56 protein-coding genes, 10 pseudogenes and 1 riboswitch are annotated in these 55004 nt (G+C 70.2%); of the genes and pseudogenes, 27 read left to right on the top strand and 39 right to left on the bottom strand.

Translation table 11 applies throughout. From position 1 onward, the window contains the following. On the top strand, window positions 1-553 hold a 553-nt coding region (locus tag BJF85_RS27795; protein ID WP_187346840.1), incomplete at its 5' end, for an HNH endonuclease signature motif containing protein. On the opposite strand, the gene BJF85_RS00010 is transcribed toward BJF85_RS27795, so the two are convergent. The 3 genes and pseudogenes from BJF85_RS00010 to BJF85_RS00020 all read right to left on the bottom strand — a co-directional run bounded on the left by BJF85_RS00010 (window position 550) and on the right by BJF85_RS00020 (window position 4258). Further along, entirely contained in the window at window positions 550-1578 is a 1029-nt protein-coding gene (locus BJF85_RS00010; RefSeq protein WP_075845209.1) for an ABC transporter ATP-binding protein, read from the bottom strand. The genes BJF85_RS27795 and BJF85_RS00010 overlap by 4 nt on opposite strands. Then, a pseudogene (locus BJF85_RS00015) lies at window positions 1578-3221 on the bottom strand (ABC transporter permease). The gene BJF85_RS00010 and the pseudogene BJF85_RS00015 overlap by 1 nt, the downstream one beginning before the upstream one ends. Beyond that, entirely contained in the window at window positions 3197-4258 is a 1062-nt protein-coding gene (locus tag BJF85_RS00020; RefSeq protein ID WP_075845210.1) for a thiamine ABC transporter substrate binding subunit, read from the bottom strand. Before BJF85_RS00020 ends, BJF85_RS00015 begins: the two are co-directional and overlap by 25 nt. Before the next feature lie 98 nt (window positions 4259-4356). Next, window positions 4357-4471: riboswitch (TPP riboswitch) on the bottom strand. 40 nt (window positions 4472-4511) lie between these two features. Here BJF85_RS00020 and BJF85_RS00025 point away from each other — a divergent pair. Continuing rightward, window positions 4512-4814, top strand: coding sequence for a 4a-hydroxytetrahydrobiopterin dehydratase (locus tag BJF85_RS00025; RefSeq protein WP_075845211.1), 303 nt, complete (start codon window positions 4512-4514; stop codon window positions 4812-4814). Between the two features lie 138 nt (window positions 4815-4952). After that, entirely contained in the window at window positions 4953-5213 is a 261-nt protein-coding gene (locus tag BJF85_RS00030) for a hypothetical protein (RefSeq protein WP_255375281.1), read from the top strand. A gap of 262 nt (window positions 5214-5475) precedes the next feature. Here the strand turns inward: BJF85_RS00030 and BJF85_RS00035 are convergent, their stop codons facing one another. From BJF85_RS00035 to BJF85_RS00070, 7 genes are all read right to left on the bottom strand, one after another. Next, entirely contained in the window at window positions 5476-6096 is a 621-nt protein-coding gene (locus BJF85_RS00035) for a maleylpyruvate isomerase family mycothiol-dependent enzyme (protein WP_075845212.1), read from the bottom strand. 121 nt (window positions 6097-6217) lie between these two features. After that, window positions 6218-7276 carry an N-acetylmuramoyl-L-alanine amidase gene (locus BJF85_RS00040; RefSeq protein WP_075845213.1) on the bottom strand — a complete coding sequence of 353 codons (1059 nt, stop codon included), beginning with the start codon at window positions 7274-7276 and terminating at the stop codon, window positions 6218-6220. A 186-nt stretch (window positions 7277-7462) separates the two neighbouring features. Then, the gene (locus BJF85_RS00045; protein WP_075845214.1) at window positions 7463-7831 is read right to left on the bottom strand and encodes a nuclear transport factor 2 family protein; all 369 of its coding nucleotides are present in this window, start codon (window positions 7829-7831) and stop codon (window positions 7463-7465) included. 18 nt (window positions 7832-7849) lie between these two features. Beyond that, window positions 7850-8197, bottom strand: coding sequence for a type II toxin-antitoxin system VapC family toxin (locus BJF85_RS00050; RefSeq protein WP_369822040.1), 348 nt, complete (start codon window positions 8195-8197; stop codon window positions 7850-7852). A 73-nt stretch (window positions 8198-8270) separates the two neighbouring features. Then, complete coding sequence (locus tag BJF85_RS00055; protein ID WP_030534474.1) at window positions 8271-8510, bottom strand: type II toxin-antitoxin system Phd/YefM family antitoxin; 240 nt, start codon at window positions 8508-8510, stop codon at window positions 8271-8273. Window positions 8511-9533: 1023 nt separating this feature from the next. Beyond that, window positions 9534-9746, bottom strand: a complete 213-nt coding sequence (locus BJF85_RS00065; protein WP_369822036.1) for a CopG family transcriptional regulator — start codon at window positions 9744-9746, stop codon at window positions 9534-9536. A gap of 28 nt (window positions 9747-9774) precedes the next feature. Further along, complete coding sequence (locus BJF85_RS00070; RefSeq protein ID WP_075845216.1) at window positions 9775-10191, bottom strand: oxidoreductase; 417 nt, start codon at window positions 10189-10191, stop codon at window positions 9775-9777. Window positions 10192-10254: 63 nt separating this feature from the next. On the opposite strand from BJF85_RS00070, the gene BJF85_RS00075 reads away from it, so the two are divergent. Then, complete coding sequence (locus BJF85_RS00075; protein WP_075845217.1) at window positions 10255-10650, top strand: MmcQ/YjbR family DNA-binding protein; 396 nt, start codon at window positions 10255-10257, stop codon at window positions 10648-10650. Window positions 10651-10652: 2 nt separating this feature from the next. On the opposite strand, the gene BJF85_RS00080 is transcribed toward BJF85_RS00075, so the two are convergent. The 5 genes from BJF85_RS00080 to BJF85_RS00100 form a co-directional block, all read right to left on the bottom strand. After that, window positions 10653-11051, bottom strand: a complete 399-nt coding sequence (locus tag BJF85_RS00080) for an SgcJ/EcaC family oxidoreductase (protein WP_075845218.1) — start codon at window positions 11049-11051, stop codon at window positions 10653-10655. Between the two features lie 113 nt (window positions 11052-11164). Further along, the gene (locus tag BJF85_RS00085) at window positions 11165-12031 is read right to left on the bottom strand and encodes an AraC family transcriptional regulator (protein WP_075845219.1); all 867 of its coding nucleotides are present in this window, start codon (window positions 12029-12031) and stop codon (window positions 11165-11167) included. Between the two features lie 116 nt (window positions 12032-12147). Beyond that, the gene (locus BJF85_RS00090) at window positions 12148-12582 is read right to left on the bottom strand and encodes a HEPN domain-containing protein (protein WP_075845220.1); all 435 of its coding nucleotides are present in this window, start codon (window positions 12580-12582) and stop codon (window positions 12148-12150) included. Further along, entirely contained in the window at window positions 12575-13195 is a 621-nt protein-coding gene (locus BJF85_RS00095) for a winged helix-turn-helix domain-containing protein (protein ID WP_083665801.1), read from the bottom strand. Before BJF85_RS00095 ends, BJF85_RS00090 begins: the two co-directional genes overlap by 8 nt. A 47-nt stretch (window positions 13196-13242) precedes the next feature. Next, window positions 13243-13803: an ABATE domain-containing protein gene (locus BJF85_RS00100; RefSeq protein ID WP_075845221.1), complete on the bottom strand. Its 561-nt coding sequence runs from the start codon at window positions 13801-13803 to the stop codon at window positions 13243-13245. Window positions 13804-13895: 92 nt separating this feature from the next. On the opposite strand from BJF85_RS00100, the pseudogene BJF85_RS00105 reads away from it, so the two are divergent. Further along, window positions 13896-15067, top strand: a pseudogene (locus tag BJF85_RS00105) (epoxide hydrolase family protein). Between the two features lie 33 nt (window positions 15068-15100). Then, complete coding sequence (locus BJF85_RS00110; protein WP_075845222.1) at window positions 15101-15574, top strand: GNAT family N-acetyltransferase; 474 nt, start codon at window positions 15101-15103, stop codon at window positions 15572-15574. 115 nt (window positions 15575-15689) lie between these two features. Here BJF85_RS00110 and BJF85_RS30925 read toward each other — a convergent pair. Next, window positions 15690-16373: pseudogene (locus tag BJF85_RS30925) on the bottom strand (2-phosphosulfolactate phosphatase); the annotation flags it as partial. 35 nt (window positions 16374-16408) lie between these two features. Next, window positions 16409-16951 (bottom strand): hypothetical protein, encoded by a 543-nt coding sequence (locus tag BJF85_RS00120; protein ID WP_075845224.1) that lies wholly within the window; start codon window positions 16949-16951, stop codon window positions 16409-16411. Window positions 16952-17064: 113 nt separating this feature from the next. Between BJF85_RS00120 and BJF85_RS00125 the strand changes: the two genes are divergently transcribed. Further along, window positions 17065-17469 (top strand): VOC family protein, encoded by a 405-nt coding sequence (locus tag BJF85_RS00125; protein ID WP_075845225.1) that lies wholly within the window; start codon window positions 17065-17067, stop codon window positions 17467-17469. A 10-nt stretch (window positions 17470-17479) separates the two neighbouring features. Here BJF85_RS00125 and BJF85_RS00130 read toward each other — a convergent pair whose 3' ends face one another. Next, window positions 17480-17965, bottom strand: coding sequence for an N-acetyltransferase (locus BJF85_RS00130; RefSeq protein ID WP_075845226.1), 486 nt, complete (start codon window positions 17963-17965; stop codon window positions 17480-17482). Window positions 17966-18041: 76 nt separating this feature from the next. Further along, window positions 18042-18704, bottom strand: coding sequence for a YdeI family protein (locus BJF85_RS00135; RefSeq protein ID WP_075845227.1), 663 nt, complete (start codon window positions 18702-18704; stop codon window positions 18042-18044). A 108-nt stretch (window positions 18705-18812) separates the two neighbouring features. On the opposite strand from BJF85_RS00135, the gene BJF85_RS00140 reads away from it, so the two are divergent. Beyond that, window positions 18813-19301, top strand: coding sequence for a GNAT family N-acetyltransferase (locus BJF85_RS00140; protein ID WP_139320393.1), 489 nt, complete (start codon window positions 18813-18815; stop codon window positions 19299-19301). A gap of 30 nt (window positions 19302-19331) precedes the next feature. Here BJF85_RS00140 and BJF85_RS00145 read toward each other — a convergent pair whose 3' ends face one another. Continuing rightward, window positions 19332-19757: a type II toxin-antitoxin system VapC family toxin gene (locus tag BJF85_RS00145; protein WP_075845229.1), complete on the bottom strand. Its 426-nt coding sequence runs from the start codon at window positions 19755-19757 to the stop codon at window positions 19332-19334. Next, window positions 19754-19987, bottom strand: coding sequence for an Arc family DNA-binding protein (locus BJF85_RS00150; RefSeq protein WP_075845230.1), 234 nt, complete (start codon window positions 19985-19987; stop codon window positions 19754-19756). Before BJF85_RS00150 ends, BJF85_RS00145 begins: the two co-directional genes overlap by 4 nt. Before the next feature lie 187 nt (window positions 19988-20174). Between BJF85_RS00150 and BJF85_RS00155 the strand changes: the two are divergent. Beyond that, a pseudogene (locus BJF85_RS00155) lies at window positions 20175-20818 on the top strand (winged helix-turn-helix domain-containing protein). A 23-nt stretch (window positions 20819-20841) separates the two neighbouring features. After that, window positions 20842-21558 carry an SRPBCC domain-containing protein gene (locus BJF85_RS00160; RefSeq protein WP_075845231.1) on the top strand — a complete coding sequence of 239 codons (717 nt, stop codon included), beginning with the start codon at window positions 20842-20844 and terminating at the stop codon, window positions 21556-21558. Between the two features lie 12 nt (window positions 21559-21570). On the opposite strand, the gene BJF85_RS00165 is transcribed toward BJF85_RS00160, so the two are convergent. Then, window positions 21571-22233: a class I SAM-dependent methyltransferase gene (locus BJF85_RS00165; protein WP_075845232.1), complete on the bottom strand. Its 663-nt coding sequence runs from the start codon at window positions 22231-22233 to the stop codon at window positions 21571-21573. Window positions 22234-22485: 252 nt separating this feature from the next. Here BJF85_RS00165 and BJF85_RS00170 point away from each other — a divergent pair, with 252 nt between their 5' ends. Continuing rightward, a complete protein-coding gene (locus BJF85_RS00170) occupies window positions 22486-23058 on the top strand; it encodes a GNAT family N-acetyltransferase (RefSeq protein WP_075845233.1) in 573 nt (190 codons plus the stop codon). A gap of 36 nt (window positions 23059-23094) precedes the next feature. Here the strand turns inward: BJF85_RS00170 and BJF85_RS00175 are convergent, their stop codons facing one another. Both BJF85_RS00175 and BJF85_RS00180 read right to left on the bottom strand, forming a co-directional pair. Further along, window positions 23095-23739, bottom strand: a complete 645-nt coding sequence (locus BJF85_RS00175) for a GNAT family N-acetyltransferase (protein WP_139320394.1) — start codon at window positions 23737-23739, stop codon at window positions 23095-23097. 10 nt (window positions 23740-23749) lie between these two features. Next, window positions 23750-24115, bottom strand: a complete 366-nt coding sequence (locus tag BJF85_RS00180; protein WP_075845329.1) for a nuclear transport factor 2 family protein — start codon at window positions 24113-24115, stop codon at window positions 23750-23752. A 137-nt stretch (window positions 24116-24252) separates the two neighbouring features. Between BJF85_RS00180 and BJF85_RS00185 the strand changes: the two genes are divergently transcribed. The 3 genes from BJF85_RS00185 to BJF85_RS00195 all read left to right on the top strand — a co-directional run bounded on the left by BJF85_RS00185 (window position 24253) and on the right by BJF85_RS00195 (window position 26318). Next, the gene (locus BJF85_RS00185) at window positions 24253-24660 is read left to right on the top strand and encodes a RidA family protein (protein WP_075845235.1); all 408 of its coding nucleotides are present in this window, start codon (window positions 24253-24255) and stop codon (window positions 24658-24660) included. Between the two features lie 105 nt (window positions 24661-24765). Next, window positions 24766-25425 carry a MerR family transcriptional regulator gene (locus BJF85_RS00190; RefSeq protein WP_222844393.1) on the top strand — a complete coding sequence of 220 codons (660 nt, stop codon included), beginning with the start codon at window positions 24766-24768 and terminating at the stop codon, window positions 25423-25425. 278 nt (window positions 25426-25703) lie between these two features. Further along, entirely contained in the window at window positions 25704-26318 is a 615-nt protein-coding gene (locus tag BJF85_RS00195; protein WP_075845236.1) for a hypothetical protein, read from the top strand. Between the two features lie 88 nt (window positions 26319-26406). On the opposite strand, the gene ychF is transcribed toward BJF85_RS00195, so the two are convergent. Further along, window positions 26407-27489 carry a redox-regulated ATPase YchF gene (gene ychF, locus BJF85_RS00200; RefSeq protein WP_075845237.1) on the bottom strand — a complete coding sequence of 361 codons (1083 nt, stop codon included), beginning with the start codon at window positions 27487-27489 and terminating at the stop codon, window positions 26407-26409. A gap of 115 nt (window positions 27490-27604) precedes the next feature. Between ychF and BJF85_RS00205 the strand changes: the two are divergent. Beyond that, window positions 27605-29127, top strand: a pseudogene (locus BJF85_RS00205) (AlkA N-terminal domain-containing protein). Beyond that, a pseudogene (locus tag BJF85_RS00210) lies at window positions 29124-29626 on the top strand (methylated-DNA--[protein]-cysteine S-methyltransferase). Before BJF85_RS00205 ends, BJF85_RS00210 begins: the two co-directional pseudogenes overlap by 4 nt. A gap of 80 nt (window positions 29627-29706) precedes the next feature. Here BJF85_RS00210 and BJF85_RS00215 read toward each other — a convergent pair. From BJF85_RS00215 to BJF85_RS00225, 3 genes and pseudogenes are all read right to left on the bottom strand, one after another. After that, on the bottom strand, window positions 29707-30375 hold the full coding sequence (locus BJF85_RS00215; RefSeq protein WP_083665802.1) for a hypothetical protein: 669 nt from the start codon (window positions 30373-30375) through the stop codon (window positions 29707-29709). A 75-nt stretch (window positions 30376-30450) separates the two neighbouring features. Beyond that, window positions 30451-33467, bottom strand: a pseudogene (locus BJF85_RS00220) (AAA family ATPase). After that, window positions 33464-34654 carry an exonuclease SbcCD subunit D gene (locus tag BJF85_RS00225; RefSeq protein WP_075845238.1) on the bottom strand — a complete coding sequence of 397 codons (1191 nt, stop codon included), beginning with the start codon at window positions 34652-34654 and terminating at the stop codon, window positions 33464-33466. Before BJF85_RS00225 ends, BJF85_RS00220 begins: the two are co-directional and overlap by 4 nt. Before the next feature lie 166 nt (window positions 34655-34820). On the opposite strand from BJF85_RS00225, the gene rmuC reads away from it, so the two are divergent. Together rmuC and BJF85_RS00235 are read left to right on the top strand one after the other, a co-directional pair. Next, the gene (gene rmuC / locus BJF85_RS00230) at window positions 34821-35738 is read left to right on the top strand and encodes a DNA recombination protein RmuC (RefSeq protein ID WP_075845239.1); all 918 of its coding nucleotides are present in this window, start codon (window positions 34821-34823) and stop codon (window positions 35736-35738) included. A 137-nt stretch (window positions 35739-35875) separates the two neighbouring features. After that, the gene (locus BJF85_RS00235) at window positions 35876-36934 is read left to right on the top strand and encodes a DUF6542 domain-containing protein (RefSeq protein ID WP_075845240.1); all 1059 of its coding nucleotides are present in this window, start codon (window positions 35876-35878) and stop codon (window positions 36932-36934) included. Window positions 36935-37012: 78 nt separating this feature from the next. Here BJF85_RS00235 and BJF85_RS00240 read toward each other — a convergent pair. Beyond that, window positions 37013-38004: pseudogene (locus tag BJF85_RS00240) on the bottom strand (4-hydroxy-3-methylbut-2-enyl diphosphate reductase). Between the two features lie 124 nt (window positions 38005-38128). Here BJF85_RS00240 and BJF85_RS00245 point away from each other — a divergent pair. From BJF85_RS00245 to BJF85_RS00265, 5 genes and pseudogenes are all read left to right on the top strand, one after another. Next, window positions 38129-38824 carry a lipid droplet-associated protein gene (locus tag BJF85_RS00245; protein ID WP_075845241.1) on the top strand — a complete coding sequence of 232 codons (696 nt, stop codon included), beginning with the start codon at window positions 38129-38131 and terminating at the stop codon, window positions 38822-38824. Continuing rightward, a complete protein-coding gene (xseA, locus tag BJF85_RS00250) occupies window positions 38821-40077 on the top strand; it encodes an exodeoxyribonuclease VII large subunit (protein WP_075845242.1) in 1257 nt (418 codons plus the stop codon). The genes BJF85_RS00245 and xseA overlap by 4 nt, the downstream gene beginning before the upstream one ends. 45 nt (window positions 40078-40122) lie before the next feature. Beyond that, complete coding sequence (locus tag BJF85_RS00255; RefSeq protein WP_075845243.1) at window positions 40123-40389, top strand: exodeoxyribonuclease VII small subunit; 267 nt, start codon at window positions 40123-40125, stop codon at window positions 40387-40389. Window positions 40390-40507: 118 nt separating this feature from the next. Beyond that, a pseudogene (gene glpX / locus BJF85_RS00260) lies at window positions 40508-41550 on the top strand (class II fructose-bisphosphatase); the annotation flags it as partial. Window positions 41551-41581: 31 nt separating this feature from the next. Next, window positions 41582-42325 carry a trypsin-like serine protease gene (locus tag BJF85_RS00265; RefSeq protein ID WP_255375283.1) on the top strand — a complete coding sequence of 248 codons (744 nt, stop codon included), beginning with the start codon at window positions 41582-41584 and terminating at the stop codon, window positions 42323-42325. Between the two features lie 3 nt (window positions 42326-42328). Here the strand turns inward: BJF85_RS00265 and BJF85_RS26305 are convergent, their stop codons facing one another. Continuing rightward, window positions 42329-42988: an SgcJ/EcaC family oxidoreductase gene (locus BJF85_RS26305; RefSeq protein WP_083665803.1), complete on the bottom strand. Its 660-nt coding sequence runs from the start codon at window positions 42986-42988 to the stop codon at window positions 42329-42331. Window positions 42989-43062: 74 nt separating this feature from the next. Between BJF85_RS26305 and BJF85_RS00275 the strand changes: the two genes are divergently transcribed. Continuing rightward, window positions 43063-43506: a MarR family winged helix-turn-helix transcriptional regulator gene (locus BJF85_RS00275; protein ID WP_083665804.1), complete on the top strand. Its 444-nt coding sequence runs from the start codon at window positions 43063-43065 to the stop codon at window positions 43504-43506. A 12-nt stretch (window positions 43507-43518) separates the two neighbouring features. On the opposite strand, the gene BJF85_RS00280 is transcribed toward BJF85_RS00275, so the two are convergent. Continuing rightward, complete coding sequence (locus BJF85_RS00280; RefSeq protein ID WP_075845245.1) at window positions 43519-44181, bottom strand: TetR/AcrR family transcriptional regulator; 663 nt, start codon at window positions 44179-44181, stop codon at window positions 43519-43521. Between the two features lie 92 nt (window positions 44182-44273). On the opposite strand from BJF85_RS00280, the gene BJF85_RS00285 reads away from it, so the two are divergent. Beyond that, window positions 44274-45788: an MFS transporter gene (locus BJF85_RS00285; protein WP_075845332.1), complete on the top strand. Its 1515-nt coding sequence runs from the start codon at window positions 44274-44276 to the stop codon at window positions 45786-45788. Window positions 45789-45884: 96 nt separating this feature from the next. Here the strand turns inward: BJF85_RS00285 and BJF85_RS00290 are convergent, their stop codons facing one another. After that, complete coding sequence (locus BJF85_RS00290) at window positions 45885-46880, bottom strand: NAD(P)/FAD-dependent oxidoreductase (protein WP_075845333.1); 996 nt, start codon at window positions 46878-46880, stop codon at window positions 45885-45887. 70 nt (window positions 46881-46950) lie between these two features. Between BJF85_RS00290 and BJF85_RS00295 the strand changes: the two genes are divergently transcribed. Beyond that, window positions 46951-48348, top strand: a complete 1398-nt coding sequence (locus tag BJF85_RS00295; RefSeq protein WP_075845246.1) for a class II fumarate hydratase — start codon at window positions 46951-46953, stop codon at window positions 48346-48348. Between the two features lie 64 nt (window positions 48349-48412). On the opposite strand, the pseudogene BJF85_RS00300 reads toward BJF85_RS00295, so the two are convergent. The 4 genes and pseudogenes from BJF85_RS00300 to BJF85_RS00310 form a co-directional block, all read right to left on the bottom strand. Beyond that, a pseudogene (locus BJF85_RS00300) lies at window positions 48413-50184 on the bottom strand (tripartite tricarboxylate transporter permease). After that, entirely contained in the window at window positions 50139-50414 is a 276-nt protein-coding gene (locus tag BJF85_RS30930; protein WP_139320396.1) for a tripartite tricarboxylate transporter permease, read from the bottom strand. The pseudogene BJF85_RS00300 and the gene BJF85_RS30930 overlap by 46 nt, the downstream one beginning before the upstream one ends. Before the next feature lie 94 nt (window positions 50415-50508). Beyond that, entirely contained in the window at window positions 50509-51609 is a 1101-nt protein-coding gene (locus BJF85_RS00305) for a twin-arginine translocation signal domain-containing protein (RefSeq protein ID WP_075845247.1), read from the bottom strand. Between the two features lie 37 nt (window positions 51610-51646). Further along, window positions 51647-52741: a PrpF domain-containing protein gene (locus BJF85_RS00310; RefSeq protein ID WP_075845248.1), complete on the bottom strand. Its 1095-nt coding sequence runs from the start codon at window positions 52739-52741 to the stop codon at window positions 51647-51649. A 226-nt stretch (window positions 52742-52967) separates the two neighbouring features. On the opposite strand from BJF85_RS00310, the gene BJF85_RS00315 reads away from it, so the two are divergent. Then, window positions 52968-53933 carry a LysR family transcriptional regulator gene (locus tag BJF85_RS00315; protein ID WP_075845249.1) on the top strand — a complete coding sequence of 322 codons (966 nt, stop codon included), beginning with the start codon at window positions 52968-52970 and terminating at the stop codon, window positions 53931-53933. On the opposite strand, the gene BJF85_RS30935 is transcribed toward BJF85_RS00315, so the two are convergent. The 3 genes from BJF85_RS30935 to BJF85_RS00325 form a co-directional block, all read right to left on the bottom strand. After that, on the bottom strand, window positions 53921-54241 hold the full coding sequence (locus BJF85_RS30935) for an AbrB family transcriptional regulator (RefSeq protein ID WP_369822038.1): 321 nt from the start codon (window positions 54239-54241) through the stop codon (window positions 53921-53923). The two genes, BJF85_RS00315 and BJF85_RS30935, sit on opposite strands and share 13 nt — an antisense overlap. Continuing rightward, window positions 54192-54341: a hypothetical protein gene (locus tag BJF85_RS28595; protein WP_222844395.1), complete on the bottom strand. Its 150-nt coding sequence runs from the start codon at window positions 54339-54341 to the stop codon at window positions 54192-54194. The genes BJF85_RS30935 and BJF85_RS28595 overlap by 50 nt, the downstream gene beginning before the upstream one ends. 115 nt (window positions 54342-54456) lie before the next feature. After that, complete coding sequence (locus tag BJF85_RS00325) at window positions 54457-54990, bottom strand: AbrB family transcriptional regulator (RefSeq protein WP_222844396.1); 534 nt, start codon at window positions 54988-54990, stop codon at window positions 54457-54459. Window positions 54991-55004: the final 14 nt, after the last annotated feature.

The following is a 55004-nucleotide window of genomic DNA, read 5'->3' on the forward strand; positions in this document are numbered from 1 at the left end:
CGCCGACCTGCTCCTGGGCAACGACCCCGGTGTGACCGTGCCGCAATCGGCGGCGATGGTCTATCTCCACATGCCCATCGACACCGCGCTCTCCATGTCCGAGACCGGAGCCTCGATCGACGGGATCGGACCAGTCCCGGCCGCGTACGCACGGGAGATCATGACCAACCCCAAGTCGATCTGGCGGAAGGTGCTGTGTGATCCCGCCACCGGCAACCCCGTCGACCTCGGCCGATCCAGCTATCGTCCGAATTCGACGATCCGCACACTCGTCCAGGTCCGCGACCACATGTGCATCGTCCCCTGGTGCCGACGACCCGCCCGCCACTGCGACTTCGACCACCAGAAACAGTGGGCCAAAGACGGTGGCTCAACCTCGACCAGCAACGCCGCACCACGCTGCCGCAAACACCACCGACTCAAGAACGCACCCGGCTGGATCCACCACTACGACCCGACCCGCGGCACGTCCTCGATCACCACCCCACTCGGCGTGATCTACACCGACAAACGCGAAACCATCCTGCCACCGCGATCGTCCGAAACCCGCTAGCCGATGATCGCCACACCGTCGGCGTCGAGCACCAGCCCGACGTCGTCGCCCACGCGCACCTCCTCGCCCGCGCCGGCCACCGTGTCGACCGTCGCCGCCACATCGACGGCGCCGGACACGTCGACCGACAGGCGGAGGTGGTCCAGACGGCGCACACACTGCACGACCGTCCCGCGCACCGAACCCGACGCGGCGGCCGCGGCCAGGCGCAACGCGTGCGGGCGCAGGCCCACCGCCGCCCTGCCGGCCGCCGCCCACGGCACACTCGCCGAGCCGAACGCGCAGGTCAGACGACCGTCCGACACCTCACCCGGCACGACGGTCGTGACGCCCAAGAACCGCGCGACCCGCTCGTCGACCGGCGCGCGCCAGACATCGAGCACGTCGCCGGACTGGCGGATCGTGCCCGCGTCCAACACGGCCAACCGGTCGGCCAACGTGAACGCCTCCGCCTGGTCGTGCGTCACCAACAACGTCGTCGTCTTCGCGCGCCGCAACACGCTTACCAACTCGAGCGCCAACGACTCCCGCAACTCGGCGTCCAAACCGGACAACGGCTCGTCCAGCAACAACAACCGCGGCCGGGGCGCCAAGGCCCGCGCCAACGCCACCCGCTGCGCCTCGCCACCCGACAACTCGGTCACCCGGCGACGCTCGTACCCCGCCAGGCCGACGAGGTCCAGCAACTCCGCCACCCGGCCGGCCTGCTCCGCAGCAGGCACACCGTGCATCCGCAGACCGAACGCGATGTTGCCCGCCACGTCGCGATGCGGAAACAACTGCCCGTCCTGGAACACCAAGCCGAACCCACGACGATGCACCGGCACGTCGTCGAGACCCTGCCCGTCCCAGCGCACCGAACCACCGGACGTCTCCAACCCGGCGATGGCGCGCAACAACGTCGACTTGCCCGAACCCGACGGCCCCAGCAACGCCAACACCTCACCGTCGGCGATCTCCAACGCCACATCCCGCACCGCAGGCACATCGCCGTACGCCACCGACAGGCCGTCCACCGTCAACATCAGAACTCCCCCACCCTCGCCTGCGGCGACCGCAACCGATCGATGACCGCAGCCACCACCGCCGTCACCACCATCAACAACGTGCACGCCGCATACGCCATCTGCGTGTTCAACTCCCCCGGCCTGCTGATCAACTCGTGAATCGCCACCGGCAACGTCGGCGCCTCCGGCCGCGCCAGGAAACTCGTCGCACCGAACTCGCCCAACGCCACCACGAACCCGAACGCCGCTGCCGCCGCCAACGATCGCGCCGCCAACGGCAGATCCACCGCCCACCACACCCGCACCGGCCGCGCACCCAGCGTCCCCGCCGCCTGCCGCAGCCGCTCGTCCACCGACCGCAACACCGGCAACACCATCCGGATCACCAACGGCACCACCACCAGCGCCTGCGCAACCGGCACCAACAACGGCGACGTCCGCAGGTCCCCCGGCAACGCGTCCAACGTGACCAGGTACCCGAAACCGACCGTCACCGCCGACACACCCAACGGCAACATCAACGCCGCATCCACGTCTCCGACGCCGCCCGCGCAGCCCGGCCCCGCGCACGCCCGGCCGCCACCACGCGACCGCAGCCACAACCCCCACCACCATCGCCAACACCGTCGCGTCGAACGCGGTGCGCAGCGAATTCACTGCCGCATCCCACCCCGTGACGCTCAACGTCCCGTCGCCCGAACCCGCCAGCGCGCGATAACCGTCCAACCCCCACCCGTCGCGTGTGGACAACGACCGCACCACCAACGCCACGATCGGCACCACCAGCGCGCCCACCACGGCCAACGCGGCCCCGACCACCCACCACTCACGACCCTCCGGCCGCCGGGCCACCGACAACGCGCCCGCAACGCCGCCGCACGCTCCCTGCGCCGACGCGCCGCACCGCCGATCACCAACGCCGCCACCACCGCGGCCAACTGCACCAACGACAACGCCGCCGCGCCCGGCAGATCCAACATCTCCACGGTGCGGACGTAGATCTCCGTCTCCAACGTGCGATACCGGGCCCCGCCCAACATCAACACCACGCCGAAGCTCGTCGAACAGAACAGGAACACCACCGCCGCCGACGACGCCAACGCCGGCATCAACGCGGGCAACGTCACCGACCGGAACGCCCGCCACCGCGACGCGCCCAGCGACCGCGCCGCATCCTCGGCCCGCCGGTCCAGGTGCGCCCACAACCCGCCCACCGTGCGCGCGACGACGGCGACGTTGAAGAACGCGTTCGCCAACACGATCGCGCCGACCCCGCCACCCGGCCACAACGCGCGGAACGCCAGGCCGACCACCACCGTCGGCAGCACGAACGGGATCAGCAGGAACGTGCGCGCCCACCCGGACACGCGCAGGCGCGCCCGCGCGAGCAGGAACGCCACCGGCATCCCCGCCACCACGGCGACCACCGTCGACGCCGCCGCCTGGCCCACCGTGAACGCAGCCAGATCCCACGTCTCCGCGCTCACCAGCGCAGCGGCGACCCCACCGTCGGCCAGGCCCAGCCGGACGATCGCCACGACCGGCCAGGCGAAGAACACGCCGAGGAACGCGATCGGCACCGCCGCCAGCGCGGCCACGCCCAGGCCACGGGGCAGGCGTGGACCGCCGGGCCGGCTCAGCCCTCGTACAGCTCGCGCCACTGCGTGATCCAGTCCTCCCGGTGCTCGTCGACCTGCTCGGCCGGCAGCTCCGCCGGGTCCTCCGGCAACGGCGCCGCCTCCTGCCACGCCTCGGGCAGCTCGACGTCGTCCCGCGTCGGGTAGACGTACATGTTGTCGGCGACCGTCTCCTGGAACTCCGGGGACAGCAGGAAGTCGACGACCTGCCGCGCCTGCCGGGGCTTGTCCGTGCCGTCGAGCACGCCCGCGTACTCCACCTGCCGGTAACAGGTGTCGAGCAGCGCCTTCGTGCGCGGCGTCCCGTCGTCGCCGACCTCGGCCGCCGGCGACGACGCGTACGACACGACGATCGGCCGCGGGCCCGCGCCGGACGAACCCGAGAACTCCTGCGTGTAGGCCTCGGTCCAGCCGCTGACGACCTGGACGCCGTTGTCCTTGAGGCCCTGCCAGTAGTCCTGCCAGCCGTCCTCGCCCTCCGCGGCGACCGTGGCCAGCAGGAACGCCAGCCCGGGCGACGACGTCGCCGGGCTCGGCGCCACCAGCAGATCGCGGTAGCGCGGTTCGGTGAGGTCGGCGAACGTCTCCGGCTCGGGCACGTCGTTCTCGACGAACCACTCGGTGTCGATGTTGACGCAGACGTCGCCGACGTCGACGGCCGTGAGCCGGTCGCCGTCGGCACCGTCGACCGCGTACCGCTGCGGACCCTGGTCGGCGGCGTCCGGGGTGTGGGGTTCGAACACGCCCTCCCGGAGCGTGCGGGAGGCGAACGTCGAGTCGACGCCGAAGGCCACGTCGGCGACCGGGTTGGCCTTCGTCAGCACGAGCCGGTTCGCCAGCGCACCCGCGTCACCCTGCTTGAGCTGCTCGATCCGGATGCCGGAGCGCTCCTCGAACGCATCCAGCACCTCCTGCGGCACCGTGAACGAGTCGTGCGTCGCGAGGATGACCGCGGTGGTCCCCTCGTCGGCCGGTTCGTCCCCGCCGATCAGGGTGCAACCCGAGACCAGCAGACCCGTGAGGGCGACGGCGGTGGTCGTGCGCAGGGGGCGCGGCAACATGGCTCTCCTCTTCCGACGCCGCTGACGACGTCCTCCGGCACCGTCACGCGGCGTCACCGCCAACCTCACCGGATCGGGCGAGGGCGGGAGGCGGGCGGCCCGAGGTGAGCCTGCCTCCCTGCGCCGGCATGATCCGGATCAGGTGCGAACGGTCGTGGGTCGTGCGCCCACCTCTCAGTCCGGCCGGTGCACCGGACTCCCGTGGCGGTAATGCGACTGTGCAGCTTACCCCGCTGACCAGCACCATGGACACATGACGGAACTACTTGACGACGACCGTATCCGCGCGGCGCTCGAACACCTTCCCGACTGGCAGCGCGAGGGCGACGCGATCACCCGGGAGGCGAAGCTGCCGACCTTCCTGCGAGCCATCGAGGTGGTGAACCGCGTCGCCGAGCTCGCCGAGGCCGCCGACCATCACCCGGACGTGGACATCCGATGGCGCACGCTACGTTTTTCCCTCAGTACCCACAGTGCGGGTGGGCTGACCGACAAGGACGTCTCGTTGGCGAACGAGATCGACCATGCCGTTGACGGCGTCATGAGGGGCGCGTAGCCGCGTCACACACACGATCATGTGACGTGTACGGCAGCCGGCAACGTTTCCGTGTCGAGTGGCGATACACGGGTAACCGACCAGAGGGAGGGAGTGCGCATGAGCCGAATCGCTTTACGTACCAACGATTTCCGTGGTGTGTCCACAGAAGACGCCGGGTGGCGGACACGGCCGTTGCGCGCCCTGGCGGTGTCGATTCTCGCCGTCCTCGGTTCGCTGTTCGCCGGAGCGTTGCCGGCCGGGGCCGCCGAGGAGGAGACCCGCCGCGCGGCGGGCGACCAGTGGGACGCCTTCACCCAGGCGCTCGTCGTGGGCGGCACGGCGTTCGTGATGTTCGTCGGCCTCGCCGCGGCGGTGCTGTACTACACGGCCAAGGGCCACCGCCGGCAGCCCCAGTAGCGGCTCCGGCGGGGCCGACCGGGAGCGGTGCGCATCACCCGGATGCGCTGTAACGACGGCAGGGCGGTGCGCGCTGTTCCAGGTGGACGTCCCTACACCCCTCCTGGAGCACCCATGCAGCGCGTTCCCGTCCTGGACCCCCGCCGCCAGGCCGCCGTCACGGCCCTCGCCACGTTCGTGACCCTGATGATCGTGATCACCCTGGCCCTGCTGGGCTGACACCGGTGCCGGCGGGCCCGCGCGCGTGCGAGCCCGCCGGATCTCAACCGCCGATGCGTTCGGCGAGGACGCTCTGTCCTGGGCCGGTGAGTTCGTCGACGACGCCTCGCCGGCCGGCCATCGCCAGCAGCAGAGCCTCGCCGGGCCCGCGGACCTCCGCGCCCTCGCCCAGGGCGACGTCGATGTCGTCGGCGATCAGTCGGAGTCCGTGCGTCCGCCCCTTGGCGCGCAACGGCGGTGCGCCGAGCGACAGCGGCAACGCCACCGCCAACCGCTCCGCCGGGACGTCGCGCTGTTTGCCGAGTCCACGCCGGATGTCCTGGTGGTGGATGAGCCCGTCGAGGAACGCGATCCGGCCGTCGCCCCACGTCGGGAAGCCCCGCGGGGTCAGGCGCTCGTCGAGCAGCTCCAGCAACCGGTCGGGTTCGTGCGAGTACTCCTGCACGCCGATCTCGTTGACGACGGCGGGCCGGAACCGGCCGCGGACGAACCGCCGGAGCACGCCCGCCGGGCCGAGCCCGTCGTAGCTGATCATGTGGGCGACGACGTCCCGTACCCGCCAGCCCTCACACAGACTCGGGCTGTCCCATTCGGCGGACGTGAGCGTGCCGAGGAACTCGGCCAGCTCCGTCCGTTCCTCGGTGGCGAACTCGACGTTGCCCATGACGGTCCCCTCGCGGCGCGGCCTCGACGCCCAGGACCGTAACCCCCGGGGCCCGGGAACACAGCCCCCACAAACGCCGCGTTCCCGGCAAAGCAGGTGCCCCGGGGGTCACAATGCGATGTCAGACGATCCAACGCCAGGTGATGGCGCCGACGATGCCGTCGACGGTGAGGTCGTTGGCGTCCTGGAACTCCTTGACCGCGGTGTCGGTGACGGGGCCGAACGAACCGTCGACCTCGAGCCCGGCGCCGTACTTGTTGAGCGCGGTCTGCACGGCGCGCACGGCGTGGCCGTCGGATCCGGACCTGCGCTCGGCGATGAGCTCGGCGAACGTCTGCGGGCCGACGACACCGTCGACGGTCAGGCCCTGCTCCTCCTGGAACTCGCGTGCGGCAGCGCCGGACACCGAGCCGAACACGCCGTCGACCTCGAGGTCGGCGCCGCGGAAGTTGAGCAGGTGCTGGGCGACCCTGGACGTCTGGGGCGGGTTGGACCGCTCGGGCGACACGGTCGAGTAGGTGTCGCGGGCCGCGGTCCACGGTGCGGGCGGCTCGTCGGACACGGACTCGCCGCGCACGAGGGACATGAAGTACGACCAGTTCCAGCCGGGGCCCGGGTCGGTGTGCGTGGCGTCCTCGACCTCGTTGTGACCGATGATGTGGTCGCGATCCTGCGGGATGTTCCACGTCGAGCACAGGTGCTGCACCAGCTTCGCGGACTCGCGGTACATGGTGCCGGTGTAGTAGAAGCCGGGCTCCTCGACCCAGCCCTCGTGCTCGATGCCGACGGAGTAGCTGTTGGCGCTGTTGGCGTGCCAGGAGATGCGGTTCTCGCGCACCATCTGCGTCATGTGGCCGTCGGACGAGCGGATGACGTAGTGCGCGGCGACGCCGTTCTCGCCGGCCATGTGATTGATCGCGCCCTGGTAGGCGCCCTGCGTGGTGTGGATGACGACGGCGGTGACGTCGGAGCGGGTGTCGCCGAGTGCGTTGGAGCCGGCCGAGACCCAGTCGTCGGCGCCGGAGTACTCGGGCACGTTGGCGGTGCTGGGCGCGGCGCCCGCGACGCGGGCGAGCGCGGGCACGCTCACGGCGGCCACGGCGGCGGCACCGCCGGTGAGGGCGAGCATGCGGCGGCGGGACAGGGCGAGATCGGGGAGCGAGTTCTGGTCGGACGACATGGTTCCTCCGGTTACGACAGCGAGGTCCTCTCGGGCGCACGCGCCGCAGGGATGACGGCGCTGTGCTGACCGCGAACGTAGGGACCCGGCCACGACAAAACCGCGAAAAACCGCGAACTACCTACTTTGCTACTACCGACGAACGGATTGGACCACCTGCGGAGAACCCCGCCCCGACCAGCGGGGTCAGGACCGGAACAGGCGAATGTGGGCGAAGTGCTCGGCCTTGAGCGTGCGGAACCACAGCACGTGCGACCACGACACGACCTCACCCCCGGCCGTCGTCCACGTGCCCCACGCGGAGGCGGCCCTGCCGTGCGTGATCGCGGCCTCGACGTGCGCGGCGACCAGCCCGTCCGGGACCGCGTCGACCAGTGCCGCGGCGACGTCCTCACGCCCGGTCGCTTCGGGCCCGCCGACGACCTCGAGTACGCACCCGTCGGCGAGCACCTCGGCGATCGCCGCGACGTCCCGCCGCGCGAGGTGCTCCTCGAACCGGGCGACGAACAGGTTCTTCGGCGAGTTGCCGCACGAGTCCGTCCCCGTGATCTCCACAGCCACTCCGTTCGTCGGTTACCCGTCGGCGAGCCACGGGTCGATCAGGCGCACGTCCAGCCGGTCGAAGTCCTTCGTGTTGCGCGTGACCAAGGTCAGGTCGTGGACCACGGCGGTCGCCGCGATCAGCGCGTCTCGCTCCGGCCGGGGGTCCGGGACGTGCGACCGGCACGCGTGCCGCGCGACCGGTACGTCGACCGGCAACACGCGGCCCGCGAAAACGTGGAGGACGTCGTCCTCGAGCCAGGTGCGCAGCCTGGTGGCCTGGGCCCGGTCGCGCCGTTCGACCCGGCTGATCCCCAGTTCCACCTCCAGAATCGTCACCGCGGACAGGTAGAGATCGGACGCGTCCGCGATGCAACCCAGGAGCGCACCGCACCGTCGGCCCGGTCGGCGGGTTTACGAAGCTCGCTCAGGACATTCGTGTCGAGCAGGTAGCTCACAACTCGGGAACCTTCGGCTGCAACTGGACGGGTTCGAAGTCGACGTCGATGTCGTCGGTCATGCTCAGCCGGTCGACCAGATCCGCTCCCGTTTCACCGAGCCGCCGGTACTCGTCGATCGACAGCAGCACGAACGCCGGCTCGCCGCGATCGGTGATCAGCACCGGCCCCTCTTCGGCCGCCCGCTTGGCAGCGCTGACGTCCCGGTTGAACTCGCGCGCACTCATCGTCGTCATCGCCACCCCCGGAATGTAGGTACGTAACTACGTTACCAGGGCTCGTGGTCCGCCTCAAACAACGCCGGACCACCGCTGGCCGTGCTTCAGGCGTGGTTCACCGCTACCGTGGCCGCGTGGACACACCACTCCCCGACGAAGTGGCCCACGCCGTCGGCACGTATCTGCGGGCAGCCGACCGTGTGCTGCCGGGCGGGATCGTCGCGGCAGCCGTCGGCGGGTCGATCGCACTCGACGCCCATCGGCCGGGCGCCAGCGACGTCGACCTGGTCGCCCTGCTCGACGACGATCTGCGTGAACGACGTGATCTTCTCCCCCGGCTACGCGCCCTGCATGTGTCGCAACTTCCACGTCTCCTCGGCCGAGCCGTGCGCGGACACGGGTTCTCCGCGTGCTGCAACACGGCCTTCGTGTGGGAATCGGATGTGTCCCTGCCGGTGAGCCGGATCGAACCGGCGGCCTCCCACACCGGAGAGCTCTTCGACGCCCGCGGAGCGTTCGACGTCAACCCGGTGACCTGGCATGAACTCACTCGCGGCGGCATTCCGGTCCGTGGCGGTGACCTGTCGACGTGGCGCCTCGATCCCGAACCCGACACCCTGCGAGCCTGGACCCGGCAGAACCTCCACGACTACTGGGCGCCCCTCGCCGACCGACTGAATGGACGGAGCGGACAGAGCCGTCGACGGCCGATCGGCGCGAGTCGGGTCGAATGGTGCGTACTGGGCCCGGCCCGAATGCACGCCACGATCACGAATGGAGACGTCGTCTCCAAGGAGGAAGCCGGCCGCGCGCACTCGAAACCTTCCCCGAGCACACACCGATCACCCACCTTGCGCTCGCCCGACTCCGGCGCACCGCCATCCCCGCGAGACCCCCACGGGCGCATTGGCGTGAACAGACGGTCGACGCCATGGACGCGATCATCACGGCGGCCACCGAGGCCCGGACGCAATAGACCCAGCAACGACATTCGGGCGCGGCCAGCTCCAGGACCACGGCGAGCCAGGACCTGTCACTTCGTCACTGGGCAAAGCGATCCAGCAAAGCCACATAGCGCGTACGCCCCTCGCAGGACAATGCGCGGACACGGTCGGCGCGAACCATGCGCGCCGCCGCCTCGGAGATCGCGCGTACTGCGGCGTCGTGCCTGCTGATGCCACTGGCCGCCGCGAGCAGGGTCAACGCCCGCCCCTGCTCCGCGGTCAGTCGCAACGTCATCTCCATGTCAGACATGCTCCCACCACGAGGCCCCGGCCGCGGTTCAGGCGTGGTTGACATCGAGGTTGTCGGGGACGAGGTCTGCGCTGTCGGCGTACTGCCGGAAGCCGAACGCCGCTGCGCGGAAGTACGCCGAGACGCACTGGGCGGCATCGCCGGTGACGCCGACGTCGGACAACGCCTGGTCGAACAGCCGTAGGCAGGCCTCCTCCATGTCGGCGTCGGAGCCCTGACCCGCGTGCAGTCGGCGCATCGACGATTCGTCGCCGTAGCCGGCCGTGTACAACGCGGGCCCGCCCACCGCCTCGGCGAGATAGGCGGCGAGGCGTTCGTCGTGCTGCGGGTGCATGCCGTGGGAGAAGGGGTGTTGCGCCAGCGGGTCGTCCAGGCACAGCTCGTGCCACCGGCGGCACACCGCCAGGATGCGGTCGAATCCCCCGACGTCCTCGTACAGGCTCATCACCGGAGGGTAGCGGCGCGAACCCGGTCGTGCCCGCGGTGAAACGGGGCTACCGTGACGTCCATGGCCACGTTGACCGACGTCGAGCGGATCGCCACCGGGCTTCCCGAGGTGACGATGCGCCCGGCGTGGGGCATGCGCATGTGGCGGGTGCGCGACCGTGGGTTCGTGTGGGAACGGCCGTTGAACGGCACCGATCGTGCGGCGCTCGGCGACGCCGCCCCGGACGGCGAACTCGCGGCCGTACGGGTCCAGGACGAGCCCACGACCCGCGAGCTGCTCGCCGCCTACCCCGACCGTTTCCTGACGATCCCGCACTTCGGCAACTCACCCGTGCTGCTCATCCGGCTCGAGGCCATCGACACCGAGCACCTGCGCGAGATGATCGTCGACGCGTGGCTCGACCGCGCCCCGAAACGACTCGCCGCCGCCTACCTCGCCGAACACCCCGACGACTAGGCCTACCCGGCGGCCGGGACGAGGGTGTTCTGTCGGCGCTGAATCCACCACCTGCCCTCGCGGCGGACGAACACGTACAGCGCGTTCATCGCCGGCGGCTCCCCCGAATCCGCCGCCGCACGGGAGGCCCACGCGGTCTTCAGCGCAACGGCGACGTCGGGCGCGACGAGCTCGATGTCACCGAGTTCGTAGTGGGCGGTCGCGTCGCGGAGCGGACCGGCAAGGCCCGCCCGGACGGATTCCTCCACCGCCGACCGCCCACGGAGGACGCCGCCGACGGCGTTCACGATCACCGCGTCGTCGGCGACGTGCCGCACGAGCAGTTCCGGGTCGTTGGCGTTGAACCCCGTCTCGACGTCCGTGACGATCGCCTGCAACGCCGCGCTGTCGCTCTTGGTCATATCCACGACACCGTTGTAGTACCTCGACCTCACTCGAGGTCAAGTCGAGAACCGTGCCGGCCGGGCTCGTCGAGCTCGGCCGGCACGGTCCGGATCGTGCTTCCCCGCCGATGTCAGGCACGTTCGACGGGGAGCCAGAGCTCGCACGTCGCGGTGCTGAAGTCCTCGGCCTGGTCCAGATAGGAGACCAGCGACGGTCCGGGACGGAGTCGCCACGGGTTGGACGGGAACCATTCGGTCGCCGTCGCCGCCATCGTGTCCTGCAGCGCCTTCGGGTGCTCACCGGAGGTGCGGAACACGGCCCACGAACCGGCCTCGGCCTCGATCGCGTCGAGGTCGTCCGGGACGTCGGTGTCGGCCCCGACGGCAACGCCCTGCATGTGCGTCAGTTCGCTGCCCTCGGCATAGCCGGGGTCGACGTCGGCGCTGACCTGCAGCACGCCGCTCGGGTCCATGGTGCCGAGTTCCTCGAGTCGCACGAACGCCGAGTCCGGCAGCGACCGGATGTGCTCGGCGATGTGCGGGTTGATGCCTTCGTAGACGAGCGGCACGCGCGCGGCGTGGCCGACCAGGCGGAAGGCGGGTTTGTCGACGATACGTGCGTCCATTGTGGTGCTCCCTTCGACGGTCAGGCGGAACCTGAGCTGTGCTTGACTGCGAAGGGGGCCGCCTGCGCGGCGCACGTCTCCCGGACGCACGCCGTGGACCGTGTGGAACGCCCTGCCGAACGCCTCGGTCGATCCGTATCCATATCGGACGGCGATCGTCAGCAGGTCCTCACCGCCGATGACGTCCGCCGCGGCGACCGTCATCCGCCGGCGCCGGATGTAGTCCGACACCGGCATTCCCGCCAGGGACGAGAACATGCGGCGTAGGTGATACTCGGTGGTTCCCGCGCCGACCGCGAAGGCGGCGACGTCGAGTTCCTCGTCGAGATGGTTCTCGACGGCGGCCACGAGGCGGTTCAGAGTGTCGATCACGGCTGCTCCCTTCGTGACCGAATTCTTCCGAGTATCGGCATGGGCCCGCCCGATCTTTCCTGCCCGATTCGATCGGCGCGATCCGGCGCCGGTCGGGTGCGGCTCAGCGGCGCGGTTCAGCCGCGGACGTGCCGGGCGCAGGCGGCGACGATGGCTTCGGCGGCATCGATCGCCTCGGTGACGTCCTGCGAGGTGGCGGTCGGACGGTCGACGGCGGGGTACTCGGTGGCGTTGCGCACCTGGCGCATCCACTCGAAGTCCTCGAGCGCCTCGTCGGCGACGAACACCGCGGCCGCGGTTCCGGTGTTGCGGTGGGCGCCGCCGATGGGCCGCACCCGCAGTCCCTCCGCGGCCAGCACCGCGCCGAGTGCCTTGCGCGCCCCGTCGTAGGCGGCGGTGAAGGCCATCGCGTGGTCGTCGGTGCCGGCGAGCACGCGCGCGGTGTGCACGTGCCGTTCGGCCGTGTCGATGACGCCCAGTGCGTGCTCCCGGTTCACCTCGACGCGGTCGAGGCGGTTCTGCTTGAGCATCCGGGCGATCGGATCAGTCACGGCTGTCCCCGTTTCCGGCCGGGTCGAGTACCTCGCCGGTCCGGACGTCGACGACGGGACGCGAGCGCACGGTCGTGACGAACGGGTCCGGGTCCGGCGTGTCCCAGTCCTCGCGTGCGAGCCGCGTGATGTTGACGGGGAGGTCGAGGCGGTCGCCGACGTCGCCAGCGATGCGGGTCAGCGTCCGCCGGGGCGCGTCGCCGACGACGAGCACGTCGAGGTCGTGGGGAAACGCGCCGCTCTCGCCCGCGCGGCGCGCCGCCCACGAGCCGTAGATCAGGACGCGCTCGGCGCCGTCGACACCGTCGAATGCCTCGCGCAGCATGGGAATCGGTCCGTAGGTAGCGGCGATGAGGTCGCGCATCAACGCGAACAGCGGATGGTCCTCGTTCGCCTGCACGAGACGGTTACGCCCCTCGTGCCGGTCACGTAGGACGTCGTTGTCGATGAGTCGTCCGATCTCGCGGTGGACGACCGGCCCGCTCACGCCGGTACGTCGTCCGAGCTCGGCCAGCGAGAACTCCCGGTCGGGGTGGCCGAGCGTCTCGGCCAGCAGCGCCCCGACCGCGTCCGACCGCACGAACGGCGTCAGCTGCGGAGCCAGAGTCTTCACAAAACAGGAAGATATCTTCCATTTATCGGAAGAGTCAAGCGTAGCCGTCAGTCGCCCTTCGCTGCCCTGAAGCGGGCCTTCTTCTGCTTGTTGCCGCAGGTGTTCATGTCGCACCACCGCCGGCTTCGGCTGCGGCTGGTGTCGAAGAACGCGGCGCGACATGTCGGCGATGCGCACAGCGCCAACCGCCCTTCACGTTCGCCGGCGAGCATGTCGATCGCATCGGCGGCGATGACACCGAGCGCGTCCGCCACGGCGGCGCCGTCCGCACCGAGGCGCCACTCCCGTCGACCCTCGGATGTCAACATCGCGGCAGCCCGCCCCTGGCCACTGCAGTCGTTGATCACCGCGACGGCCTCCGGCGGGAGTTCCTCATCGGATGCGGCCGCGGTCGCCGCGGCGTGGATCGACTCCCGCAGCTGCTTCGCGCGCTCGAGTTCGGCCTCGGTGCATCCGTCGACGGTCAGGCCGTGGATGTCGAGCCAGTCGACAAGTCGCCGCGGCACGGGAATCCGCTCGACCTGCGCGCCCTGACGTTCGGTCAACGTCGCCGTGAAGCTCGTCGCCAGCTCGCTGCCGAGGCGGAACTCGGGGAACTCAGCACCCATGGAACCAGCTTAGCCGGTTGCCATCACGCAACGCCGACTGGTAGAACCGTCTTAGCCGGTTCCAACCGGGTTCGACGTCGCGAGGAGGTCGCATGTCCGCCCCCACCCTCGATGTGCAGGAGTTCCGCGCCCACGCCGTGGACGCCGACCTGGCCGATCTGTGGGCGCGCCTGGCCGCGACGCGACTGCCGGAGGCCGAGACGGTGCACCGCGCCGGGCCCGACCCGCGCCGCTGGGATCAGGGCGTTCCGCTGGCCGACCTCGTCGACGTCGTCGAGTACTGGCGGACCGACTACGACTGGCGCGCGTGCGAGGATCGCCTCGACCGGATCGGCCAGTTCCGCACGACGATCGACGGCCTGGGCATCCATTTCCTGCACCGCCGCTCGCCCCGCGCGGACGCCGTTCCGCTGGTGCTGACGCACGGGTGGCCGAGCAGCGTCGCCGAGTTCGTGGATGTCGTCGACGAGCTGGCCGATCCGGCCGACGGCGCGGCGCCGGCGTTCACGTGGTGGTGCCGTCGCTGCCGGGTTTCGGATACAGCGACAAACCGTCGGCCACGGGTTGGGGCACGGAGCGGATCGCGGCGGCGTGGGTGGAACTGATGGCGCGCCTCGGTTACGCCGAGTTCGCCGCGCACGGCGGGGATTGGGGCGGCAATATCACGACGGTCCTCGGCGGCCGGTTCCCGGACCGCGTCCTCGGCATTCATTCGACGTACGCGGAGGCCCCGCCCGGGGTGACGACCGACGGTCTGACGGCGGCAGAACGCCGGTGGGCCGACGACACGGCCGATTTCTGGCTCAACCGCGCGGCGTACGCGAAACAGCAGGCGACCCGTCCGCAGACGATCGGCTATGCGCTCGTCGATTCGCCGGTGGGTCTGCTCGCGTGGATTCTCGACAAGTTCGCGGAGTGGAGCGACACGGTCGACAGTCCATTCGAGACGATGTCGCGGGACCGCATCCTGGACACGGTGACGTTGTACTGGTTGACGCGCAGCGGTGCGTCGGAGGCGCGGATCTACTACGAGAGCCACAATTCGCTCGATCCGGATCTCCGGGTGGACGTCCCGGCGGCGATCACGACGTATCCGCGCAACATCGAGAAGTGCCCGCGTCCGTGGGCGCGGGAACGGTATCGGCAGATCGTGCGCTGGCGGGAGCCGGAATCCGGCGGCCACTTCCCAGCGCTCGAGCGACCCGAGTACTTCGTCCAGGACCTGCAGGCAGGCCTGTCGGCGGTCCTGGCCGCACGGGGCTGACCGGCGTTGCCCGCCGGATACGATCGGACGGTGATGTCCGTCCGTCGCGCGACACCCGAGGATGCGGAGTCGCTGACCGACCTGCACCTCGACGTGTGGGACGAGGCCTATTCCGGGCTCATCCCCGCGGAGTTGCTGGCGGCGCGGCGCGCACGGCGCGAGAGCATGATCGAACGGTGGCGCGACGTCCTCGCGGATGGAACGACCACGCAGCTCGTCGCCTGCGACGACACGTGCCGATTGCAAGGCTTCACGAGTGTCGGCCCTGGTCAGGACGAGGGCCTGCCGGACCTACGGGTCATGGCCCTGTACGTGCGGGCCGAGGTCTACGGCACGGGCGTCGGCCACGCCCTGCTCGACGCGGCGGTCGGCGACGCGCCGGCCTACCTGTGGGTTCTCGACGGCAACCGCCGAGCGATCGACTTCTACACCGGACAGGGCTTCCAGTTCGACGGCACGACCATGACCGAACCCGAAGGCGTCGAACACCGCATGGTCCGCAGATAACCCCAGCGCTCAGGCTCGCGCGAACGATCCGTCCTCGAACAACAACGGCACGACATGACGAGTTCACGCGGACTGCTGCGTCCACATCGGACGCGTATCCCATCGCGGTGAGCTCGCGAGCGCCGACGCACGCGCCGAGGTGTTCCACCGCGTTGTCACCGACGGCACCGAACAACGCGGCGGCCGTCGACGCCTCCGGACTCATCACCGCGCGACGCTCCGACGTCGTCGACCCGATGGCCGACGCCAGCTCGGCGAGGATCGCGCCGGCGCCGAGGTGGCCCTCGAGGGCGGGTCGGAGCGAGTCGTCGTGCTCCCACCGTTCGCCCGCGGCGATGACCGCGACCGATGCGCCCTGGTCGATCCGCGGCGCGAGCCGGTCGGCGACGGCGCGGGCGTTGCGCAGGCAGCCGATAACGACCTCGCCGCCGGCGTCGGCCACAGCGGCGGCGATCGTCGATCCGTTCGGCGACGGCAGGACGAGGCGCGGTACCGGTTCGCACGAGAGGAGACCGGCGGGCGACAGCGACGGGACCGGTGCGGCGCCCTCCTTCGTCGCCTCGAGCCGGCCGACGGCGAGCACGGCGTCCCGTTCCCGCGCAAACGTTTCCGCGCGGTCGTCCTTCCACCGGTACGGGTAGACCCGCATGCCGCGTTCGACGGCGATGCAGACCGAGGTGGAGAAACTCAGCACGTCAACGACGACGGCGATATCGGCCGCGGTGGCCCGTGCGCCGACCGGTCCCCAGTCGAAGCGGACGGCATGGTTCCGCTGTCCGAACAGTTCCGTGCCGGCCATCGCGTGCCCGTCCACCTACCCGGACACCGGTGCGGTCACGGGCGGAGTTCCTTCTTCAGCTTCTCCCAGGCGGTGGTGCGCAGCTTTCCGCTTGCGTGGGCCTGTTCGGCGGCGGCGAGGAGGTGCTCGGGGTCGACACGTCCGTGACATTCGGCGAAGGCGTCGGCGACGGGCTGGCACTCGAGGCCTTCGTAGCGGGTCGTCTCGACCTCGTACTTCGCGTGCGTGAGCTTGACGAAGTCCGGCATGGTGCGCCGCACGCGCCGGGTGGTGGTCACGTAGACGTGGCGGGGGTTGGCGTCGGCGAGCCCGAACAGCGCCAGCACCGATTCGCCGTGCAGGAACGCACCGTCGCCGACCCGCAGGAGCGCCTCGGCGAACCGGTCGTAGCGCGTCGCGGGCGCGTTCGGCACGCGGTACAGCCCGTACGCGACGTTCTCCAACCCGCCCCGTGCGGCCAACTTCGGGAGTTCGACGGCCGGAACCCCGGCCGCGACCGCATCCTTCGGGGTGAGGAATCCGTACTGCTTCAACCCGATCTCGCGGACGACGTCCCGGTACTTCACCCGACTGGCCATGGCACGACTATACCATTAACGGTAGTGTCCTGACATCGGCGAGTTGCTTGCTTTGATGAAGCACAGTGGGCAGGCTGGGCCCGACCGGAGCTTGCGCCGACCCGAGGAGTGCCATGTCCGCGCGTATCCGCGAGGTGACCATCAGCCTGCCGATCGCCGACCGCCACAGTTCCATGACCTTCTACCGCGACGCCTTCGGCCTGGAACCGTTCGGCGACCCGGCTCCGGACGGCATGCCCGAGCCGCTGATGTTCCGCCTCGACGAGCGGACCGTGCTCGGGCTCATCCCGGCGGACGGGTTGGCGTGGGTCCTCGGGGACCGGCAGCTGGCACCGACGGCCACCACCGAATACCTGCTCGGCCTCACGCTCGACGCAGCGCCCGATGTCGATCGATACCTGGACCGGGTCGCCGCCGCGGGTGGATCCGTGCTCGCCACGCCCACTCATCAGGAATGGGGCTACACGGCACTCTGCGCCGACCCGGACGGCCACGCCTGGCAACTCGTCGCGCCGTAGCCGGCGGCGGTCAGGTTTCGAGGTCCTTGAAGTACCGCGCCACGGGCCAGCGCTGGAAGCCGGCGGATTCGTAGAGCGCACACGCGGGGCCGTGCCCGGAATCGCCACCGGTCTCAACCATGACCATGCGCATCCCGGCGGCCCGGGCGCGCTCGTAGGACCGGTCCATCAACGCCGTCGCGACACCCGAACGCTGGTGGGCGGGGTCCACGGCGAGGATGTGGACCTCCGCCATCGAATCCTCGCGGTGGAACCGCGTGCAGACCCAGCCGACCGGGGTGTCGTCCACGACGGCCACGTCGATGTTCTGCGGTTCGCCCTGCAGCACGGCGACGATGTCGGCGCGTTGCCGGGTTTCCCAGCCGTCGGGGTAGAAGGCGTCGTAGACGAAACCGGGGACGTCACGTCGCATCCCGGGGAACACCGGCGCCCAGGCCCGAATGGACAGTTCGACCAGCGCATCGTGGTACGCGTCGTCATAGGCAACGATCGTCAACGTTCTCCCCGTCCTCCGGTGTCGTCGGCGTGAGTCGCATGTGCAGGATCGTCAGGGAACCGTCCGAAGGGGACGGTCACGTCGCCTCGCGTGCGGCCGCGGCGGCGCGGGCGAGCCAGGCGGGGGGGCGTCCTGGGCGCTGGGGTGGGATGAGTTCCCCGGCCTCGCAGCAGTCGACGAGTTGGCCGGCGCGCCGCTCGCGGGTGGCCTGTTGTTTGGCGGACATGATCCAGTGGCGGACGGCTTTGCGGTAGCCCGGCGTGGCCTGGTCGAGGAAGGCGAGGGCGCCGGGCGAGGCGTCGACGATCGCCTGCAGTTCGGGGGTGAGTTCGGCGTCGGGGTTCTCGTGGGAGTAGGTGCCCGAGCGGTCGGCGGTGCGACGTTCGAACGCCGCTATGCCCGCCGGGTGCATCCGTCCTTCGGCCGTCAGGCGTTCGACGTGCGCGATGTTCACCTTCGACCATGTGCTGCGGGGTGTGCGCGGCGTCCATCGCTGCCGGCGCGAGTCCGCGTCGATCTTCTGCGAGACGGAGTCGATCCACCCGAAGCACAGCGCCTCGAGCACGGCGTCGCCCCAGGTGAGCCCGCGGTCCTCGACGTGCGCGAGCTTCAACCCCATCCACAACTCCACCTCGGAGGCGTGGTGCCGTTCGAGCCACGCGCGGAACTCGGCGGCGTCGCGGAAGAAGATCGCCGGACGCTCCGCCGTACCGCCCGGAGTTCCGGGTTCGTCGGACATGCACCGAGTCTACGAGGACATCTATGCGCTGAACGAGCTCGCACCGCTCGACCGTCGCACCCGCGGGCAACCTGAACCGCCTACGCCGTCGCCCTGAACGGAGGAGATGTGGCTGACCCATCACCTGCCGAGATGCGTGATGTCCGTGGAATCTGGTCCCTGCGGCGTCAACGGGAGGACTGGCTGGCCACCCAGGGCATAGATCAATGGCGTCCAGGGGAAGTGCCCGTCTCGGAGATCGAGGAGCAGGTGAACCGCGGCGAGTGGCACGTCCTGCGAGATGACGATCAACGCGTGGTCGCCGGGCTGCGAATCCTGTGGGCCGATCCGGACTTCTGGGGACCCGACGACGGGACCGCTGTCTACGTCCACGGCCTCATGGTCGACCTCGCCCTGGCCGGCCAAGGCCTCGGAGCGCGGCTCCTCCAGTGGGCGGCGCACACGGGCGCGCAACGCGACAAGACGAGACTCCGACTCGACAGCGCTGCAACAAACCCCGGACTGTCCGCGTACTACGAACGCATCGGCTTCCGACGCCAGGTAGGCGACCATTTCGACGTCATCCTCTGGGAACGCCCGATTCCACCATCGAGCTGAGCGCCATGTCCGCCCACGCAGAGAAATGCATCATCGGTCGGCATGCCACGGGTCGATCAGCTCGACGCCCGTGTGCACGAAGTCCTTGATGTTACGCGTCGCGCACGTCGCGCCGTGGGCGAGACAGATCGCGGCGATCTGCGCATCCGCCGTGCTGATCGGCACACCCGCAGACTCACGGGCCACGAGCACCTGGGCGTACCGGTCGGCCGCCAGATCATCGAACGGCAGCACCGCACTACTGCCCCGATACGGCTCGAGTGCCACTTCAATGCGGCTCGTCAGCTCGTCCCTGCGACGGCCATCCGGGAGCCGCCGAACACCGGCCAACAGCTCCGCCAGCGTGATGGACGTGATCGCAACATCGCCTGTGAGCGATGCCAGCCAATCGACAACCCGCGTCTCCGGCGAGGGCCGGAAGACCTCCGAGATGACATTGGTGTCGAGGACGATCACTCGAAGTCCACCGTCCGCGCGATGTCATCACGCGCCGGAATCGACAGCTCTTCAACTCCGCCGAAATCCTGCGCAGCAGACAGCAGCGCCATCCCGACATGCGGCCGCCGAGCGGCCCTGGTCAGGATGTCGCGGACCTCAGCCTCCATGGAGCGCCCGTGTTCCCTCGCCTGCGTGGCGAGCTGTTGCTTCACGGACTCATCGAGACCGCGCACGATGATCGATGACATGGACGACCACCTCCTCTGCTATCAACGATGATAGCTCGCCGAATCAGGACTCGCCAGGGGCGCAAAGCTTCGCCGGCGCAGCCCCTGAGATCTGACCTCCGCCTGTACTCGACATGCCCTGACTGTCGAGCTCACATGCTTGGCCTCTACCTTGACAAAATTATTTGTCAACGGGCACGATGGTGCCATGCACGAGGTGAGCAGCATCGAGGATCCGGCGGCCGCGGAGGCGTCGCTGGATCCGCTGCGGCGTCAGATCCTGACGCATCTGGTCGAGCCGGGGTCGCGTCGACGATCGCCGCCCAGCTCAATATCCCCCGGCAGAAGGTGAACTACCACCTGAAGATCCTCGAGCAGCACGGACTGATCGAGCTCGTGTCGGAGCGACGTCGCGGGAACTTCACCGAGCGGATGTTGCAGACGACGTCCGCGTCCTACGTGATCTCACCCGGCGTCCTCGGCGGGCTCCAGCCGGACCCGGGCCGCGCCCCGGACCGGCTGTCGGCGCGCTGGCTGCTCGCACTGGCATCCCGTCTGATGCGCGACGTGGGCACGCTGCTCGCGGGAGCACAGCGGGCGCGCCGGCCGGTGGCGACCTTCGCGATCGACGGTCAGATCCGCTTCGCCTCGGCGGCCGACCGCGCCGCCTTCACCGAGGAACTCTCCGCCGCCGTCACCGAGCTGATCGCCAAACACCACACCGACCAACAGCCGGATACCGCCGGGACGGGCAAGCTGAACCGTGTGGTCATCGCCCTGCACCCCGCCGTCCCGGACACCGCCCACGACAGCACCCCGCCGGCCACCGAGCCCGAGCAGAGCCAGTCCTGAGCCACACCTGAGGAGTAACCGCAATGTCCAAGAACTTCGAGATCCGCAAGCACGTCGTCCTGGAAGCCACCCCCGAACAGGTGTGGCGGGCGATCGCCACCCCGGAGGGGCAGGCCGCCTGGTCGCCGGACCCGTACCAGCCGATGGACGGGATGGACGTCGAGTCCACCGAGAACGAGCGCCTGGCCGTGCGCACCCCGGAGGCCGAGAACGGCGCCTTCCACGCGTTCGAGTACCTCGTGCACGCCGACGACGACAGCACGACCTCGCTCACCTTCGTCCACAGTGGATACCTCGGCGACGACTGGGACGCCGAGTTCGACTTCGGTGAGATGACCGGCTACGGCTGGGACATGTACCTGCACACGCTGGCCCAGTACCTCAAGCACTTCGCCGGCCGGCCCGCCAATTTCGTCACCGCGCAGGGCCCCGCGTCGTCGGCGACCCCGGAGGCGTGGACGACCCTCGAGAAGGCCCTCGGCGTCGAGGGTCCGTTCGAGCTGGGGCAGCAGTTGCGCCTGACCCCGGAAGGGCTGCCCGCGCTCGAGGGCGTCGTCGACTTCGCGTTCCCGCCGGACGTCAACTTCCTCGCGCTGCGTACCGCCGACGGCCTCTACCGCTTCCACGACAACTCGTCGATGGGCATGCCCCAGGCCGTGGGCCACTACATCTACAGCGACATTGACCGGGAGGCCACCGAGCAGGCCTGGACGGACTGGCTCGCGCGCGTGTTGGCCTGAGAGCTCCGAGAGTCAGGGGCGGCGGGCGAGAACGAGCGCGCCCGGCGACTCGTCGTCGGGCCTCAGCAGCGACTCCCACTCGATACGAAAGCCGGCTTCGCGCAGCCAATCCGACATCGTGCCCGGTCTCCGGCGGTGGGTATCGACGCTGATCGGCGCACCGGTGTATCCCGTCGAGGAGTGCTGGATCGCGTCACCGACGTGGAAGCCGATCAACACGCACCCGTTCGGACGCAGTACGCGGAAGAACTCCCCGGCCACGTGCGGCATGGAATCGTCGGGGATGTGAATCGTCGACCAGAAGGCGACGACGCCGCCCACCGACCGATCCTCCAGGTCGAGATCCGTCATCGTGCCCTGCCGGAAGTGGATATGCGGGTGATCGCGGCGCGCGATCGTCACCATCTCGGGCGCAAGGTCGATTCCGAAGGTCTCGACGCCCGCATCGTGGAGGTACCGCGCGACGTATCCGGGGCCGCAGCCCACGTCGACGATCGGTCCACCCCCATCGCGCCGCACGAACTCCGCGAACACATCCAGGTGCGCCCGTAGGTCCGAGCGGGCGCCGAGGAGGCCGTGCACCCGCTCGGCATAACCGGAGGCGTCGATGTCGTACGACGTCCGGGTGCGCAGCAGCCATGCCGGCTCCTGGTGCGCGCCGGCGTCCTGGGTCATCGGGGCCCTCCGTGCGCTCGGGGTCGGGGGCTGCACCGGGTCTCGCCCTGGCGACGACCATTGTTCCACCACGTGGGCGACCATGGGCCCACAAGCCCATGGACCAAAGTTCCACAGCCATCATGCGAAACACGTGATGACGTGGAAGATCATGCGTCGAACCGGAACTTCACCCAGTTCCGGTAGCTGCGGCCCGCTGACAGCGCCGCGCTGGGGCCCGCGAATGTCGGTGGCAACGCGCACACTGTGTCCATGACCCTCGACGTGCGTCCCGCGGTGAACTTCGACGACGTCGCCGCTCTCGTCGGGCCGAAGAAGCCGACGTCGAACGTCTGCTTCTGCCTGAGCTATCGGATCGGCAGCAAGGAGAACAATGCGCTGCGCGGCCCCGCCCGCGCGGACAAGGTGCGCGACCTGTGCGCGCAGGATCCCCCGCCCGGCGTCCTCGCGTACCGCGACGCGGAACCCGTGGGCTGGGCGGCTCTGCACCCGCGGCGCGAGACGAGCTTCGCCCGCAACCGGCTCATCCCGCACATCGACGACCTCGACGTCTGGTCGCTGTGGTGTTTCCGGGTTCGCCCCGGTCACCGAAAGCAAGGCGTGCTGCACACGCTCATCGACGGCGCCGTTTCCTACGCGCGGCAACGAGGAGCGCCGGCGATCGAGGGATACCCCGTCGACAACCGCGGCGAGCGGGTCGATCAAACCATGGCGTACGTCGGCACCAAGGCCCTGTTCGCACAGGCCGGGTTCACGCAACGGGCCGAGACCCGCTCGGTCCTCAACGGGTTCCCTCGCGTCCTCATGCGACTCGACCTGACCTGACGGCCATTCGTACGTCGAGCCCGCACTCGCCTCCGACTACGAATTTCCCCGCTCATCCCCACGGCGGCCCGAGCGGCGAGGGCTTCTCGTCATCGCCGTGGCGCTGACACCGGGTGCGAGGCCGATGGCGGCCACCTTTTCGAACCCGTGCCGTTCGTACAAGCGCCGGCTCGCGCGGGTCGTGGCCTCGAGGTACGCAGGAACGGCTTCCGCATCGACGGCTTCCAGCCGGTGCGCAAGAAGTGCCGAGCCGACGCCGAGGCCGCGCGCCTCCGAGCTGACGGCCATGTCGGCGAGGTACCAGTGCCGCACATCCAGGCGGTGGGTTCCGAGCGCTCCGACGGCCCGCAACGCCGCCGGGACGTGGCGGAGTCCGATCGCGCGCAGGTAGCGGGGCGCCTCGATGAGTTGCCGCCACACCGAGGCGGAGCCATGCGGACCCTCCCAGGCCGCGACGCCGATGATCGGCCCGCCGGACTCGGCACGGGCCACGTCGATGACGCCGTGCGACAGCGCGCCGGCGCGTAATACGGCGGTGTAGAGACCGGTGAGCCGGTTGGTGCGGTTCCGGTCCCCTCGGACGATCTGGTGGACGACAGGATCGTCCCGCATGGCCTCTGCGATGAGGCGGGCACACGTGCGGATTTCGTCCTGACCGGCCATTCCGATGTGTACGGTCACGGCCTTTCCCCTAAGCCGGTATCGGGGTTTGTTGGTAGCTTGCCAGCCGCCACTCACCGGCGAGCTCCACGTAGACGCTGGACATCCACGCTTCGAAGTCCGGTTCCGACCGTTCGCGCCAGGCTTTTCCCCGATACGCCAGAACCGCAGAATCATCGCTCAACCGAACAAGGCGTTCGTCGGAGATCTCATAGGAACTCCAGGGTGGAGCGTCGTTCAGCGAGGCAACGACCTGTTGCCGGTCCAGGACGAAGCCGTGAGCCAGAATCATGATGCCGTCGTCCGTCATGATCCGCCCGTAGAAGTCGGCGCCCGTACTGTCGCAGAGGGACTGCCACCCTTGATGCTCCAGTCTCAACAATTCCGCCTCAGCCATGGGGGTCACGGTAGGACAGGAACACCACCGGCGCCCAGTTCTGTCCGAGCCCCAACACCGTGGACGGGTGAACCGCTTGAGCGGTCCACAACGGCGTTATAGATTGCGTGCGACCGGCGCCGCCAGAGGAGGGCCACATGCCCGTAGAACTCGTCAACCCACCGGGCCTACCGACCCCGGAGGTCTACGCGCAGCTCTCCATCGCCGAAGGCAGTCGCATGGTGTTCATCTCGGGACAGGTGGCACGCGACGAGGACGGCAGTCCCGTCGGACCGGGCGACCTGGCGGCACAGGCCGAGCAGGCCTACGCGAACGTCCACACCGCCATCACCGCGGCCGGCGGCACCTTCGCGGACATCGCCAAACTCACCGTGTACGTCGTGGACTGGGAGCCGAGCAAGATGGCGCAGCTCGGCGAAGGAGCAAGCCGAGCCGCCGAACGACTCGGCTTCGACCTGGTCCGCCCCATCACCCTGCTCGGCGTCGCCGCACTCGGCGAACCGGACCTGCTGATCGAAGTCGAAGCCGTCGCCGTTCTCCCCTGACCGTCGGGGTCCAACCGCACGCAGCGGGACGCCTACTCCGACGTCAGTGATCCCGGCTGATCGGGACGCGCGCCCTGCGCGATCTGGAGCCCAAGGAGATGGCCGATGCGCAGCAGTGAACTCGCCGAGCTCGCCGGGGTCACCGTGCGCACGCTGCGTCATTACCACCAGATCGGTCTGCTGCCCGAGCCTCCGCGGACTTCGGGGGATTACCGGACATACGACGTGGGTCATCTCGTGCGCGTCCTGCGGATCACGCGGCTGACCGCGCTGGGGATCCCCCTGTCCGCGCTGCCCGAACTACTGGAGACCCCCTCGGCCTCGGAGGAGCTGCTCGAGGAGCTCGATCGGCAGGCCGCCGCCGAGATCGAGCGGCTCAGCGCGCGTCGCGCCAGCATCGAGGTGCTGCGCCGCACCGGCGCCGCACCGGACATGCCCCTCGAGCTCTCCGCCGTGCACGCGGACCCAGGTCCGGACGTGCCGGAGGAGATGGTCCGGTTCGAGCGTGAACAGCTCATCCTCATCGCGCACCTGCTCGGGGACGAGGGAGCGGGAGAGCTGGCTGCTCTGCTCGATATCCCGAACGATGCACGGTCAGCCATGACCGCCATGGCCCAGCGCTACTACGCCCTCGACGCCGACACCCCGGACCACGAGGTGGAGGCGTTGGCCGAGGAATGGGCCGAGCAGATCCACCCGCTCATGGCGACGACGGAGGCTCGGGGCACCTTCCTCCCATCGCCTCGGACCTGCTCGACGAGCTGAGCGCCAGGGAGCTCCGGCCGATCCAGCACCGCGCCGTGCAGGCGCTCCAGCGGCACCTGGCGGAGAAGCAGCCCGAGCCGCCGACTGCGTGATCCTGCGCGGGCAGGCAGCGATGGCATGCCCGCGCCCCCGGTACCGCATCCGCACGCCCAGCCGGCGCGCCCTGTGACGCCCCCGCGGCTACCCCGGGCTTGACCCCGACGCGACGTCACAGTCTGGACTCGTCCCATGGCACGGATCGCCCCACCTCGCCGCCACCACGACAAGGAGGCACCTCCATGCGCATGATCGAGAGCTTCCGGACCGTTCTGCGTGCGAACTGGAAGACCTACCTGATCACGAACCTCGTCGTCTACGGCACGCTCGTCACGACGATGATCTTGGCCGTCTACATCCCGGGAATCCGCGACGCCGGCCTCAGTGCCACCGAGGCCTTCCTGAGCTCGCCCGGGTCGTCCGCGGTCCTCGACGCGTACACCCGCGGCAGCATCGTGCATGCCGCGGCACTGACGTTCCTCGGCAATCTCCTGTTCGCCTCGTTGGCGACGACGACACTTCCCTCGCTGTGCATCCCCTACATCGGCGTGCTCACGACGCTCGGGCGCGCGGTCTTCATCGGCCTGCCCACCGCCCCCACCACGCTGCCCGAGGTGGTCACCTTCCTGGCCTTCGCGCCGGTGCTGGTGATCGAGTTCCAGGCATACGTCCTGGCGATGCTGGGCGCCATCATCCACGGACGGTCGACCTTCGGATACCGGCGACGCCACGGCCTATCACCGGCGGACGGGTATCTTGCCGGGGTGAGGGACACCCTCCGGCTCTACCCGGCGATCATCGCGGTGCTTCTGGTGGTCGCCTTCATCGAGGCCATCACATCCTGGCTCGCGCACTGACCGTCCTCGCGCCGGGGCACCGCCGTCCGAAGTGGAGGTTGATGCTCTCCCCTGCACCAGCGTTCGATGCGCGACTACGCCACGGCACTCACACGTTGAACCTGAACTCGACTACGTCGCCGTCGTGCATGACGTAGTCCTTGCCCTCCATGCGGACCTTGCCGGCGGCGCGGGCGTCGGCCATCGAGCCGGCCGCGGTCAGGTCGTCGTACGACACGACCTCCGCCTTGATGAAGCCGCGCTCGAAGTCCGTGTGGATGACACCCGCCGCCTGCGGCGCCGTGGCGCCCTGCGGGATCGTCCACGCACGCGCCTCTTTCGGGCCCGCCGTGAGGTAGGTCTGCAGGCCCAGCGTGTGGAAACCGGCCCGCGCCAGTGCGTTGAGCCCCGGCTCCTCCTGGCCCACCGACTCGAGCAGCTCGGCCACGGCCTCCTCGTCGTCGAGCTCGAGCAGCTCGGCCTCGACCTTCGCGTCCAGGAACACCGCGTCCGCCGGGGCCACCGTCTTGGCCAGCTCGGCGCGCTTCGACTCGTCGGTGAGCACACCCTCGTCGGCGTTGAACACGTAGAGGAACGGCTTCGTCGTCAGCAGGCTCAGCTCGCGCAGCAGCTCGAAGTCGACCTCCTTCTGCGCCGCGAACAGCGTCCGCCCGGAGTCGAGGATCTCCTTGGCCTTCTTGGCGTTCTCCAGCGCGGGGCGCGCCTCCTTCTTGGTGCGCGCCTCCTTCTCCATCCGCGCCAACGCCTTCTCGAGCGTCTGCAGATCGGCGAGGATCAGCTCGGTGTTGATCGTCTCGATGTCCGACGTCGGGTCGATCGCGCCGTCGACGTGCGTCACGTCCGGGTCGTCGAACACGCGGATCACCTGGCAGATCGCGTTGGCCTCGCGGATGTTCGCCAGGAACTTGTTGCCGAGCCCCGCGCCCTCGGACGCGCCCTTCACGATGCCGGCGATGTCGACGAACGACACCGTCGCCGGCATCGTCTTCGCCGAACCGAACATCTCCGCCAGCTTGTCGAGCCGCGCATCGGGCAGCGGCACGACACCGACGTTGGGCTCGATCGTCGCGAACGGGTAGTTCGCCGCGAGCACGTCGTTGCGGGTCAGGGCGTTGAAGAGGGTCGACTTGCCGACGTTGGGCAGGCCGACGATCCCGAGGGTCAAACTCACGACTCGTGAGTGTACGTGCCCCTGCCCGGCCGCTCGCCGCTCCCGTGGACCTCACCGCGTCGCCGCGTCCGATTTCCGCGAGTCGAACCACTGACCAGGTGGCAGGATCGACGGCATGACCGACACGGCCACCCGGACCACCACGGCGCTCTGGCGCGACGACGACCGCTGCTACGCGGCCGTCAGCTCCCGCGACGCCCGGTTCGACGGCCAGTTCATCACCGGCGTGCGCACCACCGGGATCTACTGCCGGCCGTCGTGCCCGGCGATCACGCCGAAACGCCGCAACGTCGAGTTCTTCCCCACCGCCGCGGCCGCCCAGTCCCGCGGCTTCCGCGCCTGCCGGCGCTGCCTGCCCGACGCCGTGCCCGGCTCGCCCGAGTGGAACGTCCGCGCCGACCTCGCCGCCCGCGCCATGCGCCTCATCGCCGAGGGCACCGTCGAACGCGAGGGCGTGCCCGGACTGGCCCGCAAACTCGGCTACTCGGAACGCCAACTCGGCCGCGTGCTGACCGCCGAACTCGGCGCCGGTCCGCTCGCCCTCGCCCGCGCCCACCGCGCCCACGCGGCACGGCTGCTCGTCGAACGCACCGCCATGCCGCTCACCGACGTCGCGTTCGCCGCCGGGTTCACCAGCGTCCGCCAGTTCAACGACACCATGCGCGAGGTGTTCGCCATGACCCCGTCCGACCTGCGCACCAGGGCCTCGGCCCGCCGCGACGACAGCTCCCCCGCCGACGCCGCCCCCACCGACGACCTCGCCACCACGATCACCGTGCGCCTGCCGCTGCGACCACCGTTCGACGGCGACGGCCTGCTGGCCTTCCTCGGCGAACGCGCCGTCGACGGCGTCGAACACCGCACCCCGTCCGGCTACACGCGCACCCTGCGACTCCCCCACGGTCCCGGCCGCGTAACCGCCACCCCCGGTGACACCCACGTGCACTGCCGCCTGTGGCTGACCGACGTGCGCGACCTCGCCGCGCCGTCGCCCGCATGCGCAGGCTGTTCGACCTCGACGCCGACCCGGTAGCCGTGAGCGCCACGCTGCGGCGCGACCCGGCACTCGCACCGCTGGTCGACGCGGTCCCCGGGATGCGTGTTCCCGGCGCGGTCGACGGCCACGAACTCGTCGTGCGCGCCATGCTCGGCCAACAGATCACCGTCGCCGCGGCGCGCACCGCCGCGAGCCGGCTCGTCGCCGAACTCGGCGAGCCCGTGCCCGGCGGCGAACCCGCGCTGCTGTTCCCCACCGCGGCCGCGATCGCCGAACGGGCCCACGGCGCACTGCGCGGTCCGCGCCGCCGGGTGGAGGCGATCCGCGCCGTCGCGGCCGCGCTGGCCTCCGGCGAACTCGACGTGCACGCCGGCCGCGACCCGGACTCGCTACGGGCCGACCTGCTCGCCCAACCGGGCATCGGCCCCTGGACCGCCGACTACGTGCTCATGCGTGTGCTCGGCCACCCCGACGTGCTGCTCGAGGGCGACCTCGTCCTCCGCCGAGGTGCCGAGGCCGTCGGCATCGATATCGACCGGCTCGCCGATCGCGCGGCCGCCTGGCGTCCGTGGCGTTCGTACGCCGGCATGCACCTGTGGCGCGCCGCCACCACGACCCACCACCAGGGAGGAACCCGATGACGACCGCCCACTGGTCCACACTGGACACCCGCGTCGGCCCGTTCACCGCCGTCGTCGCCGCCGACGGCGCCGTGCTCGCGTCCGGCTGGACATCCGATGTGGACACGCTGAACGCACTCGTGTCCCCCTCCCTGCGCGCCGCGCAGCTGCGCGAGACCCGCGACCTGGGCGACGTCACCGCGGCGATCCGCCACTATCACGCCGGTGAGCACGACGCGATCGACCGGATCCCCGTCCGGCAACGGTCCGGCGAGTTCCTGACCCACGCGTGGGAGGTCCTGCGGACCGTGCGGCGGGCAAACCGGTCACCTACACCGACCTCGCGGCGCTCGCGGGCCGGCCCGACGCCGTCCGCGCCGCCGCCGCGGCCTGCGCCCGCAACGCCTGCGCCCTGTTCGTGCCGTGCCACCGCGTGCTGCGCATCGGCGGCGCGCTCGGCGGATTCCGTTGGGGCGTCGACGTCAAACGCTGGCTGCTCGACCACGAGAACGGCGGCTGACCAGCCCGGCGGGTATCAAGCCCCCGGTGCCTGCCAGCCGCCGGTTCGTGTCGGTCGTCGGCGTATGAACCGTCGGCGTGTCAGCCGCCCGGAACCATCGGCGGTGCGGCGGGCAATTCCGGCGCCCCGGCGAACAGATCCAGATACATGCCGCCCGCGAGCAGCACGCCGATCAGGCCGAGGACGGCGCCGCCCACGGCGAGGCCCGTGACCCACGCCCGCGACTCGGCGCGGCGCATGTTCACCGCGAGCACGATGGCACCGACGAGCACGGCCACCAGCGCGATGGAGCCGTTGACCAGCGCGGTCGTGTTCCACGGCGCGCCGTAGAACGCCTCGATCTGGTCGCCGCCACCGCCGCCCATGCCGGCCTCGATCTGGCCCATGATCTCTTGGCGCGCACGCAGCATGTCGCTCAGCGGATTGCCGATGAGCGAGCTCAGCCCGAGCCCGGTGCTGACCACGGCGAGGCCGCCGAGCAGGCCACCGCGCGAACCGGAGGAGGCCGCGGCGGTGGGCGGGAGCGGCGCAGCAGGCGGCTGCGGGGCGAACTGCTCCGAAGAGGACTGTTCCGAAGTGGAATCCGGCACCGCCGGCTCCGTCACCGCGGTCTCGGCGGACGTGCCGTCCGGATCGGCGCCCTCCGGCGTGGTGTTGTCCGTCGCGACGTCGTGTTCGCTCGGGTTGTCCTGGTTACGGTCCTGGTCGCCATCGACGACATTGGTGTTTTCGGTACCGGGAGAAGTCATTGGCCGCGAACGTACGCCGCCCGATCTGATACCCCGGTAAAGTAGAGCGGCGATTCACCGAATTTCTCGAGACGCCTATGCGGCGAGGCCGCCCTCGAGCACCAACGTCGACCCGCTCCGCGCCTTGGCCACGCGCAGCCGTGTCGGGATGCGCTGCCGCAGTTCCTCCACGTGCGACACGAGGCCGACCACCCGGCCGCCGGCGCGCAGTTCGTCGAGCACGTCCATGACCACGTCGAGCGTCTCGCCGTCGAGCGTGCCGAATCCCTCGTCGACGAACAGGGTGTCCAGCAGCGCACCGCCCGTCTCGGCCGCGACGACGTCGGCCAACCCCAGCGCGAGCGACAGCGACGCCAGGAACGACTCCCCGCCGGACAGCGTCTTGGCCGACCGCACCAGACCGGAGTAGTCGTCGAGCACGTCGAGGCCCAACCCGCCGCGGGTGCCGCGCCGCCCCGGGTCGTCGGAGTGCACGAACGAATAGCGGCCGTGGCTCATCGACCGCAGCCGCGCGGTCGCCGCGACCGCCACCTCCTCCAGACGCGCGGCCAGCACGTACGAACGCAACGACATGCGGCGCGTGTTCTGACCGCGGCCGTTGACGACGTCGGCGAGCGCCTCCAGTTCGGCGTACTGCTCCTCGACGGGCGCGAGCTCACGCAACGCCGTGTCCAGCTGCTCGGCCAACCCGTCGAGGTCCCGGGACCGCTGCACGGCCGCCTGCAACGCCGCCGCGTCCCGTTCGGCCGTGCCGCGCGCGAGCTCCGCGGCGTGGCGCGCGGATTCGACGTCGACCACGTCGTCGGGCTGGACGTCGGCCATCTCCGGTTCGGCCAGCACCGCGTTCGCCGCGGCCTCCGTCTGCTGCGCCTCGGCGAGCCAGCGTTCCAGTTCGGCGATCCGCTCGTCGTCGCGCGCGGCCTCGCGCGCCTGCGCGACGTCGGCGAACTCCGCCTGCCGAGCGGCGGCCTCGACGGCGGCGGTCTGCTCGTCCAGGCGGGCGCGCGCGGTGTGCAGTTCGCTGCGCGCGTCGGCGAGGGAGTCGAACGCGGTCGCCAGTTCGGTCAGGTGGGCACGGCGCGCCGCGACGTCGGCGAACCCGGCCGCGGCCTCGTCGAGCCGCGCGGCCCGCCGCTCGACCTGGTCGGCGAGCGCGCGCCGCTGTTCCTCGGCCGCCGTGGCCTGCTTGTCGGACTCGGCGCGCCGCACCGTCAGGTCCTCGTGCTCGCGTTCGGCCGCGCGGACGGCCTCCTCCAGCTCGTCCTTGCGGGCGGCCGATTCCGACACGGCGACCAGGTCGCTGCGCACCTCGGCGAGCTCGGCGCGGATCGACTCCGCGGTGCGGTCCTGCAGCCGCTCCCGTACCGCGGCGAACGCCGCGTCGGCCTCGTGCCGGGCCGTGGCGGCGGCCTGCCTGCGCTGCTGTGCCTGCTGTTCCGCCGTGGTCGCGGCCTGTTCCTCCGCCTCGCCGACGCCCTCGGTGGCCGTCGCCGGGTCGGGGTGCGAGTCGGAACCGCACACCGCGCACGGCGCGCCGTCGACGAGCTCGCCCGCCAACTCCGCGGCCATGCCCTTGAGCCGCCGCGCGCGCAGATCCAGCAGCGCGTCGCGGGCGTTCTGGTGCGCGTCGACTGCCGCCTGTTCCGCCTCCCGCGCCTCGGCCACCGCGCCTTCCAGCGCCGGCAGCCGTTCGGCCTCGGCGAGCACGCCCGCCAACTCGGCCTCGCGCGCTCGCACGCTGTCCAACCGCACCGACGCCTCGGCCGCGGCGTCGAGCTCCGTGCGCAGTCTGCGCGTCCGCTCGGGCAGTTCGTCCAGCTGCGTGCCCAGTGCCGTGGCCCGTTCGGCCGACACGGCGGCGGTGTCGGCCAGTTCCCGGAGCCGGTCCCGGTCCCGGGTCTGCTGCGCGGCCTCCTCGACGAGACCGGACAGCGCACCGGCCTCCTCCCGAACCCGGCCCGCACGCGTCCGCCACACCGCGACGTCACCGTCGGCGTCGGCGGCCGTGTCGGCATCGCCGCCGGCCGGGTCGGTGTCGGGAACGCCGAGGGCGGCCAGGGCCTCCTGCGCCGCGGCGTCCCGCCGCCCGGCGTGTTCGACGCGCGCGTGCTGCCGATCGGCCTCGGCGGCCAGTCCGGTGACCGACACGGCCCGGCGCGCGGCGGCCAGCTCGGCGCGCCAGTCGGCCCGCAGGTCGGCCTCCTTCTCCAGACCGGTGAGGCTCTCGTGCGCGGCGCGCACCCTGCGGACCCGCTCGGCCTCGACCCGCCGCCGCTCGAGCACGGCGGACGCCTCCTCGCGCGCCTTGGCCGACGCGTCGGCAGTGCTCCGGGCCTCGATCACCGCATCGGCCGCACGTCGGCGGACGTCGGCGACCCACCCGCCCCAGTCGGCCACGTCGTCCTCGGGCGGCTCCTCGCGCGCGACCTGGCCGATCCGCGCGAGCCATTCGCGCACCGACTGCCTGCGCTCGTCGAGATCACGGCGCGTGCTGCGTTTGCGTTCGACGAACCAGTGCTCGACCGCGCCGAAGCGTTCCGTTCCGAACAACGTGCCCAGCAGCTGCTCGCGATCCTCGTTGCGCGCCCGCAGGAACCTGGCGAACTCGCCCTGCGGCAACAGCACGAGCTGGAAGAACTGCTGCGCCGTCATACCCAGCAGATCGCTGACGACCCGCGCGACCTCGTCGATCCGCGTCACACCGTCCGCCGAGCGCCGCTCGGCGGCTCGCCGATCCACGCCAGCGCCGCCTTCGCCTGCTGTTTCGTGGTGCCCTCGCCGCGGCGCTTGGGCCGTTCGTACTCGGGACTGCGCACGATCCGGAACCGGTGGCCCTGCACGGTCAGCTCCAACGCGACCTCGGTCGCCGTCGCCTGGTCGGCCACGTCGCAGCGGAACCGCTTCACCTCCGCCCGCGCGCCCGGAACCTCGCCGAACAACGCGAACGCCACGGCGTCGAGCAGCGTCGTCTTGCCCGCACCGGTGTCGCCGTGCAGCAGGAACAGCCCGTCGGCGCCGAGCGCGTCGAAGTCGACGACCTCCGTGCCCGCGTACGGCCCGAACGCCGAGACCTCGAGTCGATGCAGCCTCATCGCACGTCACCGTCCTGATCCGGATCGTGCTTGCCCGCCGACTCGAGCGCGGCCACGAGCCACGCGTCCTCACGCTCGTTGGGCGGGGCGCCGCGGCAGGCGTCGAGGAACCCCCTCGCGATGTCCACATCGGACCGTCCACGCACCGCCTCGGCGTACCGCAGCACCGGTTCGCTCCTGCCCTCCGGTTCCCAGTCCAGATGCACCGCGTGCGGGAACCGCTCCCGCAGCCTGCGCATCGCGTCGACGGGCCGCACGCGGTCGGTCAACGTCGCCGACACGAAGCAGTCGGTCACGTCCTCGTGCTCGGGCGATTCCAGGAGTTCCTCGAGCGTGCCCCGCACCGTCGCGAGCCGCCGCGGCACGGGCAGTTCCCTGCGCTCGATGCCGCTCACCCCCGATTCGTCCACATCGAACAGGAACACCGATTTGCGTTGTGAGGCCTCGGAGAACGAGTACGCGAGCGGACTTCCGGAGTAGCGGAGCCGGTCGTCGAGGACCTGCGCGCCGTGCAGATGCCCCAGCGCGACGTAGTCGATGCCGGCGAACACCGAACCGGGAACCTGCTCGACTCCGCCGACAGCGATGGTGCGCTCCGAGTCGCACGCCATGCCGCCGGTGACGAACGCGTGCGCCAGCACGATCGACCGGGTGCCCTCCGGCCGCGTCGCCAGGTCCGCGTGCACGCGCCGCATCGCCTCGGTCAACACGGCCGCGTGCCCGCGCTGCTCCGGCCCTTCGAGTCCGAGGGCACGGCGCGCGGTCTCCGGCTCCAGGTACGGGATCCCGTACACGGCGACCGGTGCGCTCCCGCCGTCGAACAGCACCGGGTCGGCCAGACCGGCCGAGCCCGCCGGGTCGTCGATGCTCGTGCGCAGGTGCAGCCCGCCCGCGGCCGCGAACTCGGCGAACGCGCCGAGCCTGGCCGCCGAGTCGTGATTGCCGGAGGTCAGCACCAGTTGCGCGCCCGCCTCCCGGATCCGCCGCAGCCCCCGTGTCGCGACGCGCACCGCGTCGGCGGACGGCACGGCGCGGTCGTAGATGTCGCCTGCGACGAGGACGACGTCGATCGCCTCGGCGGACACGAGGTCCGCGAGGTGCTCGAGGATCGCCTCCTGCTCGGCGAGCAGGTTCGCGCCGTGGAACGTCCGTCCCACGTGCCAGTCGGAGGTGTGGAGCATGCGCACGCGATCAACGCTAGGACCCACGGCCGACAGAACCCCGCATGCCCACCCGGCGTGTCACTCGAACGTGCGTTCCCATATCGTGCACGCACGGTTTTGTCGGGGGTGTGCGCCATGCTGCCCCCGATTCCGGGCCCGAACGACAGGCCCGCGAGAAGGAGCGTGCGCGTTGACGTCGACGGTGCTCGCCGCGGTCGCGACCATCGCGGCCCTGCTGCTGGCCGGTGCGGTCGCCCTGCTGTGGCGGTTGTATCAGGACGGCATGCGCAGGGCCGACGCCGCGGCCAGGCAGATCGAGGCCGAACGCGCGAAGTCGGACCGGCAGCAGTCCGCGCTGCGGCGCTACGAGGTCGCGTTCGCCTCGATCAGCGGACGCGGCGAACTGGGCGAGCACGTGCTGGTCGAGACCGCGCGTGCGCTGGGCCTTCGCGAAGGGTTGCACTACACGCTGCAGACCGACCTTGCCGGCGGCGGCGCGGCGAAGCCGGACCTGGTGCTGCGGGTCGGCGGCGACCGCACGGTGCCCGTCGACGCGAAGGCGAGCCTGGCGATCTGGGCCGAGGCGGTCGAGACCGACGACCCGGACGAACGCGCCGACGCCCTGCGCGTGCACGTGCGCAACCTGCGCTCGCGCGCGACCGAGCTGGCGGGCAAGGGCTACCAGCGGTGGGCGGACGCGATCTACGGCACCGTGATGTTCGTGCCGTCCGACGCCGCGGTCGTCGCCGCACTCGACACCGACCCGGAACTGCTGCGCTGGATGCTCGACCGCCGCGTGTTCCTGTGCGGCCCCACCGGATTCGCCGTCGTCGCCTCCGCCGCCATGTTCGCCGCCACCGAGCGGACCCTGCTCGACGACGTCGAACAGGTGCGGGCGTCCGCGGCGTCGGCCCACCGCGCGGCCACGGGCGCCGTCGACGCGGTGAACCTCTCCAGCACGCACCTGCAGCGCTTCCTGTCGGCACGCAAACGGGAACTCGAGGCGCTGGAGAACTTCCGCGGCGCCGTGTCGCCCCTCACCGAGACGGCGGCGAGTCCGGCACCCGTTCCGGCGATTCGGAACACCGACGACACGGCAACGGCCTGAACCGCCGCCGCTGGTTCATACCCCTTTCACAGGCCGCCGCGAAGCCTGTGGGAGATGTCACGCTGTCGGTTCCCAATGCGGACAAGGTTGAGGATCCGTAACAGCTTTGCCGTATCCACCAGCTACGGTGGTGCGCTGTGACCGCCACACGAGATCGCCAGAGCGATCCTGACGCCGCGAACGAGGACGCGCCCCTCGAATGGGACGAACGTCCGGTCATCGGCGACCGGCGCGGTCTGCCCTGGTGGGGAGCCGTGCTGCTCGCCCTGATCACCGCCGTCGCGGGCGCGGTACTGGCCACATTGGCCACCGACGGCCTCGGCCTGGTGTTCCAGCTGATCTACCTGGCGGGCTGCCTGGCGGCCGTGGCGATGGTGCAACGGCGCCAACTGTTCGGCCCGATGGTTCAACCACCGCTGGTCATGGCCGTCACCGTGCCGGTGATCGTGCTGACCGTGTCGTCGCTGCCCGACAGCAACGACACGCTGGCCAACGTCCTGGCCGTCAGCACGCCGTTGATCAACAGCTTCCCCGTGATGGCCATCGCGACGGTGTTGACGCTGGGCCTCGGCGCCTTCCGTATCTACCGCGAGCGTGACCCCGACCTTCCGCGCAAGAGCGACAAGGACGGCAAGGCCCCGTCCGACAAGGCCGCCAAGACCGACAAGGCGGGCGGCAAGGACGCCGCGCTCGCCGACGACGCCACCGCCAAGGGCGGCAAGGGCAAGGCCGCCGCCAAGGGCGCGGCCGCTGCCGGAGCAGCGGCCGGAGCGGGTGCGGTCGCCGCGGCCGTCGCGTCGGACGATCGCCGCGGCAAGGACGTACCGGACGCCGACCGTCCCCGCAGGCCCAGACCGCCCGAGGACCGCGGTGAGCCGCCGCGGAAGAAGCGGCCCGCCGGCGAGGCGCCGCCGCCGCGTCGTCCACGCGGACCCGAGGACGGTCCCCCGCCCCGCAGGCCGCGTCCCGCCGACGGCGCCCCGCCCCCGGGACGGGACGCACCGCCGCGCGAGGGTCGCCGTCCGCGGACACCGCCGGACGCCGCCGAGCGTAAGCGCCGGGTCGAGGAGTGGCCCGATTCGGTGCCCGGCCCCAAGCGCCCGCAACGGCCGCCGCGCGGGGAACAGCCGCCCCGCGGGGAACGGCCGCCGCGCCGCGACCAGCCGCCCCGGCGCCCCTGGGACGAGGACGCCTGAGGCAGGCGAAGCAACGAGAAGAGCCCGCCCACCCCGTTCGGGGTGGGCGGGCTCTTCTCTGTCCGGGGGCTCGGCGGCTCAGCGCACGCTGCTGCGCTTGCCGTCGCCCGTGGCGCGCAACTCACGCGGCAACGCGAACTCGATCTTCTCGTTGGCGGTGGTGACCTCCTGGACGTCGTTCCAGCCGCGTCCGTCCAGGTAGTCGAGCAGCTCCATGACCAGCACGTCGGGCACGGAGGCGCCGCTGGTCACGCCGACGGTCTCGACGCCGTCGAGCCACGTGGGGTCGACCTCGCTGGCGTAGTCGATCAGGTGCGCGTCCTTCGCGCCCGCCTGCAGGGCCACCTCGACGAGCCGCTGCGAGTTCGACGAGTTCGTCGAGCCCACGACCAGCACGAGGTCGCATTCGGCGGCCATCGCCTTGACCGCGACCTGGCGGTTGGACGTGGCATAGCAGATGTCGTCGCTCGGCGGGTCCGAGATCTCGGGGAACCGCTCGCGCAGCTGGTCGACGCGTTCCATCGTCTCGTCGACGCTGAGGGTCGTCTGCGAGAGCCACACGACCTTGGACGGGTCGCGCACCTTCACCTGGGAGACATCGTCGGGGGTGTCGACGAGCTGCACGTGCTCGGGCGCCTCGCCGGACGTGCCCTCGACCTCCTCGTGGCCGTGGTGGCCGATGAGCATGATGTCGTAGTCGTCCCTGGCGAAGCGGTTGACCTCCTTGTGCACCTTCGTCACCAGCGGGCACGTGGCGTCGATGGTGCGCAGGTTCCGCTTCTCGGCCTCCTCGTGCACCGCGGGCGAGACGCCGTGGGCCGAGAACACGACGAGCGCGCCCTCGGGAACCTCGGTGGTCTCTTCGACGAAGATCACGCCGCGTTCGCGCAACGTGTCCACGACGTGCCGGTTGTGGACGATCTCCTTCCGCACGTACACGGGCGGGCCGTACATCTCGAGCGCCTTCTCGACCGTGATCACCGCACGGTCGACACCGGCGCAGTACCCGCGCGCTTCGCGAGCAGCACACGCTTGCCGTTCTGGTCACCGCTGGGGCTGGCTGCACTCATACCTCTCAGGGTACGGATCGTTGCGCCGGCGTCGACACCGTGCGCCGGCCACTGCGACGCCCGCGACACGCACACGTGGGTAGTGGGGCTGTGCAGCCGGGGACTCATGCGGCAGGCTTGCCTCATGAAGCATTTCCCGTTCCCGGTTCGGGTGGCGGCCGGAATCGCCGCCTCGACCGCCGACACGGTGCGCGACCTGCCGAAGCATCTCACCGAGCTGCCGGTGACGGTGGCCAGTCAGGTGCTGCAGACGTCGATGCGGGTCCAGCAGCACGTCACCGAACTGGCCATCAAGGGTGACGACGCGCTGGCGGCCTTCCGGGCCGCCGAGGACGACCCCAACTGGGCGACGTTCGACGAGGACGACGACCTGCCCGAGCCGGGCGAGCCCGGTGCGGAGGCGACGTTCGACGATCCGTGGGACGCCGAGTCGCACGCGCTCGGCGAGGAGCACGAGGACGGCGAGTTCGACAGCGCCGAGCTCCCCGAGCAGCCGGACGAGACGGCCACAGCCACCACGGCCACCACGAGCACCGCGGACACGACGAGCGCCACCAGCACCGCGGGCCCGTCCGGTGCCACCGGCGGTTCGGGTTCGGCGCCGGCCGGGTTGGCGAACTACGACGAGTTGACGCTGCCGCAGCTGCGCTCGCGGCTGCGGTCGTTCTCGGCCGAGGAGCTCGAGGAGCTGCTCGGCTACGAGCGCGACAACGAGAACCGGCCGTCGTTCACGGGGATGCTCACGCGCCGGATCGCCAACGTCCGCGCCGAGGCGAACGGCGGCGCCGGAGCGGGCCAGCAGGGGTCCGGCAACGCGTGAGTACCGACCAGCAGGCGGCCGATAACCAGTCCGGGCCGTCGACGGCGGAGAACCCGTGGCCGGTACGCACGGTCGCCAGGAAGATCGCCGACTGGATCCACCGGCTCGGTTCGGTATGGGTCGAGGGGCAGATCACGCAGATCTCGGCGCGTCCCGGCACACAGACGGCGTTCCTCACGCTGCGTGACCCGGCGGCGGACGTGTCCATGTCGGTGACGTGCCAGCAGCGCATGCTGCGGTCGATCGACCCGCCGTTACAGGAGGGCGCGAGCGTCGTCGTGCACGCGCGTCCGTCGTTCTGGCTGGGCCGCGGCACGTTGAGCCTGCGGGCGAGCGAGATCCGCGCCGTCGGCATCGGCGAGCTCCTCGCCCGGGTCGAGCGGTTGCGCAAGCTGCTCGCGGCCGAGGGGCTGTTCGCACCGGAGCGCAAGCGCACGCCGCCGTTCCTGCCGCGCGGGGTCGGTCTGATCACCGGGCGCGCGTCGGCGGCCGAGCACGACGTGCTCGCGAACGCGCAGAACCGGTGGCCCGCCGTGCGGTTCACGGTGCTCAACACGGCGGTGCAGGGCGCGAAGGCGGTGCCGCAGATCGTGCGGGCGCTGTCCACTCTGGACGCCGACCCGGAGGTGGACGTCATCGTCATCGCCCGCGGCGGCGGCAGTGTCGAGGACCTGCTGCCGTTCTCGGACGAGACACTGTGCCGCGCGGTCGCGGCGGCGGGCACCCCGGTGGTGAGCGCGATCGGGCACGAACCGGATGCGCCGCTGCTGGACCACGTGGCGGACGTGCGCTGTTCGACGCCGACGGGCGCGGCGAAGACGATCGTGCCCGACGTGCAGGAGGAGACGGCGCGGGTGCACCAGCTGCGGGACCGCGCGCGGCGCGCCCTGCACGGTTGGGTCGACGGGCAGCGCAGGCAGTTGGACCAGTTGCGCAGCCGGCCGTGTCTGGCCGATCCGCTGGGACCGATCGACCGGCGCGCGGCCGACGTCGAGGTGCAGGCCGAGCGTGCACGCAGGGCGATCCTGTCGACGTTGGCCCACGAGCAGAGCGCGCTGGCGGCCTCGCGGGCGCGGCTGACGGCGTTGGGGCCGTCGGCGACGTTGGAGCGCGGCTACGCCGTGGTCCAGTACCGGGGCGACGACGGCGAGCTGAAGGTGCTGCGCTCGGTCGACGAGGTGAGAGAGGACACCGAGCTGCGGGTGCGGGTCGCCGACGGCGCGGTGTCGGCGGTGTTGAGACCGCCGCGATAGTGTCGGCCCCGGCCGACAGCATTGAGACGTGAGGCGAAGCGCGACGTGAGCGAATCCGGTGGCGACACCCCCGACGACCTGTCCGGCCTCGACTACGAGCAGGCCCGTGACCAGCTGGTGGAGGTCGTCCGCGAGCTCGAGGCGGGTGGCCTGTCGCTCGAGGAGTCCCTGGCGCTGTGGGAGCGCGGGGAGCAGCTGGCGCGCCTCTGCGAGACGCACCTGGCGGGTGCGCGGGAGCGCATCGAGGCGGCGCTGGCTACCGTGGAGGACACCGACGAGGCCGAGGACGGCGCCGACGACCCGCAGGGGTGAGCGTCAGTGACGTCCGCGACAACTCCAGCAACGCAGGCTCGCGCAGACTGTAAGCAGTTGGATACGCCGTTCATCGAGTGACCGGCGCATCTCCGCGACACCCACCCCGGGAGGCAGCATGAACACCAGCACGCCGAGACGGGGCGAGGCGCCCGACCGCAACCTCGCCATGGAGCTCGTCAGGGTCACCGAGGCGGCGGCGATGGCGGCGGGCCGTTGGGCCGGCAAGGGCGACAAGATCGGCGGCGACGGCGCGGCGGTCGACGCGATGCGGCAGCTGATCAGCACCGTGACGATGCGCGGTGTCGTCGTGATCGGCGAGGGCGAGAAGGACGAGGCGCCCATGCTGTTCAACGGCGAGGAGGTCGGCAACGGCGAGGGCCCCGAGGTGGACGTCGCGGTCGACCCGATCGACGGCACGACGTTGATGAGCAAGGGCATGCCGAACGCGCTGGCCGTGCTGGCGGTGGCCGAGCGCGGGGCGATGTTCGACCCGTCGGCCGTGTTCTACATGGAGAAACTGGCCGTGGGCCCGGAGGCGCGGGGGTCGTGGACCTGGCGGCGCCGATCGCGGAGAACATCCGCCGGGTGGCGAAGGCCAAGCACAGCGATGTCTCCGACGTGACGGTCTGCATCCTGGACCGGCCGCGGCACGAGACGATGGTCAAGGAGGTCCGTGAGGCGGGGGCGCGGATCCGGTTCATCAGCGACGGCGACGTGGCGGGTGCGATCGCGGCGGCGCGGCCCACGACGGGTGTCGACATGTTGCTCGGCATCGGCGGTACGCCGGAGGGCATCATCACGGCGGCGGCCCTGAAGTGCCTCGGCGGCGAGCTGCAGGGCCGATTGTGGCCGAAGGACGACGAGGAGCGCGAGCGCGCCGTCGCCGCCGGGCACGACCTGGACCGCGTGCTGACGACCGACGACCTGGTGCGCGGCGACAACGTGTTCTTCTGCGCCACGGGCATCACCGACGGCGACCTGCTGCGCGGTGTGCACTACCGCGCAGGTGGCGCGACGACCCAGTCGATCGTGATGCGCTCGAAGAGCGGCACGGTGCGGCTGATCGACGGCTACCACCGGTTGACCAAGCTGCGTTCGTACTCGTCGGTGGACTTCGACGCGTCGGACGACGGTGACGACGGCTCGGCGCCGCTGCCTGATGCGGGGTCTGCTCGGCAGGGCCGCCGCGGTGGCCGCGGCCCTGGTGGTGGCGGGTGCGCCTGCGGTGTCGGCATCGGTGCAGCCCAACATCGTGGGCGGTGAGCCCGCGGCGGAGCCGTACCCGTTCATGACGTCGCTGTCCGACGCCGAGGGGCATTTCTGCGGTGCGTCGTTGATCCGGTCGGACTGGCTGGTGACGGCGGCGCACTGCGTGGACGGCGTTCCGGCCGACACCCTGACCGCGCGGGTTGGCAGTGCCGACCGCGCGGAGGGCGGCGAGGTCGCACAGCCGGCCGAGGTCGTGGTGCACCCGTCGTACACGTCGCCGGGGTCGACCGGGGACGTGGCGTTGGTGCGGCTGGCCCAGCCGGTGCAGGCGGAGCCGGTCGACATCGCCGCGGCGGCCGAGCCGGGCACGGAAACTCGCCTGCTCGGCTGGGGCCGCACGTGCGCACCCGAGGGCTGCGGCGACGAGTCACCCCGGACGTTGCAGCAGTTGGACACGCGCGTGGTCGCCGACGAGCGGTGCGCGGCGGGTTTCGACGGGCGCTCCGAGGTGTGCACGGGCAACCCTGAAGGGGCGGGCGCGTGCTACGGCGATTCGGGTGGCCCGCAGATCGTGCGCGACGGCGACCGCTGGCGGCTGGTCGGCATGTCCAGCCGTTCCGGCAACAACGACCCGGTGTGCGGTTCGGCCCCGTCGATCTACACGTCCGCACCCGCGCATCAGACGTGGATCGACGAGACCATTGCCGCGCAGGCGCCGACGTAAGGATCACTGCTCGGCGTTCGGCTTCGTGTCCGGCATCCAGCGGTACTGAACCTGTTCCATGAGCGCCTTGCGCTGGGTGTTCTGGAAGGCGGCGATCTTCCAGTCGTCGCCGTCGCGGGTCAGTGTGTAGGTCTGCACCTTGGTGAGCTCATCGGGCTGGTCGCCGTCGTAGGTGTCGCCGCGCGTGGTCAGCACTGCGATGTCCTCGGACAGGAAGCGCAGGCCCAGATACCGGTCCGCGAGGCGGGTTCCGGACAGCGGCCCGTCGTAGAGCGCGGCGTGACTCCGGACGATGTCGTCGCGCCCGTCGTAGTAGGTGCCCGCGAACGTCGTGTAGGTGGCGGTCTCGGTGAAGTTCGCGCCGTAGGCTTCGGCATCCTGCCGGTCCCACGCGGTGGCGAGTCGTCCGATCACGGCGCACACGCCGGTGCGGGCCTGCGACTCGTCCGCGTGGTCCAGCGCGCCCTCGGTCGACACCTCCTCGCAGTCCGCTGTGCCGGCGGCCTGCACCGAGGCGTCCGACATCAGCCAGGCGTAGGCGCCGCCGAGCAGGATCGCCAACGCCCCGACGACCGATGCGAGGACGATCCACAGCCGGCGTCGCGGTCTCCGTGTCGGTCGGGGTTCGCGGGATTCGCTGGTGGAGCTGTCGTCGCGTGTCATCGGCTGTTCCCCAGTTCGGTGAGTTATTATGTGTATGAGTGCAACAGTTGCACATGTGCACATAAGGAGTCAAGGTGAACCCGTCCGACATGACCCGCACGTACCGGACATACCTCGCAGCCGTCGTCCGCTTCCACCTGGCCGCGGCCGAGGCCGGCGGGCTCGGCCCGTCGGACTACCAGGCCAGCAGCCTGCTCGACCTGGACGGACCGTTGACCACGGGACAGCTGGCCGAACAGCTGGGGCTCTCCCCCAGCGCCACGACCCGCGTCGTGGATCGCCTGATCAGTGCGGGCATCGCCGAACGCGTCGTCGACTCCGCGGACCGGCGCCGGACCGCGATCACCCACACCGGCCACCTGCCGACCGGCCTGTCCGAACTCCTGAACCACGTCCGCGGCCCCATCGGCGAGGCCGTCGCGGCGTTGAGCGACGATCAGCGGGAGGGACTGCTCGCGTACTTCCACGCCGCGACCGAGGCCTACGCCACGGCCACGCGCGCGTCCCGGGAAAGCTGAACCCCGCGCCCGCTACGGCTCCAGCCCCCCGCGCCGGGCGATACCGTCGAGGATCACGTCGAGCCCGTCGGCGAACCAGTCCCGGTCGGCGGGAACGCTCGCGGACACCAGCCGCTGCAGTTCGGGAAATCCCGACAGGTCGACGTCGCCGAGCCGGCGCCGCCACCCCACCCCCGGATCACCCTCGACGTCGTCGAACTGCCCGCCCAGGGCGACCCGCGCGGCACCCTGGACGTAGTTGTTGATCGTCATGACCGCGCGTCCGCTCTCGGCGGGCGACAGTCCCGCCCTGCGCAGCGCGGTGAGCGCCCATTCCATGGCCGCGAGCGAGGCCGTCCCGAACGGCGGGGTCGTCGTCGCCGTGGCCGTGAGCAGCCAGGGATGCGCGAGCAACGCAGCCCAGTCCTGTTTCGCGAGCGCGTGCATGCAGTCGCGCCAGTCCATTCCGGACGCGTCGGGGTAGGCGTACTCGCCGGTGACGTGCTCGACCATCGCGGTCACCAGTTCCTCGCGGCCCGCGATGTGCCGGTAGAGCGACGCCGGGCCGGTGCGCAGCTGGTCGGCGACCCGGCGCATCGAGACGGCGTCGAGTCCCTCGCGGTCGGCGAGCTCGATGGCCGCCGTCGTGATGCGAATGCGCGACAGCGGGCCCGACGGGCCGATCCGAGGGCTCACGACCTCACCTCCACACCCGACCCTAGCCGTAGCGAACATCGTTCGCTACGGTGGATGGGAACGGTGTTCGCATCCACGTCGAGGAGAAGGCCATGAGCACGGACACGAAGGGCGCGAGGTCGAGGTGGGCCGGACTGACCGTGCTGACCCTGCCGGTCGTCGCCACCTCGATGGACGTCACGATCCTGCACATCGCGATGCCCACGATCGGGCGCGAGCTGACACCGGGACCGGGGCAGACGCTCTGGATCCTGGACATCTACGGGTTCCTGCTCGCGGGCCTGCTGATCGTGATGGGCAACGTCGGCGACCGCATCGGCAGACGGCGGCTGCTGCTCTACGGCTCGGCGGTGTTCGGGGCGGCGTCGGTGCTCGCGGCGTTCGCGACCACGCCCGAGGTGCTGATCGTCGCGAGGGCGCTGATGGGTGTCGGCGGTGCGACGCTCATGCCGTCCACGCTGTCGCTCATCCGGTCGCTGTTCCCCGACCCGGCCGAACGCAGTCGGGCCATCGGCATCTGGACCGCCAGCCTGTCCGGCGGCATCGCGTTCGGCCCGGTCGCCGGCGGGCTCCTGCTCGAGGTGATGTGGTGGGGGTCGGTGTTCCTGATCAACGTCCCGGTGGTCGTGCTGTTGATCCTCGTGGTGCCACGACTCGTGCCCGAGTACCGCGACACCGGCGTCGCCCGGATGTCCACACTGGACGTCGTCCTGTCGTTCGCCGCGATCCTGCCGATCGTGTGGGCGGTGAAGACCGTCGCCGAGGACCTGGCCGTCACGGTCGCACCCGTGCTCGCGGCGGCCGCCGGCCTGGCCGCGGGCGCGGCCCTGCTGGCGCGGCAGCCACGCGCGCGGATGCCGCTGATCGACGTGCGGCTCTTCCGCAGCCCGCCGTTCGTCGGCGCTGTGCTGGGCGCGGGACTGGCGATGTTCGCGCTCGTCGGGCTGATGCTCTACAACGCGCAGTACCTGCAGCTCGTCCACGACCTGTCCCCGTTGACCGCCGCCGTGGCAATGCTGCCGATCATGGGCGCCGTCGGCGCCGCGTCCGTGACCGCACCCGCCCTCGCGGCCCGATCCGGATACGCCCCGGTCTTCGCCGGCGGTGCGGTCGTCGCGGCGACGGGCATGGCCCTGTTCGCGGTGGCCGCGTCGGGCGGTGGACTGGCCACGGTCATCGCGTCCGGGGCCGCGATCGGCGGCGGCATCGCGCCGATGATGACGCTGGCGACGGACGTCGTCGTCGCGTCCGCGGCACCGGAACGGGCGGGCGCGGCGGCCGCACTGTCGGAGACGTCGAGCGAGCTCGGCGCCGCCATGGGGATCGCCGTGCTCGGGTCGGTCGGCACGGCCGTCTACCGGAGCGGGGTCCTCGACGGCCTACCGGACGCCCTTCCCGGCGAGCTGGGCGACGTGGTCGGGTCGAACCTCGGGGCCGCCCTGGCCGTGTCCGAGCGGGTTCCCGATCAGCTCGGCGGCGTGGTTGTCGAGCTCGCTCGCGGGGCGTTCGTCGACGGACTGGTCGTCGCCTCGTGGGCCGGCGTCGGCGTGCTCGGAGCCGCCGCCGTCGCGTGCGGACTGCTGTTGCGTGGACGGCGGGTCCGTTGAGCGTCCCCGGGACGCCAACACGGCGACGTGGAACGCTGACACGGCGACGCCAAGTGCTGACACGGCGACGTGGGGTGCTGACACGGTGGGGCGGGGTCAGCCGGTGGAGTGACCCGGGAAGAGTTTGGCGTTGGGGTCGATCTCCACGGCGATGTTGTTGATCGCCGTGGCCGCCTCGCCGAAGCCGGTCGCGATGAGCTTCACCTTGCCCGGGTAGGCGGCGACGTCCCCGGCGGCGTACACGCCCTTGCGGGCCGTGGCCATGGTCGAGTCCACGCTGATCGAACGCTGGTGGATCTCCAGACCCCAGCTCTCGATGGGGCCCAGGTCGGCCGTGAAACCCAAGGCCGCCACGACCGTCTGCGCGGGCAGCGTCTCGTGCCGCAATTCCTTGGTCTCCGGGTCCTTGATCTCCAGCGTGACGTCGGCGAGGCCGCGTTCGTCCCCGCGCAGCTCGGTCACCTCGGCGTCGGTGATGATGCGTACGCCCTTGTCCCGCACCTCGCGCACGATCGACTCGGCGGCACGGAACCTGGCCCTGCGGTGCACCAGCGTCACGCTGCGCGCGATCGGGTGCAGCGCCAGCACCCAGTCGAACGCCGAGTCGCCGCCACCGACGACCACGACGTCCCTGCCGGCGTGCTCGTCGAGCGCGGGTACGAAGTGGACCATCCCCCGGCCGAGCCAGCCGTCGCCCGCGGGCAGGGGACGCGGCGTGAACTCGCCGATCCCCGCGGTGATCAACACGGCCCTGGCGCGCACCGTGTCCGCGCCGTCCAACGTCATGGTGAACCGGTCAGCGGTCTCGCCCAACGTCTCGGCCTTGCGCCCCAACAGGTACTGCGGGCTCCACTGCGACGCCTGTTTCACGAGCCCGTCGACGAGATCGCGGCCGCGTACCGCGGGGAAACCCGCGACGTCGTAGATCATCTTCTCCGGGTACATGGCCGTGACCTGGCCGCCTGCCTCCGGCAGCGAATCGACCACCGCCGTCGACAATCCCCGAAAGCCCGCGTAGTAGGCCGCGAACAGGCCCGTCGGTCCCGCGCCGACGATCACCACGTCGACGTCGATGTTCTCCGCCTGTCCCATGATCCGATCGTGCCCGAACGTGCGCCACGACACCAGGCGCGCACCGCCGCCCCGGGAGCAGACTGGGGACATGGCAGAGCAGGAATTCCGGATCGAACACGACACCATGGGCGAAGTGCGGGTCCCCGCCGACGCCCTCTACCGCGCACAGACCCAGCGTGCCGTCGAGAACTTCCCGATCTCCGGGCGCGGACTCGAACGCGCCCAGATTCGCGCCCTCGGCCTCCTCAAGGCCGCGGCGGCCCGCGTCAACGGCCGCCTCGGCGTCCTCGAGGCGGACCTGGCGGCGGCGATCGCGTCCGCGGCCGACGAGGTCGCCGACGGTGAGCACGACGAGCACTTCCCCATCGACGTGTTCCAGACCGGCTCCGGCACGTCGTCGAACATGAACGCCAACGAGGTCATCGCCACCGTCGCGAGCCGGGCTCTGGGCCGCGACGTGCACCCGAACGATCACGTCAACGCCTCGCAGTCGTCGAACGACACGTTCCCCACGACCATTCACGTCGCCGCGACCGAGGCCGTGCTCACCGACGTGATCCCCGCGCTCGACCACCTCGCCACCGCCGTCGAGCAGCGCGCGGCCGAGTGGTCGGACATCGTCAAGTCGGGCCGTACCCACCTGATGGATGCCGTGCCCATCACCCTCGGCCAGGAGGCCGGCGCGTGGGCCGCCCAGGTGCGGTTCGGCATCGAACGGCTGCGCAGCGGTCTGCCCCGCCTCGGCGAGCTGCCCATCGGCGGCACCGCCGTCGGCTCCGGGCTCAACGCCCCCGACGGATTCGGCTCCGCGGTGTCCGCCGAGCTGGCGAAGGTCACCGGACTGCCGTTGACCGAGGCGCGCGACCACTTCGAGGCGCAGGCCGCGCAGGACGGCGTGGTGGAGACCTCCGCGCACCTGCGCACCGTCGCCGTGTCGCTGAACAAGATCGCCAACGACCTGCGGTGGCTCGGCTCCGGACCGCGCACCGGCCTCGCCGAGCTCGAGCTGCCCGACCTGCAGCCCGGGTCGTCGATCATGCCGGGCAAGGTCAACCCCGTCATCCCGGAGGCGACGCTGCAGGTCGTGGCCCAGGTGATCGGCAACGACGCCGCCGTCGCGTTCGCCGGTGCGCAGGGCAACTTCCAGCTCAACGTCAACCTGCCGGTCATCGCCCGCAACGTCCTCGAGTCCGCGCGGCTGCTGGCGGCCGTGTCGCGGCTGTTGGCCGACAAGGTGTTCGCCGGCGTCACCGTCAACACCGAGCGCACGCAGGCCTACGCCGAGGGGTCGCCGTCCATCGTCACGCCGCTCAACGCCTACCTCGGCTACGAGGAGGCGGCGGCCGTCGCCAAGCAGGCCCTCAAGGAGCTCAAGACCATCCGGGAGGTCGTCGTCGAGCGCGGCCACCTCGAGCGGGGGTCGCTCACCGAGGCCCAGCTCGACGAGGCCCTCGACGTGCTGCGCATGGCCCGCGGCGGGAAGTGAACCGTTCGGGGGTCGCCCGGCGCGGGCGACCCCCGAACGCGCTACCTGGCGAACGCCTCGTTCGTCAGATGAGCCAGCCGACCGGCGCCATGAGCTCGGCGAACCGCTCCAAGGCGTAGAGCGCCCCGACGATGGCGGCCACGTAGATCACCGCGAAATGTGGCTTCATCCGGGCCACCACGCGGAGGAAGACCAGGGCGAAGACGGCCGTGCCGACGTACATGCCGACCAGGAAGACCAGCCACACGAAGGCCAGCAGCCACAGAATCGAGATTCCCACGACCTTCAGCTGCGCCCGGAAAGCTCCTTCGACCCGTCCGAAGCCGCCCTGTCTGCGCACCTGTCGGAGGTCGTTGACTAGCGCCACCGATCCGAGTCCGAATCCCAGGATGCTGGCAGCGTACGGGAAAAGCTGGCCGTTCGGAGAGAAGTCGGTCGCGAGGACGAAGGCGGCCACGAAGAAGAGCATCGCGCCGACGGTCATGGCCACTCCCACGAAGGGCGGGACATTCATCTTGTCCTCATTGGTCGCGGAAGAGTCCGCGGCCGCTTCCGTCGCCACATCGCCGTCCGTTTCGGTGTTCTCGGCAACCTTCTGGCGTTTGACGTTCCGATAGACGACCACGCAGACAGCGATGACGAGCAGCAACGCGACCGCGATGACGAAGGGCCGGGTCATCCACTCGCCGGGCTCGAACGCCGACACGGTGATGTAGTAGTACCTCTCCAGCGGGATCGCGAGCACGTAGGCGATCAGGAACGGCGCCCGCGGAATGTCGGAGATCTTGCAGAGCCAGCCGACGATGCCCAGCAGCAGCATCGTGTAGAAGACGCCGAGGTGCAACGGCTCCTGGAACCCGCTCATGAACAGCAGCGGTACCAAGGCGGCGGCCAGGACCGGGAAGCTGACATAGCTGAGCCGGGCGAGCGGCCGGGCCATGAAGAAGGCAAGGATCGCACCGACGACCGACGCGATGGCGAACGACCAGACGATGAAGTAGACGAGGTCGAGGTCCTGCTCGATCAAGTCGGGGCCGGGCTGGATGCCGAAGATCAGTAACACGCCGAGAAGCAGAGCGAAGGGAGCGGCGCCGGGCACGCCGAACAGCAGTGTCGGGATCAACGCGCCGGACTCGATACCGTTGCTCGCCGCCGATGGGGCGATGACGCCGCGGGGGTCGCCCTGGCCGAAACGAGCGCCCTTGCGACGGCTTCCGAGTGCCTGCGCCTGCCCGTAGGCCAGCCACGCCCCGGCCGTGGCCCCGACGCCGGGCAGGATGCCGACACCGACACCGAGGCCGGACCCGCGAAGGACATCTCCCTTGTACCTGACGACGTCGCGGGCTCCCCTGGCCCAGCCCTTACCGAGGCTGATGTTCTTGTCTGCGACTGCGGTGCGCTTGGCGACCAGCTGGATGATCTCGCCACGCCGAAGATGCCCAGCGCAGCCGCCACCAGGCCAATGCCCTCGGACAGATACTCCGAACCGAAGCTGTAGCGGTACTCGGCCGAGATCGGGGACATCCCCACGATTCCCAGGACCATGCCGAAGGCGGCGACCACCAGTCCCTTGACGACATTGCCCTCTGACAACATCGCGGTAAGGAAGATCCCCAGCACGATCAGCATGAAGATCTCTGGCGATCCGAAGGCCGTGACCACCGGCTGAGCCACAGGTACGACCAGGGTCAGTCCGATGATGCCGATGATGCCGCCGAGGGCGGATGCGATGAAGCTGGCCGAGAGTGCGCGGCCGCCTTCGCCCTTCTTGGCCATCGCGTGACCATCCATCAGGAACACCGCCGCCGACGCGGAACCGGGGATACCCAGCACCACCGACGTGATGACGTCGACGTGTGCACCACGGCGACGGCACCGATGATCATGGCGATCGCCTGGTTCGGCTCGAGCACGAACACGAAGGGCATCAGGACCGCTACCGCCCCCGTGCCCCCCAGTCCGGGGATGACGCCGATGACCAGTCCGACGACGACTCCGACGATCAGGTACAGCAGCATCGCCGGATCGGCGAAGCTGGCCAAGGCGGCAGTGGCTGCCTCTAACATCTGTTGTCCTTAAAGTGCTACTGGTTGCGGCGCTGGAAACCGGTACGGATAACAACCGGCCGGGCAGCCGCATGGTCGGTGTGCCACGGCGGGATCAGCTCAGGACCGCTCCGTACTCGCTGGTGAGAAACCTCTTGGCATGGCGGAGTGCTGCGGGCCTGATGTCCAGGGCCCTGCGGAAGATCTCGGCGTTACCGTGGCCCGGCTGCAGGTCGTAGCCGCCCAGCGCGCCTGCGGCCTCGTCCAGGAACTTCTCGTTCCGGTTGAGCTTCCCGACCATCTCCGCATACGCGTCGACGAGCTCCTCACTCGTTCCCGCGTTGGACCAGAAGCCCTTCTGGTAGAAGAACGCCGGGGTGACGAACGACTGATAGGCCTCGTAGGCCAGACCGTGGGGAGCCTCGCCGTGGAGGTTCCGGTAGATCTCTTCGAGCGTAGGCACATCCGGCATGTTGGGATCGCGGACGACCTCACCGTCCCTGAGGACGCCCACGGAGAAGATCGGGTGGATATCCCCGTCCTCGGCCATGGACGAGAGAGGACCGAGCCAAGTGGAGGTGGTCTGGAAGTCGATATCGGTTTCGCCCCGTTCCAATGCCAGACGCGACGGCCCTCTTCCCTCGAAGCCGAAGACTCCCGTCACGGTCGCTCCCAGGACCTCGAGCGCCAGCAAGGGGACCAGGTCCAGACCTGAGGCAGAAATGCCCCCGATCTTGGCGCGCTCGCCCGCTTCGAGAAGGTCTTCCATGGAGCGGATTCCACTGGCTGCGTTGGAATACAGGATTCCGCCTGTGCCATGCAGAACCAGCGGCACCATCTTGCGGAAGTCGAACTCGACGTTCCCCTGTTCCAGCATCCCCTGCAGGTACGTGGTCCCGGAGCTGACGAGGATGTACCGGCCGTCGTTCACACCCGAGGCGGCGTAGGCGTTGGTTCCTGTCACTGATTCGCCACCGGCGATGTTGTCGAACTGGTACCGGGAGACGTCCTTCTGCAGGTCGGCGAAGTACGGGGCTACGAATCGGCCCCAAGTGTCGGTCCCGCCGCCGGCGGCGTAGGGGATGACGACATCGACCACCCCGGGCCCCGAAGCCTTGAAAGCGGCCTGAGGCGGGGCGCATCCGGCCAAGCCGGCCGCTGCGACGCCCAGTGCGCCACCGATGAGGAAGTTCCGTCGGGAGATCGGATGCACCATTGCATCTCCTGGTTCGTAAAAGCGAAGTACGCCGCACCTACGCGACGTGCTCCAGCGGGGGGTCGGGAATGTACAGAGTGGCGTCGGCCAGGGTGCGCGCGGTGCGGTCGGCACCGACGACGAGCTCGCCGCCGAAGTCGTCGGCGAAGGTGACGATGATCCCGGCCGGGGTGCGAAAGCGCAGTTTTCCGGTCGTACGGCCCAACATCACTGCCCGGTGGAGGAACGTCCCTTCGGTGAAAGCCGCCATCGTCATCGCCACGCTGCCGGTGATGGGCATGGCCGGGTGGGGCTTGCCCATCGAGAGCATCAGGACCTCGATATCGGCATCCGCATCCTCGGCAGGGCCTGCGATTCCGAGCTTGGGGACAGCGCGCTCGGCCGATCCCGGGGTGGGAGCAAGGCCCATGGCGACGGCGCCCGCTCGGCGGATCTTGTCCAGCACGGAGAGTTTCTCGGTGATCGCCGTCCCGGCCCACTCCGCATGTGGCAGCCCGGCGAGACCGGCAGTTTCCGGTGAGAGGATGACGGCCGGAGCCCCCGCGTCGATGATCGAGACGGGGTAGTCGACGCCGCCGACGGTGAGCACATCAGTGCTGGACCCGGTCGGCAGAAGGTTACCGGTGGTCTTTCCTCCCGGTTCGACGAAGCCCAGACCGACCTCGTGGCCGGGGTAGACCGTGCCGGGGATGATGGCGTTCGGCTCGGCAGGCAGTGCGCCCCCCGGTGTAGGGATCCGCTGAACCACTTTCTGACCACTGTTGGTGTTGAACGTCCGGACGTACGTCACGTCCCCGGCGGCCTGCACCCAGCCGCGCTCCAGTGCGTACAGACCCGCGGTAGCCGAGCAGTTTCCACAGTTGCTGCCCCAGTCCACCTTGAACTCCTCGATCCCGACCTGGGCGAACGTGTACACGACGTCGAGGTCGTCATCGGCGGACGGTTCAAGGATCACTGCCTTGCTCGTGGTGGACGTGGCCCCTCCAACTCCGTCGATCTGCCGTAGGTCCGGACTCCCGTAGACGCGCGGGAGCAGCTCATCGGCCGACAATCCGGTTCTTTCGATGTGCTCCTTCTCGAACACCCAGCATTTGCTGGTTCCTCCTCGGACCCAGCTTGCCGAGATCTGCATCAGGTGCCTTTCGCCACAATGTCCGCTATCGCAGAGCAGCTTCACAGCACCCGCGAATTAACACAATGTTCATTGTTTGATGGATGGTTAAGCAACGCTTCACTCGTCAGTGGGGAAACGCGGAGGCCTTGCGCGCACACAGGCCCTGCGCATAGCCTGCGACCTGCCAGATAAAGCAGATTTACAAAAAAGGAAGCGCCGTGAAGGTCCACTTAAGTGGAGTGTCATGCTGAACCCGCACAGACTTGAGGTTCTGCTGCGTGTAGCCGAGACCGGCTCCATCACGGCGGCGGCCGACGAGCTCGGCTATACCCCTTCCGCCGTGTCCCAACAGCTCAAGAAGCTCGAGCGGGAGGCCGGGCACCCCCTGGTTCGGCGCCGTCCCCGCGGGATTACCCCCACCGACGCAGGGCATGTGCTCGTCAGTCACGCGCGCAAGGTGCTGCGGCAGCTCGATGCGGCAGCGGCCGACCTTCGCGATCTGGCCGAAGGGAACAGGGGGTCGCTGATCGTAGGGGCCTTCCCCACCATGGCCGCCTCGTTCCTGCCACGCGTGCTGGAGACGTTCAAGACCCGCTATCCCGCCATCGACCTCTCGGTCTCCAGCGGACGCTTCGACGAGCTCCTGGAGGATCTCGAGCGAGGACGATCCCACCTATGTTTCCTGTGGGAGTACCCATGGCAGCCGGTCAAGATCGAAGGGCTGCGACTACAAGAGCTGTTTCGGGAGGACTCCGTAATCCTGGTCTCGAAACGCCACCCCTTGGCCGGCCAGGACCAGATCACCCTCGCACAGCTGCGCGACGAATCATGGATCGTGCGCGCCAACCGGCATCCTGTGGTGGAAGTCCTGGAGCGAGCGGCGGAGAAGGCCGGATTCCGGCCGTCGATCGCCCTGTACGCCAACAACTACCAGGAGGCTCAGGCGATGGTGAGCGTCGGCATCGGAGTGGCGATGGCCCCGCGCAGCGCCATCGCCATCCAGCATCCGGACGTCCGGGTACTTGCCCTGGGGGACGAAGCCCCTGTGCGTAACGTGCTGCTCGCCCAGCGGGAGGAGCGAGTCTATTCCCCGGCCGAAGTGGCCTTCCGCTCAGTGTTGATGGAGCAGGTCCGGCAGGAATTCACCACGTCCGACCCCGTCGGCACGCGTCCGTCCCGCGACGCGGGGAGCGAATCTCACTCCGCCTGACCGTCCCGCCCTCCGGCTATCCATCGGCGGTGGATAGCTTCGGCAGCCCAGAAGATCAAGGGAAGACTGAGTACGACGGTGAACAGTCGGACCATATGGGCGCCCGTCACCACGGCTCCGTCGAACCCCAGCGATACCGCCGTCGCCACCATCTCACCGACCCCGCCTGGCAACAACGCGAACATGGATTCCCCCGGTTCCATCAGGCCCCATGCCGCGAAGCCCCACCGAAGAACACTCCGACCCCGAGGACCGTGGTCACCGCCAGACGCCCGGCCCGACGAAGCGCAGGAACTGTCGCAGGACATCGGGGCCCAGGGCGGCCCCGATAGCGGCGCCGATCAGGAGCTTGGCAGCGAGGACGACCAGCTCGGGGGCCTCCACCTCCAACCCCATACCGAGGTTCATCGAGGCTGCGCCGACAAGCCCCCGGTCAGGGCCCACAGGGGGATGCGGGCCCAGCGGAAAACCAGCGCGGTCCCCACAGAACCTGCCATGACGACGATCAGCGGAACCAGATCCATCAAGCGAGCACCATCAGCAGAACGGGGAGCAGGAGGAAGACGAGGGCGAACAGACGTACCGCGTGGACGGTGAGCACCACTCCGAGCTGGGCCCCCTTGTCGATGGCCAGCGCGCTGACCTCGCTCAGGCCCCCGGGAGTAACCGTGAGTACGGCCGTGGCGGGGTCGAGGCCGTAGCGAGACATCAGAAGCGTGATGAGACTCAGGTTGAGGATGCCCAGGGCAAGGTAAGCCCCCACGACGGGTAGAGCGATAGCCGCAGTGCTCACCAACGAGTCCACGGTGAGCATCACGCCACTCACCAGGCCGATGGCGATGAGGCCGGTCTGGCGCATCGCACGCGGAAAGGCCGTGGGACGCATACTCGGCCGATACGGCTGGTTGACCAGAGCCGCGCCGAGCGCGCTACCGAGAAGCATCCCCGCCGGTAGCCCCAGGTACTCGAAGAGACCTCCCACCACGGCTGCTCCCACCAGGAGCCGCAGCACTCCCAGTCGCTGCTGGCCGCGCCGTCCCGCGTGTTCGGAGGTCAAGCCTCTCTCCTCAC

The organism is Saccharomonospora sp. CUA-673, assembly GCF_001942305.1.
GTDB lineage: Bacteria > Actinomycetota > Actinomycetes > Mycobacteriales > Pseudonocardiaceae > Prauserella.

Bases quoted from the DNA above. Each gene is read 5' to 3' on its own strand.
- BJF85_RS00010 (WP_075845209.1), bottom strand. From the start codon at position 1,578: ATGTTGACGGTGGACGGCCTGTCGGTGGCGTACGGCGATGTGCCTGCG.
- BJF85_RS00020 (WP_075845210.1), bottom strand. From the start codon at position 4,258: ATGTTGCCGCGCCCCCTGCGCACGACCACCGCCGTCGCCCTCACGGGT.
- BJF85_RS00025 (WP_075845211.1), top strand. From the start codon at position 4,512: ATGACGGAACTACTTGACGACGACCGTATCCGCGCGGCGCTCGAACAC.
- BJF85_RS00035 (WP_075845212.1), bottom strand. From the start codon at position 6,096: ATGGGCAACGTCGAGTTCGCCACCGAGGAACGGACGGAGCTGGCCGAG.
- BJF85_RS00040 (WP_075845213.1), bottom strand. From the start codon at position 7,276: ATGTCGTCCGACCAGAACTCGCTCCCCGATCTCGCCCTGTCCCGCCGC.
- BJF85_RS00055 (WP_030534474.1), bottom strand. From the start codon at position 8,510: ATGACGACGATGAGTGCGCGCGAGTTCAACCGGGACGTCAGCGCTGCC.
- BJF85_RS00065 (WP_369822036.1), bottom strand. From the start codon at position 9,746: ATGTCTGACATGGAGATGACGTTGCGACTGACCGCGGAGCAGGGGCGG.
- BJF85_RS00070 (WP_075845216.1), bottom strand. From the start codon at position 10,191: ATGAGCCTGTACGAGGACGTCGGGGGATTCGACCGCATCCTGGCGGTG.
- BJF85_RS00075 (WP_075845217.1), top strand. From the start codon at position 10,255: ATGGCCACGTTGACCGACGTCGAGCGGATCGCCACCGGGCTTCCCGAG.
- BJF85_RS00080 (WP_075845218.1), bottom strand. From the start codon at position 11,051: ATGACCAAGAGCGACAGCGCGGCGTTGCAGGCGATCGTCACGGACGTC.
- BJF85_RS00100 (WP_075845221.1), bottom strand. From the start codon at position 13,803: ATGGGTGCTGAGTTCCCCGAGTTCCGCCTCGGCAGCGAGCTGGCGACG.
- BJF85_RS00110 (WP_075845222.1), top strand. From the start codon at position 15,101: ATGTCCGTCCGTCGCGCGACACCCGAGGATGCGGAGTCGCTGACCGAC.
- BJF85_RS00120 (WP_075845224.1), bottom strand. From the start codon at position 16,951: ATGGCCAGTCGGGTGAAGTACCGGGACGTCGTCCGCGAGATCGGGTTG.
- BJF85_RS00125 (WP_075845225.1), top strand. From the start codon at position 17,065: ATGTCCGCGCGTATCCGCGAGGTGACCATCAGCCTGCCGATCGCCGAC.
- BJF85_RS00135 (WP_075845227.1), bottom strand. From the start codon at position 18,704: ATGTCCGACGAACCCGGAACTCCGGGCGGTACGGCGGAGCGTCCGGCG.
- BJF85_RS00150 (WP_075845230.1), bottom strand. From the start codon at position 19,987: ATGTCATCGATCATCGTGCGCGGTCTCGATGAGTCCGTGAAGCAACAG.
- BJF85_RS00160 (WP_075845231.1), top strand. From the start codon at position 20,842: ATGTCCAAGAACTTCGAGATCCGCAAGCACGTCGTCCTGGAAGCCACC.
- BJF85_RS00165 (WP_075845232.1), bottom strand. From the start codon at position 22,233: ATGACCCAGGACGCCGGCGCGCACCAGGAGCCGGCATGGCTGCTGCGC.
- BJF85_RS00170 (WP_075845233.1), top strand. From the start codon at position 22,486: ATGACCCTCGACGTGCGTCCCGCGGTGAACTTCGACGACGTCGCCGCT.
- BJF85_RS00180 (WP_075845329.1), bottom strand. From the start codon at position 24,115: ATGGCTGAGGCGGAATTGTTGAGACTGGAGCATCAAGGGTGGCAGTCC.
- BJF85_RS00185 (WP_075845235.1), top strand. From the start codon at position 24,253: ATGCCCGTAGAACTCGTCAACCCACCGGGCCTACCGACCCCGGAGGTC.
- BJF85_RS00190 (WP_222844393.1), top strand. From the start codon at position 24,766: ATGCGCAGCAGTGAACTCGCCGAGCTCGCCGGGGTCACCGTGCGCACG.
- BJF85_RS00195 (WP_075845236.1), top strand. From the start codon at position 25,704: ATGCGCATGATCGAGAGCTTCCGGACCGTTCTGCGTGCGAACTGGAAG.
- BJF85_RS00215 (WP_083665802.1), bottom strand. From the start codon at position 30,375: ATGACTTCTCCCGGTACCGAAAACACCAATGTCGTCGATGGCGACCAG.
- BJF85_RS00245 (WP_075845241.1), top strand. From the start codon at position 38,129: ATGAAGCATTTCCCGTTCCCGGTTCGGGTGGCGGCCGGAATCGCCGCC.
- BJF85_RS26305 (WP_083665803.1), bottom strand. From the start codon at position 42,988: ATGACACGCGACGACAGCTCCACCAGCGAATCCCGCGAACCCCGACCG.
- BJF85_RS00285 (WP_075845332.1), top strand. From the start codon at position 44,274: ATGAGCACGGACACGAAGGGCGCGAGGTCGAGGTGGGCCGGACTGACC.
- BJF85_RS00290 (WP_075845333.1), bottom strand. From the start codon at position 46,880: ATGGGACAGGCGGAGAACATCGACGTCGACGTGGTGATCGTCGGCGCG.
- BJF85_RS00295 (WP_075845246.1), top strand. From the start codon at position 46,951: ATGGCAGAGCAGGAATTCCGGATCGAACACGACACCATGGGCGAAGTG.
- BJF85_RS30930 (WP_139320396.1), bottom strand. From the start codon at position 50,414: ATGTTAGAGGCAGCCACTGCCGCCTTGGCCAGCTTCGCCGATCCGGCG.
- BJF85_RS00305 (WP_075845247.1), bottom strand. From the start codon at position 51,609: ATGGTGCATCCGATCTCCCGACGGAACTTCCTCATCGGTGGCGCACTG.
- BJF85_RS00310 (WP_075845248.1), bottom strand. From the start codon at position 52,741: ATGCAGATCTCGGCAAGCTGGGTCCGAGGAGGAACCAGCAAATGCTGG.
- BJF85_RS00315 (WP_075845249.1), top strand. From the start codon at position 52,968: ATGCTGAACCCGCACAGACTTGAGGTTCTGCTGCGTGTAGCCGAGACC.
- BJF85_RS30935 (WP_369822038.1), bottom strand. From the start codon at position 54,241: ATGTCCTGCGACAGTTCCTGCGCTTCGTCGGGCCGGGCGTCTGGCGGT.
- BJF85_RS28595 (WP_222844395.1), bottom strand. From the start codon at position 54,341: ATGAACCTCGGTATGGGGTTGGAGGTGGAGGCCCCCGAGCTGGTCGTC.